General features: G+C 47.1%; 36 protein-coding genes (1 of these 36 running past the window's edge). 10 read left to right on the forward strand and 26 right to left on the reverse strand.

From position 1 onward, the window contains the following. From ONB37_12690 to ONB37_12700, 3 genes are all read left to right on the forward strand, one after another. Window positions 1-1,613 (forward strand): sodium:solute symporter (locus ONB37_12690; GenBank protein ID MDZ7401012.1); only part of this gene is annotated, 1,613 nt, incomplete at its 5' end. Between the two features lie 101 nt (window positions 1,614-1,714). Then, entirely contained in the window at window positions 1,715-2,395 is a 681-nt protein-coding gene (locus ONB37_12695; GenBank protein ID MDZ7401013.1) for a hypothetical protein, read from the forward strand. Between the two features lie 129 nt (window positions 2,396-2,524). Then, a complete protein-coding gene (locus tag ONB37_12700; protein ID MDZ7401014.1) occupies window positions 2,525-3,487 on the forward strand; it encodes a glycoside hydrolase family 130 protein in 963 nt (320 codons plus the stop codon). Window positions 3,488-3,879: 392 nt separating this feature from the next. Here the strand turns inward: ONB37_12700 and ONB37_12705 are convergent, their stop codons facing one another. The 6 genes from ONB37_12705 to ONB37_12730 all read right to left on the reverse strand — a co-directional run bounded on the left by ONB37_12705 (window position 3,880) and on the right by ONB37_12730 (window position 15,999). Further along, a complete protein-coding gene (locus ONB37_12705) occupies window positions 3,880-4,698 on the reverse strand; it encodes a hypothetical protein (protein ID MDZ7401015.1) in 819 nt (272 codons plus the stop codon). Between the two features lie 854 nt (window positions 4,699-5,552). Further along, a complete protein-coding gene (locus ONB37_12710; GenBank protein ID MDZ7401016.1) occupies window positions 5,553-6,977 on the reverse strand; it encodes an aldehyde dehydrogenase family protein in 1,425 nt (474 codons plus the stop codon). Between the two features lie 619 nt (window positions 6,978-7,596). Beyond that, the gene (locus ONB37_12715; GenBank protein ID MDZ7401017.1) at window positions 7,597-8,778 is read right to left on the reverse strand and encodes an AAA family ATPase; all 1,182 of its coding nucleotides are present in this window, start codon (window positions 8,776-8,778) and stop codon (window positions 7,597-7,599) included. Between the two features lie 152 nt (window positions 8,779-8,930). Continuing rightward, window positions 8,931-10,403, reverse strand: a complete 1,473-nt coding sequence (locus tag ONB37_12720; protein MDZ7401018.1) for a rhamnulokinase — start codon at window positions 10,401-10,403, stop codon at window positions 8,931-8,933. A gap of 153 nt (window positions 10,404-10,556) precedes the next feature. After that, complete coding sequence (locus ONB37_12725; protein MDZ7401019.1) at window positions 10,557-14,747, reverse strand: S8 family serine peptidase; 4,191 nt, start codon at window positions 14,745-14,747, stop codon at window positions 10,557-10,559. Window positions 14,748-15,087: 340 nt separating this feature from the next. After that, entirely contained in the window at window positions 15,088-15,999 is a 912-nt protein-coding gene (locus ONB37_12730) for a glycosyltransferase family 2 protein (protein MDZ7401020.1), read from the reverse strand. Window positions 16,000-16,701: 702 nt separating this feature from the next. Between ONB37_12730 and ONB37_12735 the strand changes: the two genes are divergently transcribed. Both ONB37_12735 and ONB37_12740 read left to right on the forward strand, forming a co-directional pair. After that, the gene (locus tag ONB37_12735) at window positions 16,702-17,433 is read left to right on the forward strand and encodes a DUF429 domain-containing protein (GenBank protein ID MDZ7401021.1); all 732 of its coding nucleotides are present in this window, start codon (window positions 16,702-16,704) and stop codon (window positions 17,431-17,433) included. Window positions 17,434-17,905: 472 nt separating this feature from the next. Next, window positions 17,906-20,680: a cation-translocating P-type ATPase gene (locus ONB37_12740; GenBank protein MDZ7401022.1), complete on the forward strand. Its 2,775-nt coding sequence runs from the start codon at window positions 17,906-17,908 to the stop codon at window positions 20,678-20,680. A gap of 545 nt (window positions 20,681-21,225) precedes the next feature. On the opposite strand, the gene ONB37_12745 is transcribed toward ONB37_12740, so the two are convergent. The 14 genes from ONB37_12745 to ONB37_12810 form a co-directional block, all read right to left on the reverse strand. After that, window positions 21,226-23,556: a tetratricopeptide repeat protein gene (locus ONB37_12745; GenBank protein ID MDZ7401023.1), complete on the reverse strand. Its 2,331-nt coding sequence runs from the start codon at window positions 23,554-23,556 to the stop codon at window positions 21,226-21,228. A gap of 856 nt (window positions 23,557-24,412) precedes the next feature. Continuing rightward, window positions 24,413-26,623, reverse strand: a complete 2,211-nt coding sequence (gene rpsA / locus ONB37_12750; GenBank protein MDZ7401024.1) for a 30S ribosomal protein S1 — start codon at window positions 26,621-26,623, stop codon at window positions 24,413-24,415. 287 nt (window positions 26,624-26,910) lie between these two features. Beyond that, window positions 26,911-27,597 carry a (d)CMP kinase gene (cmk, locus tag ONB37_12755; protein ID MDZ7401025.1) on the reverse strand — a complete coding sequence of 229 codons (687 nt, stop codon included), beginning with the start codon at window positions 27,595-27,597 and terminating at the stop codon, window positions 26,911-26,913. After that, window positions 27,590-28,306 (reverse strand): rRNA pseudouridine synthase, encoded by a 717-nt coding sequence (locus ONB37_12760; protein MDZ7401026.1) that lies wholly within the window; start codon window positions 28,304-28,306, stop codon window positions 27,590-27,592. Before ONB37_12760 ends, cmk begins: the two co-directional genes overlap by 8 nt. Continuing rightward, on the reverse strand, window positions 28,293-28,931 hold the full coding sequence (gene scpB, locus ONB37_12765) for an SMC-Scp complex subunit ScpB (protein ID MDZ7401027.1): 639 nt from the start codon (window positions 28,929-28,931) through the stop codon (window positions 28,293-28,295). Before scpB ends, ONB37_12760 begins: the two co-directional genes overlap by 14 nt. Further along, entirely contained in the window at window positions 28,918-29,637 is a 720-nt protein-coding gene (locus tag ONB37_12770; protein MDZ7401028.1) for a segregation/condensation protein A, read from the reverse strand. Before ONB37_12770 ends, scpB begins: the two co-directional genes overlap by 14 nt. A gap of 2 nt (window positions 29,638-29,639) precedes the next feature. Further along, window positions 29,640-30,617 carry a tryptophan--tRNA ligase gene (trpS, locus tag ONB37_12775; protein ID MDZ7401029.1) on the reverse strand — a complete coding sequence of 326 codons (978 nt, stop codon included), beginning with the start codon at window positions 30,615-30,617 and terminating at the stop codon, window positions 29,640-29,642. A 127-nt stretch (window positions 30,618-30,744) separates the two neighbouring features. Then, entirely contained in the window at window positions 30,745-31,254 is a 510-nt protein-coding gene (locus tag ONB37_12780; GenBank protein ID MDZ7401030.1) for an HNH endonuclease, read from the reverse strand. Between the two features lie 466 nt (window positions 31,255-31,720). Next, window positions 31,721-31,885, reverse strand: a complete 165-nt coding sequence (locus ONB37_12785; GenBank protein MDZ7401031.1) for a Trm112 family protein — start codon at window positions 31,883-31,885, stop codon at window positions 31,721-31,723. Between the two features lie 192 nt (window positions 31,886-32,077). After that, entirely contained in the window at window positions 32,078-33,037 is a 960-nt protein-coding gene (locus ONB37_12790; protein ID MDZ7401032.1) for an acetyl-CoA carboxylase carboxyltransferase subunit alpha, read from the reverse strand. A gap of 2 nt (window positions 33,038-33,039) precedes the next feature. After that, complete coding sequence (locus ONB37_12795; protein ID MDZ7401033.1) at window positions 33,040-35,112, reverse strand: glycosyltransferase; 2,073 nt, start codon at window positions 35,110-35,112, stop codon at window positions 33,040-33,042. A gap of 339 nt (window positions 35,113-35,451) precedes the next feature. Further along, a complete protein-coding gene (locus ONB37_12800) occupies window positions 35,452-35,925 on the reverse strand; it encodes a 23S rRNA (pseudouridine(1915)-N(3))-methyltransferase RlmH (GenBank protein ID MDZ7401034.1) in 474 nt (157 codons plus the stop codon). A gap of 88 nt (window positions 35,926-36,013) precedes the next feature. Continuing rightward, on the reverse strand, window positions 36,014-36,214 hold the full coding sequence (locus ONB37_12805) for a cold-shock protein (protein MDZ7401035.1): 201 nt from the start codon (window positions 36,212-36,214) through the stop codon (window positions 36,014-36,016). A 643-nt stretch (window positions 36,215-36,857) separates the two neighbouring features. After that, complete coding sequence (locus ONB37_12810) at window positions 36,858-37,832, reverse strand: aldo/keto reductase (GenBank protein ID MDZ7401036.1); 975 nt, start codon at window positions 37,830-37,832, stop codon at window positions 36,858-36,860. A gap of 578 nt (window positions 37,833-38,410) precedes the next feature. On the opposite strand from ONB37_12810, the gene ONB37_12815 reads away from it, so the two are divergent. Next, window positions 38,411-39,313, forward strand: a complete 903-nt coding sequence (locus ONB37_12815) for an isoaspartyl peptidase/L-asparaginase (GenBank protein ID MDZ7401037.1) — start codon at window positions 38,411-38,413, stop codon at window positions 39,311-39,313. 69 nt (window positions 39,314-39,382) lie between these two features. Here ONB37_12815 and ONB37_12820 read toward each other — a convergent pair whose 3' ends face one another. Together ONB37_12820 and ONB37_12825 are read right to left on the reverse strand one after the other, a co-directional pair. Then, a complete protein-coding gene (locus ONB37_12820; protein MDZ7401038.1) occupies window positions 39,383-40,168 on the reverse strand; it encodes a thioesterase in 786 nt (261 codons plus the stop codon). A gap of 297 nt (window positions 40,169-40,465) precedes the next feature. After that, a complete protein-coding gene (locus tag ONB37_12825; protein ID MDZ7401039.1) occupies window positions 40,466-41,809 on the reverse strand; it encodes an MFS transporter in 1,344 nt (447 codons plus the stop codon). Window positions 41,810-42,691: 882 nt separating this feature from the next. Here ONB37_12825 and ONB37_12830 point away from each other — a divergent pair. From ONB37_12830 to ONB37_12840, 3 genes are all read left to right on the forward strand, one after another. Beyond that, complete coding sequence (locus tag ONB37_12830) at window positions 42,692-45,670, forward strand: TonB-dependent receptor (protein MDZ7401040.1); 2,979 nt, start codon at window positions 42,692-42,694, stop codon at window positions 45,668-45,670. A 69-nt stretch (window positions 45,671-45,739) separates the two neighbouring features. Further along, window positions 45,740-48,493: a hypothetical protein gene (locus ONB37_12835; GenBank protein MDZ7401041.1), complete on the forward strand. Its 2,754-nt coding sequence runs from the start codon at window positions 45,740-45,742 to the stop codon at window positions 48,491-48,493. A gap of 58 nt (window positions 48,494-48,551) precedes the next feature. Continuing rightward, window positions 48,552-49,565, forward strand: a complete 1,014-nt coding sequence (locus tag ONB37_12840; protein ID MDZ7401042.1) for a PorV/PorQ family protein — start codon at window positions 48,552-48,554, stop codon at window positions 49,563-49,565. A 29-nt stretch (window positions 49,566-49,594) separates the two neighbouring features. On the opposite strand, the gene ONB37_12845 is transcribed toward ONB37_12840, so the two are convergent. From ONB37_12845 to ONB37_12860, 4 genes are all read right to left on the reverse strand, one after another. Continuing rightward, the gene (locus ONB37_12845) at window positions 49,595-51,283 is read right to left on the reverse strand and encodes a B12-binding domain-containing radical SAM protein (GenBank protein ID MDZ7401043.1); all 1,689 of its coding nucleotides are present in this window, start codon (window positions 51,281-51,283) and stop codon (window positions 49,595-49,597) included. A gap of 22 nt (window positions 51,284-51,305) precedes the next feature. After that, a complete protein-coding gene (locus ONB37_12850) occupies window positions 51,306-54,491 on the reverse strand; it encodes a glycosyl hydrolase-related protein (protein ID MDZ7401044.1) in 3,186 nt (1,061 codons plus the stop codon). A gap of 473 nt (window positions 54,492-54,964) precedes the next feature. Next, a complete protein-coding gene (locus tag ONB37_12855) occupies window positions 54,965-56,740 on the reverse strand; it encodes a M56 family metallopeptidase (protein ID MDZ7401045.1) in 1,776 nt (591 codons plus the stop codon). Between the two features lies 1 nt (window position 56,741). Beyond that, a complete protein-coding gene (locus ONB37_12860) occupies window positions 56,742-57,119 on the reverse strand; it encodes a BlaI/MecI/CopY family transcriptional regulator (GenBank protein ID MDZ7401046.1) in 378 nt (125 codons plus the stop codon). 209 nt (window positions 57,120-57,328) lie between these two features. Here ONB37_12860 and ONB37_12865 point away from each other — a divergent pair, with 209 nt between their 5' ends. Further along, a protein-coding gene (locus ONB37_12865; GenBank protein MDZ7401047.1) for a glycosyl hydrolase-related protein crosses the window boundary here: on the forward strand, window positions 57,329-57,671 show its 5' end (the start). The gene runs 2,924 nt beyond the window's last position; 343 of the gene's 3,267 nt are visible here — the first part of the coding sequence; the start codon lies at window positions 57,329-57,331; the stop codon falls past the right edge of the window.

Here is a 57,671-nt window from a genome sequence, read left to right on the forward strand (position 1 = left end):
TGACCATGGCGCAATTTTTTGAAATCCGTTACAGCCGCAATTTCAGAATCTTTGCGGGAATGCTCGCCTTCCTGTCGGGCATCATCAATTTTGGCATCTTCCCAGCCGTGGGTGCTCGATTTTTCATCTACTTCTGCGGCTTGCCCCAGACCATTCCCATTTTTGGCATCGACATCTCGACCTTTGCCCTGATTATGATCATCATCCTGGGGCTGGCGCTGTTCTTCGTGTTCTCTGGCGGCCAAATTGCGGTGATGATCACTGACTTTTTGCAGGGGACGTTTGTCAACATCGTCTTCATCACTATCCTCATTTATTTGATGCTGACGATCGATTTCTCAAAAATTTTCGAAGCGCTGCAAAGCGCCCCAGTGGATAAGTCCCTCATCAATCCGTTCAAAACCAGCAAGGTCGAGGGGTTCAATATCTGGTATTTTCTGATCGGCGTGTTTGGGGCGATTTACAGCACCCTGTCCTGGCAAGGAACGATGGCCTACAATGCTTCGGCCAAAAGCGCCCATGAAGCCAAAATGGGCAGCGTGCTGTCCAACTGGCGGGGCATTCCCATGGCGCTGCTGTTCCTGTTTGTTCCCGTCTGCGCCTACACCATTATGCATCATCCCGACTTTTTGAATCATGCCACGGCGGTCAATTCAGTGTTGAGCACGGTCGATTCCAAAGCCATCCAGAGCCAGTTGACTGTGCCATTGGTACTAACCAGGATTTTCCCCATCGGGCTGATGGGTGCATTTACCGCCGTCATGCTGGCGGCCTCTATCGGCTGCATCGATACTTATCTGCATTCGTGGGGCAGTATTTTTATCCAGGATGTGATTTTGCCGTTGCGGAACAAGCCGCTGCCCAAAGAGCAGCACATCCGTGCCCTGCGGCTGTCGATCTTTGGCGTGGCGGTGTTCATCTTTTTGTTCAGTTTGCTATTTCAGCAGAGCGAATACATCCTCATGTTTTTCGCCATCACGGGCGCTATTTATGCGGGAGGCTCGGGTTCGGTGATCATTGGGGGACTCTATTGGAAACGAGGCACGACCGCTGCCGCCTGGGCGGCCATGATCACGGGTTCCTCCATCGCCGTCGGTGGGATTATTTTGCAGCAACTGATCGAAAATTTCCCCATCAACGGCCAATGGTTTTGGTTCATCGCCATGGTCAGCGCTGTGGTGGTTTACATTGCGGTATCGTTGCTGGGCGGGAAAAAAGAGTTCGATATGGATAAGCTGCTGCATCGGGGCAAATATTTGATCAAAGAAGAGTACCAGGTGTTGAACGCCCAGCCGCTGCGGGGCTGGAGAATGCTGGGCATGGGCAAAGAGTTCAGCCGCACCGATAAAATTATCTACATTGCCACCTACTGCTGGATTTTCCTCTGGGCCAGTATTTTCATCATCGGCACGATCTACAATTTGACCCATGATGTGGCCGATCTGATCTGGATGAAGTTCTGGTACTGGTATTTGGGCATCAATATCGCCATGGCCATCGTGGTCGTTTTCTGGTTTACTATCGGGGGCGTGCGGGATGTGCGAGCGCTGTTCAGCCGCCTGGGAACGATGCAGCGGGATGATAAAGATGATGGTTTTGTGACGAAATTGTAGGACAGGTTGGCAACCTGTCCTACACAAAGACAGGTTATCAACCTGTCCTACAGAAACAATGGACAGGATGCCATCTTGTCCTACAATCAATGAGGTAAACAATGAATACGCTACAATACAAAGCCCAATATCGGCGCAAGCTGCCTCACTATCAACCCATTCAAGCAAAGCTTTTTATCACTTATCGGCTGGCGGGATCGTTGCCTGAACATGTAATCGAAAAATTGCGTCAGGAGCGAGAGCAAAAAGAACGAGAACTGGCAATGATCAAAGATCTCGAAGAACGCAAACAACTCCACTATGAATTTCAACGGCGCTGGTTTGCCAAATATGATGCCTATTTAGATAGAGCAGAAACTGGTCCGAAATGGCTGAGCGATCCTCGGATTGCCAGATTGGTCTATGAAAGCATCCGTTATCGGGATGGCAAAGTTTATGACCTGGATTGTCTGACTATCATGGCAAACCATGTGCACCAGATGATTGAGCCGTTGGCTGAACCTGTAGGGCAGGTTGCCAACCTGCCCCACAATAGGCAGGATGTCATTCTGCCCTACAGTGTCAGCAAAATCATGCATTCATTGAAGCGATACACTGGACGACAGGCAAATTTAATTCTAGGCCGAGAAGGACCATTCTGGCAGGACGAAAGCTATGATCATGCCGTGCGGAGTGAAAAAGAATACGAGCGAATTATCTGGTATATTTTAAACAACCCCGTAAAAGCAGGTCTGGTGGATTCATGGGAAAAATGGGAGTGGAGTTATTGTAAATGGCTGTAGGACAGGTTGGTAAATTATCACTGATTTGTGGGACAGGTTTATAGCCTGTCCTTGGCTCGTAGGACAGGTTGCCAACCTGTCCTACAGAAACAATGGACAGGATGCCATCCTGTCCTACAGGGAGGAATTATGGAACGATACCAACACAATCCAATTCTTACTCGAACCGACATTCCCGAAATTCCACCCCACCTGGTGGATGTCTCTTCGGTGTTCAATCCTGGGGCGGTTCGATTCGGCGATCAATTTTTGCTGATGCTGCGGGTTCAGAATCGGGGGCGGGAGACGTTTCTGCTTACGGCCACCAGCAATGATGGAGTACATTTTTCAATTTCGGATCAGATCGTCCATTTCAGGGGCATCGAACAGATTCAGGAGAAAATTTATCACTGCTACGATCCCCGAATCACCCGCATCGATGATGTTTATTACATCATGTTCGCCATGGACATGGATGATGGCTGCCGCCTGGGATTGGCGCAGACAATGGATTTTGAACAATACGACTTTCTGGGCATTGTCTCCGACGACGATAATCGCAATGGCGTCCTGTTTCCTGAAAAGATCAATGGCAAATACCTCCGCCTCGATCGGCCCAACAAAGTCCAATTGGCAGGTGGACCGACGTCGGGCAGCGCCATTTGTCTATCGGAATCGAATGATCTGTTGCACTGGCGCACAGTGGGTATTGTCGCCACAGGCCGCTTCCATTATTGGGACGAACTGATCGGTGCTGGTCCGCCGCCCATTAAAACCGAACAGGGTTGGCTGCAGATCTATCATGGTGTGGCCACCCATTTCGGCAGCGCCAATATCTATCAGGCGGGCGTGATGTTGCTCGATCTGAAAGATCCGCTGAAAGTGATCGCCCGCAGCCGCTACAATATTCTGGAGCCAAGGGAAATGTACGAGCTCGTAGGCCAGGTCCCGAATGTGGTTTTTCCCAGCGGGGCGATTGTGGAGAAAGCTGATGCTAATGGCTTTGCTGAATTAGATAGTCGAGTTTTTATTTATTATGGGGCAGCGGATACGTGTGTGGGGTTGGCAGTTTCGACTGTCGCTGAGCTTATCGAGTTGGCGAAAATAAGCTGATTCACTGACAGCAAAATAGTAGTGTGTTTTTTCTCCCACAGAATTGTCATCCCACAGAAATGAAATTAAAAAAATTTTCTGTGGGATTTCATTTCGCCAAAAGGCTATTAAGGTCAACCTAAGCGAATACAGGGAAAGACGCTGTCATTCTGAGGATCCGCCTATTGGCGGGGAGGAAGAATCCCTTCAATATATGCACTGACTTTCTTTAAATCAAAAGATTCTTCGCTCCCTGCAGTCGCTCAGAATGACATTACAATTTTTGGTTGACCACAATTGGCAAAAGGCAGAGCGTCTGTTAGCGGTTCTACGGGAGAAGAAATTTATTTGAATCCTAAATCTGCCTTTGGGTTTATCTAACGGCTGAGTTACCACATCATAGAAATAACAACTCATTTAACTTGGATATTAATCTCAGCCGTTGCAAAAAATCCGCCCTGATTAATAGCGATTAGAGTTAATTTCTCATTTCCCAGCTCATACCCAGATTGGTACAAATAATGGCCGTATTCATCGATGATAATCCCTGCAGAGCTGGAGGAGAACCGCCACTCATAAAACACGACTCCTCCCAATGGATCGGTTACCTGAATGATCAATGGCGTCGTGCTGCTTCTCGAAACAGGGTTCTGAGCAATCTGAAACCGCTCGATTTTAGGCTTGAAGCGATTGGCAGATGGAGCAGTTCGGCTGGCTCGCAACAGTGCATCAACTTGTTTGGCGATCGCTGTCGTTTTCTCTCTCAGATTACCGTAAGCTCGATTCTCCACGACAATATTGTCCCGAATAAAATATCTGCCACCGCCATAAGACACATTGCCAACCAATGGAGGTTTGTCCTCTTGAGGTCGCAGTTCTTCTGGTAAAGAATTGCTATTTCGCAGCTCAGTCAGAAAGTTAGAAGCCTCTTCCCTTGATTCCGTAACAAATAAATCAATAGTCAAAAAATCATCTGCTGAAAACTTCCAATGATAGTTAAAATTGATGACATAGAATTTCCCAGGACCATCACCAACTTCCCGCAGCCAGGGGCGTTCCCCAGCTCGAACTTCGGTTGCTCCAGCCAGATCAGGAAAATCGCTTTGCGAAAGTTTCACCGCAGTTCTGACAATTTCTTTGGATGGCTCGGTCGGTAACAGACAGAAAAAGAATGGCAGGCAAAAAATTGTTATCAGCATTAGCCATCGAATCCAACCACTCGATTGATTCATAAAATCACCTCCCTTAAAACATTAGGGCTGAACCCTCCACTAAATTATGTTTCATAGAGATCTGCAAAATGAAAATTTTGCTGTTATTCCGAACGAAGCGCAGCGGAATGAGGGATCTATATTTCTGATGCAATCACTTAATTAACCAGATTTCTCGCTTCGCTCGAAATGACATTTTTCTTATTTTGTAGAACTCTATGATGTTTCAATTTCGTGCAGACAAGCCGTTCAAATAGTCAGTAGATCAGGTTGGCGTATAATAGCAGATTTTTTTCGGTCGAAGTTCGTGCGTTCATAAGCGGCACCTGCTTTCGTTTCAATTTAAAATTAGTAAAAAAAAAGTAAAAATGTCAATAATATTTTTGATCGAGCGATTGAGTCTGAAATTTCAATTCACTTCAACAATCTCGAATTTGCTTTTCTCCCACAGAATTGTCATCCCACAGAAATGAATTCAAAAAAATTCTGTGGGATTTCATTCCGCTAAAGGGCCTTTGGCTTCAACCTCAGGGAATGAATGGGTAAAGACTGTCATTTTGAGCATCCGCCGACTGGCCATTACCGTCAACTTGAGCTCAAAAAACGTTAAAACCGTTAAAACGGTTATTGAAAGCGATCCGAGTTTGTCATTAATGCCCGAATTAATTCGGGCATTAATGACAAATTAAAAGCGGTTGCAGACCGCTTTTGCGGTCTCTGAAAACGAAATATCCAATGTGGACGCTAATAGCTATTTGGCGGATCGCTCAAAATAACATTTCATTTTTAAGTTGATTCCAATAGCCAAAGGGCACACCCCCTACTGGCGGTTCTGTGGGAGAGGGAATTTGACTCTGAGTTTATTGATGCACCAGTCACAAATTAAAACACACCATCCGAATATTGGTCATCTCTTCGATGGCGTATTTCAATCCCTCTCGGCCAATGCCGCTCTCCTTATTGCCGCCATACGGCATGTGATCCACCCGAAAGATCGGGGCATCGTTGATCATGATCCCGCCGACATTGATCTTTTTGATCGCTTTGAATGCCCGATCGATCTGCTGCGTGTAAAGTCCCGCCTGCAAACCGTAGCGGGAATTATCGACCTGACGAAGGGCATCGTCGAAATCATCATACGGAATAATCGAGACCACTGGGGCGAAAATCTCGTCGGCCACCACTTTCATTTCTGGTTTGACCTTGGTCAGCACGGTCGGCTCGAATAAGGCGCCATTACGCTTGCCGCCCGTCAGAATTTCGGCGCCGCCTGCCATGGCCTCCTGCACCCACTGTTCGGCTCGCTCGGCTTCATGAATATTGATCATCGGTCCCACGTCACAATTTTTATCCAGCGGATCGCCGACGACCTGTTTTTGTGTGGCGGCCACAAATCGCTTCGTGAACTCTGGCTCGATGGAGCGATGCACATAAATCCGCTGAACCGAGATGCAGATCTGCCCCGAATTGGCAAAACTGGCCACCACGCAGCGGGGAATGGCCTTATCGAGATCGGCATCCTCGCAGATGATGACGGCCGAATTGTTGCCCAGTTCCATAGTATATTTTTTCAGCCCGCCTCGGCTCATGATGTATTTTCCAACAGGCGGACTGCCTGTGAACGTAATCATGGCCAGACGAGGATCGGTCACCAGCCAATCGCCCACGGTGGAACCGCTGCCCATGATGATATTCAGCACACCATCGGGCAGGCCCGCCTCCATCAGTAGCTCGGCCATGCGCAACGCTGTCAAGGGCGTGGCCGTGGCTGGCTTGAGGACAATGGAATTTCCCGCCGCAATGGCTGGGGCGACTTTGTGCGCCACCAGGTTCAGCGGAAAATTGAACGGTGAAATCGCTCCAATCACGCCTATGGGCGTGCGGATGAAAAATCCCATCCGATTCTCGGCACTGGGGCTGGCGTCCATGGGGATGGTCTCGCCGTGGATCTGCTTGGCTTCCTCGGCGGCAAATTGGAACGTCTCGGCGCCCCGACTGACCTCGGCCCAGGCGTACTTCCAGGCTTTGCCCGCCTCGCTGGCGATGATGCGGGTAATTTCTTCCTGATGTTTCAGAATCAGCTCAGAGGTCTTTGCCAGGATTTTGCTGCGCTGATGCGCTGGCATATTGGAGATGACTGCAAACGCCTTCTGGGCGCTTTCGATGGCGGCATTCACATCCGCTTTGGTCGCTTTGGGAATCGTGCCCAAAATTTCCTGATTATATGGATTGATGACATCAATGGTCTCTGTGCCCGAGAGCCATTGGCCGTTGATGAGCATTTTATATTGTTTTGGCATGAGGAAATCCCTCCTGAAACCAACAATGAAGCACATTAAAAATAATTGTTGAATTGGAGTTTTGGAGTACTGGAGTCATGAAATCTTAATGAGCCAAATTCCTCTATAAGGTAGATCATTACTCCATCACTCCATTACTCCACACTTTATTACAAAGTTCTCGGTGGGCTTCTGCAAAATTACAATTTTAATGTCATTCCGAACGGAGCGCAGCGGAGTGAGGAATCTATATTTCTCATGGAATCCATTGATTAACAAGATTCCTCGCTTCGCTCCGAATGACGAGTATCCATGTTTTGCAGAAGTTTCATAGAGTTTTTAGACATCTGCAAAATACCAAATTTTGAGTCATTGCGGGGATCCGCCAGCGGGGGGAGACGAAGCAATCCCTTTTATTAGAGTTAAGAGATTCCTCACCGCCAACTGGCAGTTCGGAATGACTGCTACCCATATTTTGCAAAGGTCTAATAGAGTTCTGCAAAATCAAAATTTCTGTGTCATTTCGAACGGAACGAAGTGGAGTGAGAAATCTGGCTTTCCCATGCAATCAATTTATGAATCAGATTTCTCGCTTCGCTCGAAATGACTTTTTTTCCTATTTTCCAGAACTCCATCACTGTTAAAAAATTTTCCCCTGATGCAATTGTGCAAAAAATTTCTCCACTGGCAGGACATCCACGCCATCGAAATGATATGAGCGTTTGCCCAGATAAATTCCGATCATTTTATCGACCTGAAGCTGATCGGATTGGCTCAGGGAGCGCATGGCGTTTTCCCATTTCCGATCCCAGGTTTCTGCCATTTTCACCTCGATGCAGACCAAATGGGGTTTTGAAGTGAATTGGCGTTTTTTGGTTTCAATCACAAAATCAATTTCCGATCCAGCGCTGGTACGGTAAAAAGCGATATGCCTATTTTTGTTCTGGGTTCGATTATAGACCTCCAATTCATGAAGAACTAATGTCTCTAGAGCTGTTCCTTTCCAGGTGCGATCCAGCGGATCGAACAATAATCCTGCTGCAGCTCGTGCCACGCCAGTGTCGAACCAATAAAATTTGGGGCGACTTTGCTCCCGAATTTTGACCTGGGGACGATAGGCGGGAAGAAATTTCCCGAGCAAGGTATCCTCAAGGATGGAAAAGTAAATATCGATGCTGCTACGAGGAACGCCCGCATCACGGGAGATATTTTGGGCATTTATTAACTGACCGTTCAACTGGCCAGCAATACTCAGAAACCGCAAAAAAGGTGGCACATTTCTCACAATGCCCTCTTCCTTGATTTCTTCTTTGAGATAGGTATTCACATAAGCATTCAGAATATCGGCGGCATTATCTCGATCCAATTGGACATAAGGCATGAGTCCCCAATCAAGAGAAAAATTCAGGTCAAATAAATCGCCAAGCTCCTGCCAGGAAAAAGAACTGAGTTCACATGTGAGCGCTCTGCCGCCCAATAAATTAACACCCCCACGGCGCAATTTTCTGGCGGACGAGCCACACAGGGCAAATCGCCAGTGCCGTTCTTCTATCAAGCGATGAACCTCATCGAGCAAAGAAGGCACTTTCTGAATTTCATCAATGACGATCCATGAGTTCTCAGGCAGATTTCCTGCCATGGCTTCGAGATTATTGGGGAAACGGGAAAGCTCAAGATACACCGAGTGATCTAACAGGTCAAAAAAAGTAGCCTCGGGCAGCACATCACGCAACCAGGTGCTCTTGCCCACGCCCCGAGGACCGAAAAGAAAAAAAGATCTATTGGGTAATTTCAGCAAGCGAGGAATATGGATAGTGTTCATATCTTGAGCCTGAGCCGATAATCTTTCTTTCAGGGATAGAAATTAGAACATTTTGATACAAATTTACACTTATTTTGTAAAAATGCAAGACAAATTTACAAATCTATTGTAAAAATGCAATGCAAATTCACAAAACCGTTGTAAAAATGCAATCACTGAACCATAGCAATAAACCGCTCATACGCCTCCTCCCACTTCTTCGTCTCCTGCGGCTCATATTTTTCGAGTTCAAACGAATTGGCAATAATTCTGCGGATTTCGGCGGGCGATTTCACGATCCCCAAGCCCATGGCCTGAACCATGATGTTGCCAATCGCCGTGGCTTCTACAGGCCCAGCGACCACTGGTATCCCCGTGGCATCGGCAGTGAATTGGCACAGCAGCTTGTTCTGCGTCCCACCGCCGATGATGTGAATGCGACGAATGGGCTGAGGATGAAGCTGCTTGAGCTGATCGAAAATGTAGCGATATTTCAAAGCCAGTCCCTCTAAAATGCTGCGGGTCATATCGGCAGGATTGTCGGGCGCCTTCTGACCCGTGGCACGGCAGTAGGCTCGGATCGCCTCGGGCATATCGGGTGGATTGAGAAAGCCCTGGTAATCGGGATCGATGATGGCGGCAAATGGCTTTGCCGAGGCAGCGAGCTGGGTCAATTCATCGAAACTGATCTCTTGCTTGGCTGACCAGGCTTTGCGGCATTGCTGAACAGGCCAGAGCCCCATACAATTTTTGAGGAAACGAAATTTTCCGCCGACGCCGCCTTCATTGGTGAAATTGAACGCCAGCGACTTTTCATTGATGATCGGCCTGGAAATTTCCACCCCGACCAACGACCAGGTGCCTGAGCTGATGTAGGCCCAATCATTGCCCTCGGCTGGAACCGCTGCTACCGCAGAGCCCGTGTCATGGCTGGCCGTAGCAATGACAGGAATTTGCTTTATGCCAGTTTCCTGGGCAATGCTTTCAAGCAGATTGCCCAGAACCGTCCCAGGCGGGACGATCTCCTGCATGATGCTTTTGGAAATTCCCAGCGCCTGAAACAGTTCGTCCTCCCAATCCTGCTTGATGGGATTGTAGAGCTGCGAGGTCGTGGCGATAGTAAATTCGGTTTTCTTGATTCCAGTCAAAAAATAGCTGATCATATCTGGCGTGAATAGTAGATCTGAGACAATTTTCAGCAGCGGGCTTTTGGCTCGGGACATGGCGAACAGTTGAAATAGCGTATTGAGTTGCATAAACTGGATGCCCGTCAATTCATAGACCCGATCTCGAGGGATGATTTTAAAGAATTCCTCCATGATCCCATCGGTGCGATGATCCCGATAACCATAAGGCAATCCCAACAGATTGCCATCGCTGGCGAACAGGGCGTAATCCACGCCCCAGGTATCCACGGCCATGCTCTCGGGCCGATCGGTAATTTCCGTTGCACAGCGTTTCATGCCCTGCTTGATGTTTTCATACAGGTCTAAAATATTCCAGCGCAGGCTGCCCAACACATCCACCACGCCATTGGAAAAGCGATGGAGTTCTTTGGTCGAGATTTTTTCATCCTGAAGAGTCCCCAATAGAGTCCTCCCACTGGAGGCGCCAATATCGAAAGCTAAGAACTGGTAGGGTTTCATATCCTTTCCTTTTGTTTCTTGAAATTGACCCTGAGCATTTCTGATTTTGAGTAGCAATTCTGAAAGCACAAAGCGGATTCGATGATTAAAAAATTTATTCAAGCCAAAAATATCATATTGATCAAATCAATTTGAATTACTTGAGCATCAAATTTATCTAATGATCGCCAGTTTTCCTTTTTTCGATTCCAAATTATTTTGAACCGAATAAACATAAATCCCCGCCGCCACCATTTCCCCCTGCTCATTTCGCAAATCCCATCGCACGCCGCCATTGCTATCCTTCTCCTGCAGCGTTCGAATCACCTGTCCCGATAGCGTCATAATTTTGATCGTCGCCTCCTTCGTCAAATTGGCGAACATGATGGAATTTTCACCCGCTCCCACTCGACAGGGATTGGGGTAGGTGAACACCTGGGAGAGATCGTTCTGATAAAAGATGAGCGATGCCTGGCTGCCCTGTCCCGTTTGGATGGGGACGCCTGTTTGGCTCAAAATATTTTGCACGGTGATGATGTAATTCATCCCCAAAGCGCCGATGGGGTGTTGCGATACGATGGTCAGGATCACCTGGGCGCTATTGGTTGGCGAAATGGCGATGGATGCGATAGGGAGCATTGGTGTCGTCAGATAGTTGGACGGCTCCAGCGCCGAGATCGGATCAACTGGCTGGTTAAAGGTCAGGGCGATGGTTTGAGATGATATTAGATTAGCCGAGACCAGATAAAATGGCGAGATCTGGGCTGGTACCTCGAACGTCAGGCGATTGCGAGTGGTATCGATGGGCGTCCGATCCTGATCGCTGACTCCCGCAACCTGAACGGCATAAGCACCTGGCAAAAGGGATTTTTGGGCCACTGTTAATAGTACCTCCTGGCCTGAGCGGGAATCGATGGCCGAAATGGGCTGCCCCATATCTGGGAAAAAACGGTAGGCCGCTGGATTCAGGATCGACTGGCTCATCGGCTCGCTGAATCCCAGTCGCAGTTGATTGGGAGCAATAAATTGGGCGCTGGTCAGAAACGGTCGAGCGCCAGGCTGCACAGCGATGGGAGCTGTGCGCTGTCCCTCATTGGATGAAATGATCGCCGACACGCTGTACCAGTATCGGCTATCCTTCTCGACCGATTGATCCAAAAAGTCTATGGTTGCGACCTGAACCAATGGCGATAATTGGTCGGCCGATTGCCCTCGATAAATCTGATAGCTGTCGGCCTCCAATACAGGCAGCCAGGAGAGATAAACCTGCTGCTCGTCGAGCGGATAGGCCTGAAAACCTGCTGGGGCGGGCGGTCCTGAAGCCGCTGCAAAACGGTCCTGCAGGGCAATGGTTTTTTCGCCTGTATTCAAGAAAAATTCTGGATAGCCATCGCCATCGAAGTCGCCGATGGCATTGGCCTGGCTGCGGCTGGGATAAAAATATCCAATCGGCTGAAACTTTCCAGCCAAATGGTCATAATCGATGACATAGAAATCTGGAAAAACATTGATCAGCAATTCGTCACGGCCATCATTGTCGATATCTCCAGAAGACATTCCACTGGCAAAATCGGCTGGATTGGCAAAGCCGAAGAACGCCTGCTCCCAGACGGACTGAAATTGATTGTCGCCAACTGTTTTGTAAATCCGAAAGATCCAATAGCGGCCATCGTATTCATGCTCGGCATCCAGATCAGGCGAAGAATGGCAACCTGCGGCAAATTCCAGAATACCATCGCCATCGTAATCGCCGCTGGAGAGAAAATCGATGGCGTCCATCAAGGGCAGCCGCTCCTGCCAGGTGGCGCTGTAACGGTCATTCCCATCGGCTTCATAAATATAAATATCGCCATCGTAATCGCCGAACAATACTTCCATTTTGCCATCGGCATCGAAATCGCCGACCTCGCAATGCGGCACACCTGTGCCATTGCTGCCTGAAGTGGGATTGGGCAACGAGGCCCGTTGCTCGTAGCGATGCGCCCCGAGATATTCCAGCACCGTCCAGACATTGCCGACCCGTGCGATGATCTCAATTCGGCTGTCCCCATCCAGATCAGCAAAGCGGCCTGCCCAGAAATCGTTGGTATCGGCCCAGACAATTGTGGTGGGAAATTCGCCAGGCTTCTCGCTGGCGAGGATAAAGGAAATGGGGCCAGCGCCAACGAGAATTTCCTGCAGGCCATCCCCATCCACATCGGCAACATCTCTGGGAATAGCGATATGATTCGTTAAAGGTATCTCCTGCAAATTTCCCGATCGATATTCGAATAGAACCAAATTTTGAAACCCCTGGCGCTCCGACAATTTGGACCCCAAAAGCTCCCGCTGTCCATCGCCGTCAAAATCGCAGACCCGATTGAGCAAATAGAGTCGAGGGAGCTCGAAATTCTTGCTTGCAAAACGGCTGGTCTCGATATTGGGCTCGGTCAAATCGATTTGAAAACGATTGTTCCCCTGTTCGGTCGTTAAACCTGACCGATTTTGCAGGTTCAATGCAAATTCGAATCGGCCTGGGTGGGTGAAATTATAGCGATGCGTCGTCACTTCATAGCCCAGCGGAATTTCAGTGAAAGCGCCGCCAGTATCTCTTTGGCGATATAAAATCGTGGCTCTGGTGATGTCATCGGTTTCAAATTCGATGAGCTGGGAATAGTGGCTGCCGTCGATCATTCGGGTCTGCTTTAGCGCCAGCAGCCTCGGCGCTGTGCGATCGATTTGAATCTGGGTGCGGTGTTCCACCGAGCTGCCGTCTTTGTTCAAGACCTTGAGGCGCAGGGTGTAGATCGAATCGGGCAAGGAGTCGATCGGCCAGCGGCCCAAACTGTCATTCACCACCTGCCGCCCTGAAATCGAAACGATGGAAAACCAGTCGGTGGGATTCTCGCCAAAGCCATAGAGCAACTCATAGCCGTGCAACAACGCCCCTGAGGCCGTGCCACGGATGATCACAGGCGACTCGGCAATCCCATCATCCAATCGGGGGCTGATGATGGTGGCCTGGGACTCGTAGCCGATCTCGAGCGCCCGAGCGGCATTCAATCGACCAGCGGCGTAATAAGGATCCCAGCCTGGTTCACCCAAATCATCGGCAGACGAAACCAGAATATTTCTCACATCTTGATTGTTGAGATCGGGTCGCAGGCTCAACATCAATCCCACGACTCCAGACACCACTGGCGCTGCTGCCGAAGTGCCAGAAAAGGTTCGGTAATCATTGCCTTTGGCTGTGGTAAGCAATGAAACGCCAGGGGCGACCAGGTCGATGGTGGCGCCGTAATTGGAAAATCCCGCCAGGTAATCATCCTCCGTGGTAGCGCCCACAGAGATCGTCTCCAAAAATCCCGACGGGTAGTGCACGGCAGCCGATTGACTATTCCCTGCCGAAGCGATGAGCACGGCGCCGCTTTGATAGGCGAATTGGCAGACATCCCGCAGCATCTGCGAGGTGGCCACATCGCCGAAGCTCATGTTGATCACTCGGACCCCATTGTCCACGGCATAGATAATGGCTGAAGCGACATCATCTTCTTCGAGCAAGCCCTGGCTGGTGCCCGCCCGCAGGTTCATCAGGCGACAGCCTGGGGCGACGCCAGCTACGCCGATGGCATTATTTGCCACAGCGCCGACAATGCCCGCCACGCTGGTGCCGTGGCCGTTCTCATCCATGGGATCGTTATCTCGGTCCTGATAGTCTCCCCCATCGGGGAAATGGGGCGCATCGGTGAAATCCCAGCCCTGAAGGTCATCCACGAAACCATTGGCGTCATCGTCCATGCCGTTTAAATCAGCAGCATCGATCCGACCATCGCCATTGGCATCCTCGCCCCCATTGAGCCACAGATTGGCGGCCAGATCTTCATGATTGTAGTCGATGCCCGTATCGATAATAGCGATCAGCACGCTGGGATCGCCAGGGGTCTTGTGCCAGGCCTGATCGAGCTGGATTGTTCGGATCAGCCACTGCTCGGCGATCCGAGGATCATTAGGCAGTTGATGCACTCGATAGACGTGGTTGACTTGAGCGAATTCGATGGCGGGATGCGCCTGCAGCGCAGCGATAATTTGCTGGGTATCAGTTCCTCTGGGCAGTCGGATCGTGGTCCAGCGGTCGATGCCGATGGTGGTGAAGTGGTCGGGAATTCCCTTGCGAAGGTTCTGAAATCTTCGCAAAGATCTTTTAGCCAGAGGCATAATTTGCAGCGGAGGCAAATTGGCAAACGAAGCATCCACCGCAGCCAATTCCAGGGACGAACGATTTTCAAAATCAATTTTGGATTTGAATTTCACCAAAATGTCCTGGGCATGAATGAAATTGGTTAGACCAAAGATGATGATTCCAATGATGAATGTGCTTCGTTTCATAAGCGAGAAAATTCCTATTTTGAATTGGTAGCAGAAATGAAAGGCCACAGAAAGTACAAATTTAGCCAACTGAATAAACGTGTCATTTCGAGCGTAGCGAGAAATCTTTCTCTTACAAACATCTTCTAAGATTCGGCAGTCTTTTGCTAGTAAAGATTCCTCCCCGCCAGCTGGCGGGTCGGAATGACAACCTGTGGTTCAAGTAGCAAAATTTAACCACAGAAATCAATTCAAGAGCTTTCTTCTGAGACCTTTCAATTCTGTGACCAGTTATCTTTTTGTTCGATCACAGAAATGAAAGGCCACAGAAATTGAAATCAATTTTTTTTTCTGAGACCTTTCATTTCTGTGACCACATTAGATCTTTCAATTCGTTTGAACTCAGCAAATAAAAAATCGACCGCACCAGCGCCAGCCCGATTAGGATTTCACCGATCAATAAATTCAACATCCGCTGGAGAAATCCCCGCTGGTACTTCTGGAAATAATGATAGAATGAGCGATGACTGGACCAGATCATTTTTAATCGATTTCTGTAAATTGACGTCCCTTTGTGATGCACTATTTGAACGCTGGGGACGAATAAAATTTTCCAGCCATGAGCGATAAATCGGCGGCACCAATCCACATCGCTGAAGAACATGGGAAAACGTTCATCCAATAGCCCCACCTGATCGACCGCCTGTCTCCGAGCTAGAAGAAATGCCCCCTGCGGCTGATCCACTTCCCGCTGGCTCTGGTGATCGAAATCGCCCATCTTCCAGAAATTGAATTCACGGCTTCGCTTGAACAGCCAATGCAACCCCAGTGCATGATAGATCACATCCCGCCGCCTCGGAAAGCGCCGACAGGAGGGCTGGATCGAGCCATCGGCATTGCGCAATTGGGGCGCCACCATTCCGACCTGGGGATCGGCCTGGAAAATTTCGACCAGCGGCCGAAAGACATCAGAAGGTAGCTCGGTATCAGGATTGAGCAGCAGCACGAAATCCCCCTGGGCCTGGCGCAATCCCTGGTTCACGGCTTTGGTGAAACCGATGTTGGTTTCGTTGCAAATCAATGACCAGTGATGTCTTTCATCAAATTGCGATAGTAATTTTTTAGATATATGAAAGGTTTCGTCAGCGGAGTAATTGTCGATAAGGAAGATCTCAGCACGGAAGCCTGCTAGCGCATGGCCTAGGCTTTCGATGCATGATACGATCTCGTATTGATTGTTAAAAGTGACAATGACAATGGAAAAATCGAACAATGCTTGCATCTCCTCGATTTCAATTGCTGGTCCTCATTCGAGGACAAAATTAATGAATTAGGATGATAATAGCAATAAGAATTATATTCAATTTTTCTACATGCCGAAGATCATAAAGCAAAATTAATTATCTTTTGGATTGAAGCTGAAAATTTAATTAAATTTTTTCATCCCATCTGCCAACTCGAAGACAGTGATTTTCTCAACGTTTTATCCTGGTGAACCAGATAATGGGATGGCTGTTTACGAAGGGATGAAGCTATAACATGTTTTGGCATCTTACGCATGGAGCTTGAATAAGTAAATCGAAAGCAAGATTAATTCAGATTGTGAACAGTGCCAGAGATCCATTTTATTAAGATTGTGTGTCATAATTTCTCTGTAAATCGACAGACAGATCGAAACGAGATGAAGATGGGTTTCGTTCAGACTGGTAACGCACAAGCCATTAACAAAAGTATTTTGCATGTGCAAGTAGGATGAGTTTCAATACGACATTGTTTTTTTATCGCAAATATTTCTCTTGACATTTAGAAAAAAATTGGCTAAAATTCAATTTGAGTTGAGCATATCAGTTTGGCTAAAACGGAATAGAAGTTGGGAAGTCAAAGGTTCAATCCGCCCGATCCATTGGGTCTTTAACTGATAAGCAATCAAGTTTGTTAAGTAACGAACAGAAGCAAATCAAATCATAGCGGCAAAATGATTCATTATGTGGGCGTAGACGGCTGTTCAGGTGGCTGGTTTGCCATTGCGGTCGCAGAAGACAATCAGCTTCATTATCAGATGTTCAGATCGATCGAACAGATGTGGGAAACATTTGGGCAGGCACGATTGATCCTCATCGATATTCCGATCGGGTTGCCGGATTGGCGGAACCGGAGCTGCGATATCGAGGCCAGGAAGCTTTTGGGACGCCGGGGCGCCAGTGTTTTTCCGGCACCCGCTCGTCCAGCTATTAATCAAGCCGACTACGAACAAGCATCACTCGTGAATTATCAGTGCTTAGGCCGTAAACTTTCGATTCAGACTTGGAATATTATCGATAAAATCAAACAGGTGGATCGACTACTTGACGAGGAGCCCCTTAGCCGCTCGGTTATTCGGGAATCACATCCCGAGGTCTGTTTTTGGGCTCTGTCTGGGGGCCACGTCATGGCTTTTAATAAGAAGAGTGAGGAAGGGGTTGCGGAACGGTTGAATGTTTTAAAGCCATTGAATCCTTTTACTGAAGCAACATTTCAAGCTGCGACTCAAACTTACCGGCGCAAGGATCTGGCGCGCGATGATATTTTGGACGCATTGGCTCTGGCGATCACGGCCGCGTCACCATCCCATCTGCTGGTCACCCTACCGGATCATCCCGAAAAGGACCAGAAAAATTTGCCCATGGAGATGGTCTTTACCCGACGTTTTCTTAGCAATATAATATAAGCTTTGCAGAATCGGCGACGATTGGGAACTATTGAGCAGGTTATTATAGTTCTTTAATCGTTGCTTATTTTTTAATATTGAGGTCATCAACTAGCAAAAGGTAGCTGTGGGAAATATTTTCGTGATTCTCCAAATTAAGCTTGGTCAAGCCTTCTCGTTCACATTGGTTTCAATTTGATTACGATCATCATTTCGCGACTGATCATGGATTGACATCAGAGGCAAAAGCATTGCGGAGGGAGTGAGCCTACTATTTCTGGGAAAATGAGGGTTCTTTCCAATTTTTACAGCCATTCCGAACCATTCTGTCGGTCGGTCAGCGGACAGAGGAATGAGCTTTGGTCATTGGTTAAGAAACAAATTCATTAGCCAGATTGCCACGTCTTGCAGAATAATAAAAACGAATAAGTGAAAATTTTTTGGGGGTAATTTTAGCTCCAAACGCCACGCTGTGGAGAAAGAGGAAGCAAATATGAATCACCAAACGAATGCCTGGCACATTCAATCGGTGCAGGAGGTATTAGAACATTGGCGCACCGATCCATTCAACGGGTTAAGCGAGGCTGAGGCCAATCAACGACAAAAACAGTACGGTCCCAATGAACTGGTTGAGCAAGGCCGAAAGAAGCCGATCGTCATTTTTCTCGAGCAATTCACAAGCACTCTGGTAATCATTTTGATGATAGCAGCCGTGATCTCGGGTTTTTTGGGGAAACCGACAGAGACCGCTGCAATATTGGCAATTGTTTTTCTATTTGCGTTTTTGAGTTTTATCCAAGAATATCGCGCTGAGAAAGCCTTGGAAGCCCTTAAAAAGCTCAGCGTGCCTCAAGTCAGAGTCCAGCGCGATGGTCAAATCAAAGAAATATCCGCTCGTGAATTGGTCCCCGGAGATATTGTCTTTTTGGAAGTGGGAAATCTAATCCCAGCTGATTTGAGATTAATCGAAAGTGTGAATTTGCAAGTTCAGGAATCGATCCTTACTGGGGAATCTGAATCAGTGGAGAAAGAGACCGATGCGCTGCACGTAACGAATCTGCCAATTGGGGATCGGATAAACTTGGCTTTTATGGGAACGCAGGTGACTTATGGCCATGGCAAGGGTGTGGTTGTTGCCACCGGGATGAGGACTGAACTGGGTAAAATCGCCACCCTGATCCAGCAGGTTGAAACAGTATCCACACCGCTGCAGCGCCGGCTCAATCAGGTGGGCAAACTGATGGCCATATTGGGAATTTCTGTGGCGATATTAGTAATGATCATCGGCCTCATGGGTGGGGGGACTCTCAGCGAGATGTTTCTCACCGCAGTAAGCGTTGCAGTGGCCGTAGTGCCAGAGGGCTTGCCGGCGGTCGTCACAGTTACCCTGGCCCTCGGCGCTCAACGGATGTTGAAACGCCGAGCTTTGATTCGAAGACTCCCAGCAGTGGAGACCTTGGGTTCGGTAACTGTAATCTGTTCTGATAAAACTGGAACCTTAACAGAAAATCGAATGACGGTTCAAGTGATCGATGTGGCAGGTCATTCGATCGATTTAGGTCAATTTATTGAAACTAACGAAACCGACCGATCGAATCGCGATGAAGCTTCCATTTGTCGAGAAAAGCTGTTCGAAGGAAAGCCCAAGTCCGTTTGTATGGTGTTGCTTGGCGGTGCTCTATGCAACGACGCCACGCTGCGGCCAGATCCAGAGACTGGTCGAGTCCAATTTATCGGTGATCCCACTGAAGGGGCGCTGCTGGTAGCGGCTTCCAGAGTTGATATTAATCAGACCAAATTGCTCAATATCATGCCTCGAATTGCCGAGCTTCCCTTCGACTCGACAAGGAAGCGGATGACCACGGTTCATCGAATTCCCTCCGACGGCGAAGAACTACCGGATGCGATCAAATTTGTTCGTTCCAATGGTCTCCCGTTGCTCTCAATTACCAAAGGTGCGTTTGATAGTTTGCTCGACATCTGCAACAAAGTCTGGGTGGACGACCAGGAGGTGCCATTAGATGAGCATTGGCGCGAACGAATTCATCAGGCAAATCAGAAGATGGCCGAACAAGGGATGCGCGTCTTGGGCTTTGCCACAAAATGGCTTGACCAGCTTCCCGATAAAAAGGAATTGCGGAGTCTCGAGCACGACCTCACGTTTATCGGACTCATTGGGATGGTGGATCCGCCACGGCCTGAAGTTAAGCAAGCGGTTCAGACTTGCAAGCAAGCTGGCATTCGACCGATTATGATCACTGGTGACCATCCATTGACAGCTCGATTCATCGCCAATGAGCTGGGAATTTCCAATAACGGCAACGTGGTGACTGGTCAAGAGCTCAGCACAATGACCGATGAACAATTATCCAAGATCGTCAAAGACACGGCGATTTATGCCCGAGTATCTCCTGAACATAAATTGCGGATCGTTCAGGCATTGCAACACCAGGGCCAGATTGTGGCCATGACCGGCGATGGAGTCAACGACTCACCAGCATTGAAACAAGCCGATATCGGTGTCGCGATGGGCATTTCGGGGACAGATGTTTCGAAACAGGCGTCGGATATGATCCTGCTGGATGATAATTTCGCCACGATCGTCGCTGCTGTGGAAGAAGGTCGCGTGATTTATGATAATATTCGTCGCTTTGTTAAATTTTCCATCGCTGGCAATTTGGGAAAGGTGTTGGTGATGCTGTTGATGCCGTTGTTTGGGGTGACCGTGGCATTGCTTCCGTTGCAATTGCTCTGGTTAAACCTGCTCACGGATGGCTTGCTCGGCCTCGGTTTGGGCTTGGAACCCGCCGAAAAAAACACCATGCGACGTCCACCTCGCAATCCAAAAGCCCACTTCTTCAGCGAAGGCCTTGGCTTCCACGTCATCTGGGTAGGATTTCTGATCGGTGCGATTGCCCTATTGATAGGTTATCTCTATTTCGATCCGCTTCATCCAGAAAATACGACCTGGCAGACGATGGTTTTTACTGCTCTGGCGTTTCTCCAAACTGGGCAGGCATTGGGCTCTCGTTCCATGAACAAGGAAAGTGTGATCTCTCTGGACTTTCGTTCCAACCCAACCATGTGGTTGATGATCTTTGCCGTGGTCGGGCTGCAATTGGCTGCGATCTATTTGCCAGCTTTTAACCACTTTTTCAGCGTAAAACCGCTCGGGATTTCTGATCTGGTGCTTTGCATCGGGCTAACACTGGCGGTTTATTTGCCAGTGAAAGTTGAAAAATATTTGCTGCGGCATCGGGCGATTTAGCGTTATCTTTTTCGACTTTTTTATATCAATCTGTTGCAAAATTCAAAATCAAGCCAAGATGTCATGTTGTCCGCCACCCAGCCATGGGCTTCAACCTAAGAGCAAAATGCTATTCTGAGCGACCGCAGGGAGCGAAGACTTCCTTGTTTTATCGAAAATATTTGCACTTATTAAAGCGATTCTTCATCGCTTCGCTCCTCAAAATGACGGATTTTTTAACCTGAATCGCCTAGGTTCACGCCAAAGGCTATTTGGTGGACAGGGATTTTTCTCTATGATTGAGCATTAAATGAAAGACCCTAAAAAGATTCCTGCATTCGCAGGAATGACATCACTTCATCGAATTCCTCAATTTACAAAAGTAACTCTTTCGTGGTGCATTGAATTTAAAAAGCACAAATCCATTTCTAATTCGCTGCAGATGTTCGGCTGGGCAAGATTCGGTTGCTTTTATATAGATTTTCAACCCTGATGTTCATGAATGTAGCGTTAGGCCCATGAAATGATCAAGAGGGATTTTGGGTTTAGGCTTAGCAAATAGATTTTTAGTGTAAATCTAGCAGGATTGGTCTGGTTTTCTGCACGCTTCTCTGGGTATGACGATCGGTAACCTTCACCTCGAGTTCGTACTCACCCGATTTTAGCTGGCTGACATCGATTGCAAGATACTCTACTGACATCTCATTAGTTCCTTCCCGTTCGATGCGAGTGGCAATCGAGGATTTCGCTTGGCCTCCGAATAGCCCAGCAATGCCTCGCTTTAGCTGCTTTTTCATCGTAAGCTTATAATCAATAGAAAAAAATGTCTTCCCTTCACTATTGGGAGTCAAATTATAAGTTTCAAAATAAACATAGACAGGCTTCGTTTTATCGAATCGTCGGGTGGGATTCGGAACAACTAAGAGACCATGCTTCACAAATCTTCCTGGCTGATCTGCTGGGGCAATAATTGTTGCTAGTTGAATGTCGCTGAGCGCTAACACGTTGGAGCTGTAGTCTGGGATTCTGGTATCGACTTTCCAGCCACCCAAAAAATCGTGGTGGTGCGGCCGCAGAAAGAACGCCACATGATACGAGTCCGCTGGTACTTCTAAACGATACAGATCGATATAGAACTCATTTCTTGTTACCGATATCGAACTGGTTTCATGACGGCGTTCAATCTCTTGCCAGAGACAATTGTGGAGCGCAATTCCTTTTTCCAGCTCGACCTGCTGCGGCTCAGTCTTGCTTGGATCGATGAGCGGCCAGAGCGAAAACGCATTGTAAATCTCAACGACGGTCTTGCCTGACGCGCCGCGAAAGCTACTGAACATGAAGGCAAGATTCAACGGTTTAATGGCCTTATCCCATCGGTGCTGATCAGTGGAAAGCCCCGTAAACACAGCACGCTGGCTCTCCTTTGCCATTTCATTCATCAATGTCTGCTGCTCCAATGGATCGGATTGAAGCAAACGATAGTAAATATTGCCAAATTGCAGTCGATCTTCCAATAAATGTGGATCCGTAATGATAGGCGTGAACCGCCAATAACCAACGGTATTCTCCATGACGAAATGAAATACCATTCTCGGAGTAGTGGCAGTTGGGTAATAGAGCCACGATTCGTTATCTGGCACATCCTGGCCAACGGTAACGGCCCAATCGTCGTATTGACCATGTCGAATATAGATCAGACCCTTATCATGGAATTCATGATTAAGCTGGTAGACACGGGGGAAGTTCAGGTATCCAAGTTTATCTGGGTTATTGAACCAAGTTCGAAAACCATCAAATTCGAAATGCTGTTCGGCATAGAGCAGCCGACGATAATGTTCGGCCAGCCGATAATTGATTGTAGCAGCCGGGGTCGGATCTCGCTGAACCCATAGCGCTCGAAAAAATTCAATTTTCTCTTGAGTCTCAACGAGCGACCGAAATTGCTCCAGTTCTGGGTCGCTTAAAATATATTTTAGATCCTCAAAAACCAATTCGGCGTCGATGTCATTCTGAATTTCATCAACTGACTGCCAATAATAGCGCTGAGCTAATTCTGGTTGATTTTTTTGGTAATAAATTCGTGCCAGGGAGAGATAGATCGGCTGGCGCGACATCACGAGGGGAGTTTCAAGCAAGTGACGAAATATTGAATCTGCAGACGCCAGACGGCCCATGCGGCGGTGAAGTTCGCCGATGGCAAAGCGAGCGTGATCCCAGGGCTGCTGCTTCAACCAATCGATTGCCTCCTTGGCATCAAGATGTGAGATCAGATAACGATAAAAGCGGAACAATTTGACCTGCGGCTCAACCAGCTCTGGTCGCAATCGAATTTGTGCATGCCCGAGCTGAACGGCTGCTTGATATTTCTCCTGATAGCGGTGCAATACAGCCCACTGATACACCACATCTTTATACAATGAATCCCGCGACAAAATCCATTCAAAATGCCGCTTCGATTTGTCCCAATCCAATTTGCGCAACAGTAGGACCTTGAATTTCCCTGTTTCCCGATAACAGATCGCGCAATAATAATGTGCCTCTTTATTCTCTGGATCGCTTGAAAGAACCTGCTGGAAAAATTCATTGGCCTCATCCCATCGTTCCTGTGCCAGGGCCACTTTTCCCAATCCAATTCTCGCCTCAGTCGAGCTCGGTTCCATCTTCAAAATCGATTGATAAGTTTTTCGCGCTGCATCGAATCCATCTTTCCGCAGCAACGAATCTGCTCGGAACAATAAGGACGCAATCATTGCCGAAGGCATCGTCTGTTGTATCTGTTGCGTTAACTCCTGTAAATCGCGATCTTCTGCCCTGTTACACAGCCCGGGACTCAATGGGGTAACGAAGTTCAACTGCAACAGCCCGACAATTACGAAATATATAGTATGCCGCTTCATGGCGATCCTCTTGCTTCTCTGCTGCCAACTTTGATAAGAAGATAACAATTGTCTTTCCAAAAGTCAAGTTATTAATATTTGCCTCGCTTTGATGATGAAAATGAAAGTTTGAAATTAACTAGCCCCAATCTTCGTTATTTTTAGAAACATGCTGATTTGATTACTTGGTTAAACGCGCCAAAAAAATATGCAAGTGATCACCTCTCGTTTGGCTACTGGAATCTCTTCATTTCCACATATCAGGAAGTTAACTGATGCCTCTATTCGCTGGCATGACAAAAATAGATGACTTTATTTTGCGGAGGTCTGAAATTTGATAGCTAAACGAAATTTGCTCTGTCGCTGACTTCGCCAATTGATGGATCAAAGCGCTAAAACCGCAACGCCTCGGTTTTGTTTAGGATGTGTTGATCAAACCAAAAAGGTTGAGGGAGAAAGACTTGGTCAGAAAACCTCTAGTTTCCAAATTGGAAGCAAAATCCAAATGCGTTCTTTCACGTTACGATTCTTGAAATCATCTGACAAATCTTAAGCAGTTCAGATAAATAGCGATCAATCTACTTGGTCTTTTGAGGGCTATTGATTATTCAATCTAAATTTTTGAAATGAACTTAAAAGGTGTAAGAAAAAATTTTTGCCCATTGTGAAGACGAAATAAAATGAAAATTCACTCGTCACGGATCTCTTCTATGGTCTTTCGGATGTTCTCTGGGGTAATTTTGTTCAATGCTTTTCGTTTCAGAGTTACAGGCTCAAATTCAAACCAGCATCTGAAACTGAAAAAAAATCCCACTGGGAAAATTGCCAGTGGGATTTCAATGAGTGAGCTGTGCCTTAATTTATACCTAACGAACCGCTAATCAGCCGTGGGATTCGTAGCTTGCTCAGCTTGGCTGGCTTTTTCAGTTTCAGCGTCATCTGAGGATGAAGATTTGGCTTTTTTGCTGTTCGATTTCTTTTTCGTTGCCTTTGGCGCGGGTGCAGCCTCATCGGCTGATTGTTCGGATGCCTCGGTCTTCGATTCCTTTTTTCGCCGGGAAGCTTTTGGTTTCTCAGCGATTTCTGCTGCTTGTTCGCTAGGCTCAGCCTTTGCAATTTCTGCTGCGGAAGCCTCCGCTTTGGTTGTTTCAGCCACATCGGGTTTTGCTGCTTCAGCACTTGGGCTGGGTTGTTCCGAAGGAGCTTCACCAAGCGCAGGTTCTTCTGACTTTGGCGGCTCAGCTAATTCTGCTTCGGGCATCAATTCCGCACTGGGTTCAGCAAAGAGCTCTTCTGGCGTCTCGATCTCTACTTTTTTGCCCTGTTCTCGCTGACGAATTACATTCAAGGCATGATCGATTCTTTCGGAGAGCACAATCTTCTTGGCGTCTTTATTGAACTCGATCACACATAGTTCAAGTTCATCTCCAACCTTATAGCCATCCGCTGGTTTGGTGAGATTGTTCTTTTTTAGATGAGACATTGGCACAAATCCATCGACCACCTCTGGCAACTCGACGATCACGCCCTTCTCAATCAGTCGGACAATCTGACCTTTCACGATCGTACCAGGCTTATAGATCGTCTCAAATTTGTCCCACGGATTCTCTTTGGTTTGCTTATATCCTAACGAAATCCGACGATTTTGTCGATCGACATTCAACACCACGACCTCAATTACATCGCCTTTTTTGACCACCTCTCCGGGGTGCCGCACCTTCTTGGTCCACGACAGGTCTGAAATGTGGATCAATCCATCAATGCCCTCTTCCAGTTCGACAAATGCGCCGAAATTGGTCAAATTTCGCACCTTGCCCTCATGGCGCGATCCGACAGGATATTTTTGCTCCAGGGAATCCCATGGATCTGGCTGCAGTTGTTTGAGGCCGAGCGAAATTTTTTTCTCAGCTTCATCGACATTTAGGACTTTCGCCTCAACGATCTCACCGACCGCTAATATTTTTGATGGGTGTTTAATGTGCTGTGTCCAAGACATCTCAGAAATATGGATCAATCCCTCAACGCCCTTTTCTAATTCAACAAAAGCGCCGTAATCCGAAATATTGACTACTTTGCCCTTAACGATACTGCCCACAGGATATTTGCTCGGCACATTTTCCCATGGATGTGGTTGCAATTGTTTCAGCCCCAGTGAAATTCGATCCTTTTCTTCATTGAAATCCAATACCATCACTTTGAGTGTTTCATCGTACGATACGATTTCCGAAGGATGGCTCACCCGTCCCCAGGACAGATCATTGATATGGAGTAGACCGTCCACACCACCGAGGTCGATGAACACACCAAAATCAGTGATATTTTTCACTGTGCCTTCCAAAATTTGACCCTTGGCCAAATTATCGAGGATCTTCTGACGCTGCTCTTTCATCTCTTCTTCAAGCAAAACGCGGTGAGAGACGACGATATTCTTGCGCAGATTATTGACTTTCACCACCTTGAAATCCATCGTTTGGCCGATGTAGGCGTCAAAATTTCGGATGGGCTTCACATCGATCTGGGAGCCAGGCAAAAATGCATCGACCCCCCCCAGATCGACCACAATGCCTCCTTTGATTCGACGGGTGCATTTACCTTGGATAATCTCGCCTCGCTCGTAGGAGGCCAGAATTCGCTCCCATGCGTGAATAAAATCAACTTTACGTTTCGATAGAATCAATCGGCCTTCGCTGTCCTCAATCGTATCAATATACACTTCTATATCGCTGCCGACCTTAAGCTCTTCAGGATTGCTGAATTCCTCAATGGGAATTGTCCCCTCGGATTTGAAACCGATGTCGACGGTGACTTCGCGAGTCCCGACCGAGAGGATCTTCCCCATGACGACCTCTCCTTCGACGTAATCGCTAAGGGTCTCCTCGTAGAGTTTGCTCAATTGATCGAACTCTTCGTTGGAGTACTCTTTTTCGTCCTTCAGTTCCTCTAACTTCACAATCGCAGGTGCTACTGGCCCACTTTGACCTTGTTGCGCTACATTGGTTGGCGTCGAATCACCTCCTTGATTGTTTTTTTGTTGATCCACCATCTCGCCTTCGATCGGCTGGGTGGGATTCTCGGATTGTGATACCATTTAATAATACCTCCTGAGTTGTGTTAAGCGATTCTGCCTTCGCAGAATCCATTGTGTGAATGGTTCATGGTTTTGATCACTGATGTGACCGGGAATTAGAATTGATTTATGAAAAAATTTTTTTTATTTCTATACCCCCGCTGTAGGATTTCCATTCGCTGACAGATTCGATGGGATTGGTCTCCCTGTGCTTTTCAGCGGCTATATTAGCAGTGAAATGGAAACATCCAAACTTGCTTTTTGAATCTAATCAACACTTAAAGGACCTCGTGCCGTTATTGGAGCTTTCAGCGTTCGCTGAGCGCCCGCTGCCATTGGTCGATCACAAAATCGACCTGCTGCTCGATGGTCAAATTTGATGTGTCGAGGACGATTGCATCCTCAGCCTGGCGCAACGGCCCATTGGCTCGAGTGCTGTCCAGCAGATCGCGTTGTTGCAGCGCCTGAGCCACCTGAGCAAGATCGACTGGTTCGCGACGACGAGAAAATTCTTTTTTCCGGCGTCGCGCCCGTTGCTCCAAAGAGGCAGTGAGAAATATTTTAAGACGGGCGTCTGGAAAAACCACGGTGCCGATGTCACGGCCTTCGGCGACAATTTTCCCGGCAGCACCTGCCTCACGCTGCAATTTCAGCATCCAGTCGCGAACTGGTTTTAGAGCGGCGACATTGGCAACCGCTTGGGACACAGCTTTGCTCCGGATCTGGCGAGTAACATCCTTTCCATCTAAAAGGACGTTAAGCCGTCCACCACGTTGCTGAAGTTGGATGCGGGTATCAGATAGCAACCCATTAAGCTGGTCCTTATTGGTAATATCAATGTCCAAAGTCAAAATCTTTAGGGTTAGGGCGCGATACATCGCCCCAGTGTCCAGATAGGTGAAGTTCAATCGCTCGGCTACGAGGCGAGCTGTGGTGCTCTTGCCAGCGCCTGCCGGGCCATCGATCGCGATCACATCCAGTAAACGCTCAGTCATATTTTCCCGCGGCCATCGCCCTCAATGCCTTTACCTCTTGTTCACTTAAATAGCGCCATTTTCCAGGTCGCAATTTCCCAACCCCCACCGATGCAAATCGGGTTCGCACCAGCGATACAACTTTATATCCCATTGCCTGCAACATGCGACGGATCTGGCGTTTTCGGCCCTCATGCAAAGTCAGTTCGACCCTCATCCGATCGCGGCGCAAAATCCTTACCTGACACGGATGGGTCATCCCATCTTCTAATTGAATTCCAAACTGCAATTGCCGGACATGCTCGGTGCGGATCGGCTTATCGAGCTCTGCCTCATAGATTTTTTCAATATCAAAACGAGGATGCAACAACTGGAATGCTAACGCTCCGTCATTGGTAAATAATAAAACCCCCTCGGTATTTTTGTCCAATCGACCCACTGGGAACACCCGAATTTTTTTCGGTAACAGTTCCATCACCGTTTTGCGTCCCAATTCATCCTGCACCGTAGTGACATAGCCAACTGGCTTGTTCATAACGATGTAAACAAATTTATCGGGAGGGGTAATCCGCTGACCATCGACGGTGACGACCTGATTCTGCTCGTCAATCTGGGTGGCGAGCGAAGTGGCAATTTGCCCATCGATCGCGACCCGGCCGGCGCGAATCAGCACTTCGCATTTGCGCCGCGAAGCTAAACCACACCAAGCTAAGAATCTATTCAGTCTCATCATCGCTGCGGGTCACTTCATCCAGGTCGGCGATTCTCTCAACAACCTTTTCATCAACTTCATCGCTATAAAGCGGCAGTTCCTCCTGCCCACTTCCCAGGAGCTCCTCGATCTCCTTTGGTCGCGGGAGATCAGCAATGCTATTGATGCCAAAATATTGGAGGAATTCCTGCGTGGTACTGTACAGCAGCGCATGACCGATTTGATCCGAGCGTCCTGAGATATAAATGAGATTTCGCTCCAACAAATTTTTCACCACACCGTCGGAATTGACGCCACGAATAGCATCAATTTCGGGACGGCTGATTGGCTGCTTGAACGCAATAATAGCTAGCGTCTCCAGCGCTGCCCGCGAAAGCTTTGAGCGGGTACGGCCTTTGTAATATTGCTTGATGTATTGGGCATAATCACTGCGAGTGATAAATTGATATCCTCCAGCTAATCGGGCAATCTTGAACGCATGCCCATGTTGATCATATTCTTCATTGAGCTGAGCAACGATCGTCTCGATATCGGTCGTTTCTAACTCGGAAATAACGCTTTTGATGCGCTGCTCTGTAATCGGCGTATCTGATGCAAAGATCAACGCTTCAACAATAGGCTTTAGTTCCTTATATGCTATCACGCTTCCTCGCTATCCAGATCTCTCCAAAGGTCTTGGATTGTCTGACCAGCAACTCCCCCCGCTTGATCAGCTCCAATAACGCGATGAAAGTGACCACCAGCACAATTCGGTCGTGTTGATGCGCCACCAGATCAAAAAAAGTGATCGGTTTGCCGTTTTCCAATCGTTTCAAAATGTATTCGATCTGCTCTTCCAGGCTGATCTGAATAATTTCCACATGGTGAAAACCTGGTTTAGGCATCCGGTCTAATACTTGTTTGAAAGCGCTGATCAACGAAAACAGGGTCACATCTTCGGTTAATTCGATCCCAGTCTCTTGTACGACTTCTTCGTAATGCCCTCGAGGAAATACATGGCTTTGAGCTTCCTCCAGATCTGCCAGCTTCGTTGCCAATTCTTTGAATCGCTTGTATTCCAGCAAGCGAGTTACCAGTTCCAAGCGAGGATCAACGACCTCCTCTTCGTCCTCAGTCTGCGGCCTCGGGAGCAACATCTTGGCTTTGATGCGGATCAAAGTGGCAGCCAACAAAATAAATTCACTGGCGCTTTCAAGATCGAGCAATTTGATGATTTCAACATATTCCAAATACTGAGCGGTGATCTCAGCGATCGGAATATCGTATATGTCCACCTCATTTTTTTTTATCAAAAATAGCAGCAGGTCTAATGGCCCTTCAAAATTGTCCAATTTTACACGGTATGCCATTGCTATCCGATTTTCATTACTTGGTGGACCTGTGCCATGGTCTCACTGGCAACCCGCTGGGCAACAGTGTTTCCATGAGCGATAATTTCCTTAATCTCTCCGAGATGCTGCTCGTAGTAGCTGCGCTTCTCCCGAAATGGCTCAAGGTAGCGGCTGAGCTTATTGGCTAAGTTTTTTTTACAATCCACACAACCCAGCGCTCCGCTGCGGCAATCTCGTTCGATCTCCGGCACCTCTGCTGGATTGAACTTGCGATGATAGGTAAAGACATTGCAGATCTCTGGCCGTCCCGGATCGCCGCGGCGGATTTTCAACGGATCGGTGATGGCCTGCTTGACCTTGGTCAAGATCTGTTCTGGCGAATCGGACAACAAAATGGTGTTGCCCAAGGATTTGCTCATCTTGCGACCGTCCAATCCCGGCAAACGGCTGAACTCGGTCACTCGTCCCGAGGGAACGATGAACACCTCGCCATAAGTGGCATTAAACTTTCGCGCGATTTCCCGCGTGAGCTCGATGTGGGGTAATTGATCTTCCCCAACTGGTACCAAATGCGCCTTGTAAAGCAGGATATCGGCAGCTTGAAGCACGGGATAGCCCAAATGACCATAGCTCATATTGTTTTCCAGCCCCAGATCGCGCGCCTGTTCCTTCACAGTTGGATTTCGTTCCAGTCGCGGCACTGTTACCAGCATCGAAAAGATCAAATGGAGCTCCGCATGTTCTTTGATTTTGGACTGCACGAAAATCGGGCTTTTTTCCGGATCAATTCCTGCGCTGAGCCAATCTATCACCATCTCAATGGTATTGCGCTCGATGTCTGAAGTGTCCAGATTGGTGGTCAATAAATGCCAATCGGCCACGAGATGAAAGTTTTCATATTCATTTTGTAAACTCACCCAATTTTCTAACGCGCCCACGTAATTGCCCAAATGAAGTTTCCCCGTGGGCCGCATTCCGCTTAAAATCCGCTTTTTCATCCAGGTCGTTCTCCCAAAATCCAGCCAAAACTTGGCAGCGGGAGCATCCCACTGATCTCAACGCAGCAATCAGTGGAGTTCTGCTACCAAAGATTTGACTATATGGTTGATGCAGTGATTGCAGTTGTCAATTCATATAAAGATAGGGCTTCCAGCGATGATCGATGTTGCCAACATAATAGCGGATGAAGAACAGATAATTTGGGCGCTGCGGTTTTTTGGCCAATCGCATCCCAGCCTCTTCAGGCGTCCGATTGCCTTTTTTATTGTTACATTTAACACAGGCACAAACCAAATTTTCCCAACTATCTTCGCCGCCCCGGACCTTTGGAATGACATGATCGATGGTCACCGGCCCGGATCGCGTCCCACAATATTGGCACTGATGGTTATCCCGTTTAATAATGTTCTTCCGCGAAAGGATAATCCGTTTCCGCGGCACATTGATGAAACGAGTCAACCGAACGATGCTGGGCAGCGGATAGCGGTCGCGAACCGAGTTAATATATCCATCATTCTGCTCGACCAGCTCCGCCTTGCCGAGAAAGATCAAAATAATGGCCTTCTTCACATTTGTGATGGTCATCGGCTCATAATTTTGATTCAGCACCAACACATGTGAGTGTATCATATCCATTTCAACGACATCTAATTCCATCGCGATTCTGTTTGTTGTCTCTCAATTTAAGCAAAATTTTCCTCAGAATCAAGCGAATTCTCTTTCTGCCCCCTCTCAAAATTGGACGACCTCACGCTGAGGCAGAATGATCATGACCAAATCTGATAAGGTTGACCATGTTCGTTGATTTAAAATCTCATTTAGCAATCAAATCGCTCTAATGTTGAAAATTCGGCCCCATCCATGCAAGATCATCGGCCGCGATGCGAATCTTCGGCTGAGATGCGAGCTGCATCTCCTCGATGCATTGATGACCCTATCTGCCATCAACGTCTCCCGATCGGTTGCGAATCTTAGCTCATTCATGCTATCGATCGGTTGGAACCACTGAGCTTGTAATGCCGCTTAGCAGCTAACAGGCAATTGGGGCTCTCCAAATTCGCCACTGACGATCTTTCAATTGAGCGATCCGGTCCCTGATGGGCTAAAATTTTTCAGCCTCATCGATCAGCATGATGGGAATATCATCCTTGATATGGTATTTCAAGCGGCACGCATGACAAATTAATTTTTCATTCTTCTGATCGTATTCCAACTCGCCCTTACATTTCGGGCAGGCAATAATATCTAACAGTTCCTTCTTCAGCATGACCTTGTGCTCCTTATTGACTAACGTCCCAACACGACACCCAATTTCATATGTTCTACTCGCATGAAGTCTCAATTACATTTTTATATTGATCAAACATTCCGCTGGTGGTAGCAAAACAGTTCAAAGCCCCCCGTTTATTAAAACAAAACGCAATCGCATCAGAAAGTTGGTTTGCTAACCAGCATTTCATTAGGTTTCGGTATAAAAGCCCATCCGGCCAAATTTTTCAACGCGGTTTCGGATCAATTCATCGATTGGAATTTGCTTTAGTTCCTTCAATTCTCGCAAAATCGTCTCTTTTAAGATCTCAGCCGCTTTGTCGACATTCCGATGCGCACCGCCTGGGGGTTCAGGGATGATGGCATCGAGAATTTTCATCTCCAATAAATCAGCCGAAGTAACTTTCATGGCTTCAGCCGCAAGATTGGCCCTAGCACTATCGCGCCACAAAATCGCCGCACATCCCTCTGGGGAAATCACGGAATACCAGCCATTCTCCATCATCAATAGCCGATCCCCAACGCCAATGCCCAAAGCTCCACCACTGGCACCTTCACCAATGACAATCACCAGGATTGGCACGGGCAAATGGGACATCTCGAATAAATTCCGGGCAATAGCCTCTGCTTGTCCTCGCTCCTCGGCGCCAATTCCAGGATATGCCCCGGGTGTGTCGATAAGGCTGATGATCGGCCGCTTAAATTTGGCGCCGAGCTTCATAACTCGCAGCGCCTTTCGATAGCCCTCAGGGTGAGGGCTTCCAAAGTTACGATACAATTTCTCCTTGGTCGTACGACCCTTTTGTTGGCCAATTATCACCACTGGTTCATCATCGATCTCGGCCAAACCGGCCACGATTGCAGGATCATCCCCAAAAGCCCGATCACCGTGCAATTCAATGAAATAGTTGGTGATCCGTTCGATATAATCGAGCGAATAAGGCCGCTGCGGATGTCGGGCTAATTGGACCCGTTGCCAACGCGTCAGCTTCGAATAGATCTCACCGCTGAGCTTTTGCGCTTTTTCTTCTAGCTTGGCGATTTCTTCCGAGACTTCTTGGTCGTAAATCACCGCATAAGACTTTAGCTCTGCGATTCGCTTCTCCAATTCCACCAGGGGACGTTCGAATTCTAATGTGTAGCGTTCCATAGTTATATCTTCACAATCGTTCTGAAAATGATTTCTAAATCTAATAACAACGAATAATTTTTCGCATAATAGAGTTCGTAGTTTGCTCGAATATCATTTGCGGATTCGTCCAATCGATTTATCTCTCCAACACCAATCAAGCCAGGTTTTAAGTTTAGCCACGGGTGCGGGGCATTGGACTCATTGACAGGTATGATCTCACTGCCCACCAAACTCAATTTGCCCATCAATACATACCACCAATAAGGCAAGCGCCTCTGTCGTTCCGTCAACTCGTTGTGAACCAATTGGCAAATCTTGAGCCGATTCCCATTGGCGCTATAGATCTGTTGCTGTTCAAGGCGTGCCTGCTTCAACCATCGCAACCAAAGCATCTCAGGGAATACAATCATCAGCATCGCGCTTGAAACAATGATATCTAACAAGCGCTTAAAAAAAAGATTGATTGGCCGATTCAATTGATACTCGATATCCATCAACGGTAGATCGCCAATATACTCCAGCGAAGCTTTCCCGATGATCACATCCATGCTACTGGGAACCATTTTGAAATTTAGCGGCCTTCTGCCAGCGTGGGCAATGATCTGCAGGATCTGATCATACGAGATTTGTTCGGTGGAAAAAATAATTTCCTGGGCCTTGGTTTGTTGTACGATGCTATCAAAGTATTGTAGATTTCCCCATATCGGTATCGAGCTATCACCAGAAGGGGCGCCGTCAGGAGCTATAATGCCACAAATTTCATATCCCGCATCAATTCGGATCCGAAGCTTATTGGCAATTTTCAATCCTGAAGCCACTGGAGCAATGATCAACGTCCGTCGGCCTAATATAGATTTCCCTGAAAAACGTTTTACTGCGGCGATCGGCAACCGAGATAATAACTTTAGCGCCAGACGCCAGCCAGCTAAAAATATCACATTCAATGTGCCAGCGATCAACACCACTGCCCGCGAGAAAGCGTATTGATTGAAAAAAAAGGTCAATGATGCGTTCATTACTAGACCCACCATCACCCCATAGCTAGCGCGGAATGCCGAAAACTTTTTTCGGCCATAAGCCCCGGCCATCGCAAGCGAAAGCATCCAAATTGTCCCATAAACGATCATTACGATCCAGTAGGATCGCAGATGCCTGCCAATGGTATGAAATCGGATTTCGATAGCCAGAAGCATGGCAATCTGAATGAGAACCAGGTCAATAATCCCTGGGGCTAAACGACGAAAAGCGCGGGCAGCAAAGCTAATCCCAGCGCGCAACCAGATGCCCACCATCAAAAACCACTGCGGAACATGCCAATAGCGATGTTGATAATGCTTTTCGACAAACAACTTCATGGCTCGATAGAACTGAAGGGTCAAGTCCACCGTACTGTTCTTCGAGCTTTCCCCCTTGAAATGAATGATTTTGGTGGTTGGCAAATAGTATATTTTCCAGCCCGCCTGACGAATACGATAGCACCAGTCCAAGTCCTCGCCATACATGAAGAACGATTCGTCCAATAACCCAATTCGCTTTACGACTTCGGCGCGAAAGAACATGAATGACCCAGAGATTGCCTCTACTTCATAGGTCTCATCTGGATCAAGATAGGTTAAATTATAACGGCCGAATAGTCGGGATCGAGGGAATAGCCGGCTCAAACCAGAAATTTTCGTAAAAGCCACCCACGGCGTGGGAAAACTCCGACGACATGGAAGCTGCAAGCTCCCGTCCGGGTTCAAAATCTTGCAGCCCACCATTCCGCATTCGGGATGAGCTTTTAAAAAGTTCAGGATGACCTCGAAAGTATCCTCCTGAACAATAGTATCGGGATTGATCAATAAAATATGATCACCCTGGGCTTGGCGAATCGCCTGATTGTTGGCACGGGCAAATCCCACATTCTCAACATTCGCGATCAGCTTGACATCCGGAAACTTCTGTCGAACCAGCTCTACACTGCCATCGCTTGAGGCGTTGTCCACAACTATGATTTCTGCTTTAACATTGCGACATGCTTTCTTGATCGATCTTAAGGATTGCTCGAGGAACTCCTTAACATTAAAATTAACGATGATGACCGATAAATCCATCTGTGTATTCGCTTCAACCAGGTTGATCTTTTTTGCTTTTTATATCATTCCCCCTACCAAGGTCACTGCTGGCTCAGCACTCGCCAATTCTTCGTTGTCTTTATATCCATGGATGAGCAACTGAAAAATCAATCCCATTGGATCGCATTGATCATCTCCAAAAAATGAAATGAAACATACTAAAATTTTCTATAATAGTCAAGATTAAATTTTGCAGGCCAGTGTCGGTCATCTGACATGAAGAGAGGAGGGCCGGGGTGGTATCACATCATCACAAATTTATTACCATAAACGATGGGGGATAATCACCATAAACAAGCAAAATCCAACGTGTGAGCCTTATCCTTTGTGATATTTTGTCCCCCGGATGATCGTAAAAGCGCGATAGAGCTGTTCGAGAAAGATCAAACGGATCATTTCATGCGTGAAAGTCATTTTCGAGAGGCTTAATACATATTTAGCAGACTTCAATACGGTATCCGCCAGTCCTAGCGCTCCGCCAATCACAAAACAAAGTGCTGCGGCGCTCTCGTTCATCTTTTTCTCAATGAAGCCAGCGAATTCGATGGAGCTTAGTTGCGTTCCTCGTTCGTCTAACGCAATGATCTGGTCGCATGGTCTCACCTGGTCAAGTATTCGCTCTGCTTCTTTGCACTTGGCAACTTGTTCATTGATGTTTTCTGTGAGTTTCTCAGCTTTCACAACCACTAGTTCGACCGGACAATAATGCGTTAAGCGATTGAGCATTTGTTGCTCTCCTTCATGCAGAAACGATTCTTTGGTTTTTCCTACCACGATAATTTTGATTTTCATTGCTTGTTTCATCGATTGCTATGATAGGTTCATAACAAAAAAGCCTCAACAAATCGATTGTTGAGGCTTTTCACAGTTCAGTAGATTTTTACTTCCTGATGACGTTTGTTGCCTGCAAACCTTTTTCAGTCTCTTGGACTTCAAACTCCACGGTTTCGCCCTGCTTCAAGGTTTTGTAGCCCTCGGCATTAATCGATTTGTAATGCACGAAAACGTCTCCTCCAGATTCACGCTGGATAAAGCCATAGCCTTTGGAAGCGTTAAACCACTTCACAGTTCCTCGTTCCATGAAACTGACCCTTTTTAATAAATCAAAAGTTGAAGACCAATTTCTGGCTTTCCTTCTTCGAACTGCGAGGGGAGTTAACCCTTCAAATGTTTCGGAGAGAAAAACGCCGAACTGGTACTTAGTGAATTGCAACAATAAAAGATATAATTAATTTTTCTAAAAGTCAAGTAATTTTTACTTAAAATAGTTGAATAACTCCGTTGCATCATCCCTAACAAGATTTATTAAATGAACTGCTGGATTGTAGTGTCGAAAAAATCCCCAGCGCGGAGCAATGCTTGAGATCTCTCTAGCTGTTTTTATTGGTGCGTGAACGAGAATTCAATTTATTGCCATTTCCACCGGCCAGTTGGCGGGAAAAAACTGGAAGTCTAATAATCGAACCATAACCAGATTCCTCACTTCGTTCGGAATGTCATTTTTGATTCAAATTTGATGATTTTCGTCCAAGCATTATTTATATGGAATTTTTTCGACTCAATTCCATGATTACAGATCCACATCGCAAAAAGATCCATCGGTTCGGTCTTGAGATCATTCATTACTGCGACAAATTAATTGGCTCATCAATCGATCTTGCTGAATGATGCGCTTTGCGATTTGTGTCACTTTTCATTTGCCAAATCTCAAGGAGTCTGGCTCTTCATCGCTGATTGTTTCTCTGAACGCCTGAGAGCACTTCCCGAGGGATTGGCCCAAAGTCCGATGCAGCACAATTCTCTTGTACCTGTTGGCTATTCTTGGCTCCTGGGATCGCGGTATGACAGGCAGGATGCGAAAGGCAGAACCTCAAACTCACTTGGCCCATCGTTTGATCAGGATAGCGATCGAATAGCGGCTGCCATCGTTCAAGCTCCGCTAAATAATGCTCAAGCTTTTCGGGTGAAAGATTGAAGCGACGATGATCATCCTCGCGAAATCTACTGTTGCGATCGAATTTTCCCGTCAGCAAACCAAATAGCAGCGGGATGCGAACAATTACACCGATCCCATAGGCCATTGCCTTCGGAAACAATACCCGTTCTGCTTCTCGTTCCAATAGATTGTATCGAACTTGAATGCAGTCGATCAACTCATGATATTGATCCAACAAGAACGCCTGTTCAGTCTCCTTGAAAGACTGGACACTCCATCCTGCATAACGAATTTTCCCTTGCTGTTTCAATCTCTCCAACGCCTCCCAGGGATCTGGCCGCAGAAGTTTTTCCGTATCTGGACTATGAAGCTGCAAAATATCAATCGCTTCAAGCTTCAACCGTTTCAAGCTCTGTTCTGCTGCCCAGATAATATAGTCTCGATCTGCATTTTGGCGGATCGGGCCATAGCCTCGATCGTCTGCTGCGGTGCTATGGTAAAAATCATTGCCTGCTTTGGTGGCGATGATCACATTTCCTTTGCCCCGCGTTTCAATCACCTCAGCGATCAATCGTTCCGAATGTCCAAAACCATACACATCAGCCGTGTCGATCAACGTTACCCCATGATCAAGCGCCTCGGATAATGCCCGTTTCGATTGTTCATCATCCGTAGGACCCCAATTCATACCACCGATTGCCCACGCACCAAATCCAATGGTTGATACGGTCGGGCCTCGTTTACCAAGTTGAACGTATTTCATCTGAACACCTCAGCTTATTTTATTCATCTTTTCTTTTCGCAGCGATAAAAATTTAGTTCAAAACTTTATCTCATGATATCAGTCGTCGCTCCTGCCATTGGCAATTTGAACACTGATAAGCTGGCTTTTTATTGATTGAAAAAACCAAACCATGCTGAATTTCCTCAGCAACTCTTTATGAATGTATTTTCAATAAACCATAGAGTGGCTGCTATTACCAGTAGAGAAACTCCAAAGCTGTGAACCGATATCTCGGAATTGGATGCAAAAGACACTTGATTTGATTCATGATCAGATCAAATTGGTTCGATTCAAAATTCACTCAATTACGATTCCAATAAAATTGGACACCTATACGTTTTTCCGGACTGTTTTTAATAAGATCAAAATTAAGAAATAGACAGATGACGTAATAATACTTTGACCAAACGAGATGAATGAAGGATATAAAAAACGTGACCAAGAGAGTGACTGGACCATTTTTCAGTTTGGTTGGCCAATTTAAAACAAATTTTTTGGCATAATTTCAAAGAACAAAAAGCTTGCCTTTTAAAATTTTTCTGCTAAATTTGCGCTTTATGAAACCAGCATTAATTGTTCATGGAGGTGCCTGGAGCATACCAGCCGAATTTGAAGCTGCCCACTTGGCTGGCGTTACTTGTGCGATTGCTGAAATTTTCCCTCAACTTCAAAAAGGGATGACCGCTCTGGATGCAGTAGAGGCCGCAGTCAAAATTTTGGAAAAAGATCCGACCTTTGATGCTGGCCGAGGAGCATTTCTGAACGCACGCGGTGAGATCGAGCTGGACGCCATGATCATGGATGGATCGACTCTTAGGTTTGGTGCTGTTGCAGCGGTTCAGAACATCCTGCATCCAGTCGCCCTGGCCCGCATGATAATGGAGAGCACAGAACATTGCTTTCTTGTTGGCAAAGGAGCACAACTTTTTGCCCAACAGATGGGGATCGAACTTTTGCCTGTAGAACGATTGTTGACTGAAAGAGAACTCCAGTTTTACGAACAAATTAAAAATGACCCTTCCTTTCATTGCTATCAGCCATTTGAACCGCATCCTAATGGAACCGTTGGCGCAGTAGCATTTGATATTTACGGCCATTTGGCGGCCGCCACATCAACGGGAGGGACACCGCGGAAGCTACCAGGGCGGGTAGGTGATTCACCGATTGTAGGTGCTGGCGCCTATGCTGATGATCAATTGGGAGCTGCCTCCGCCACGGGCTGGGGAGAGTCGATCATGAAAGTGCTGATGACCAAGACCGCTTGCGACCTTTTAGCTGATGTTTCAGCACGAGATGCTGCGCAAACAGCAATCGAGATTTTGGGTCAGCGAGTTAACGGCTGGGGTGGGATTATCCTCATCGATCGGAATGGCCAGTATGGGTTTGCTCACAATACCAGCAAAATGGCGTTCGCCTATATGGAAGAATCCGGAGAGATCGTCGCTCGCATTCGATGCTGAATATTTGACCTCCTCTGCTAATAGGAGATAAGCTGTACGATACTCGTGAAAAAAGCAATTGATTTCCAATTATTGTCTGCTTAACCTCTTCCAGCAGCTCTTCAACCGAATTATTTCTTTCTGATCCGATTCTCGAAAGAGCTGGTGAATAAAAGTTGGATGGTTAATTGGATCTAATCGTTGGGATCGCGCAATGATCTGATCGCCATAAAATGCTTCGCCGCGAAAAGCGATCTCCAATTCCTCTGGCTCATTGTGTTTCCAAATTTCAGAAGGGACTGCTTCCAATGCCCATTCGATGGATCGAACATGATTGACATGCCGATTCACATCGAGATCGGCCAGCCGAACTCGGAATGGCAATTCAATTTCTGGATGGATGACCTCTGGGAGCGCCTCAAATGCATCCTCAATAGCGCGATTCGATCGGCGGGCATAATGTGGTAGATGATCTTCCAGACGTACGGCTTGCTTGGTTCTCAAATCTATGAGCAACCAGGAACTGGTCGCTATTGCAATCGGTTCCTCGCGATGATTCAGGACTTCAAACTCGCGGAGAGCAAATAAATTGATCTTCGCTGAAGGCCATGTGCGGATGACCACCTTTTCTCCCCACGCCGGATAGCGAAAAATCTTGACATGATAACGGGACAATACCCAGGTCAAATTTTTGGCAATCAGATTTTTTACTGAAACGCCCAAGCGACTGGCGTGTTGGCTGGCGCTTTCTTGCAAATAATCCAACAATGACGACAGTTTTATTGTGCCGCGCGACCCGACTTCATAAGCTCTGACCTGAAATTCCTGCTGGTAGATCGCTTCCAATTTAGCTCCTGTCCATTTATCCGTTGTCATACATTTCTCTTATATGCGACAAGTTGTCCCACCAATCTAAATTTCTACACTGCCGTGGATGCAAACTTCATTTGATCGATGAAATCATAAATAGTTCATCTTCGATTGTCTTCCGACCAAGCCTTCCCTGTTCGCTAAAAAGTCAGTCTAAAAAGTGAAAAAATCGACCGGTTGTTTCCTTGCTAAAGTAGTCCAATTTGTTGAAATTTAATCGACACTAAATTAGCAAGCGATTGGTCAGTGGCTATTTTCGGGCAACCTGTAAATTAAACCATTCATGTTCTAATTTATCCCAGATCATCTTGACTTCGAACGCTCGAGCTTCCCTTGATTTAATCTCGCATCGGATCTTCGGAGCAGAAAGGCAAAGGTGATCCCAGCAAAGCCCAACAACGAAAAGATCCACATCCCAGCAGTATAGCCTTGGGTGATGTCGTTTACCTTGCCAATCAAAATATTAAATCCAAACAATCCGATGTTTTGAATCATGGTCATAAGACCGTAAGCAGTACCCAATCGTTCTTTGTCTACAATCAACGCCACAGAAGGCCACATCACGGCTGGGATGAGCGAAAAGGCGATTCCCATCATTGCCATTGGAATAATAAGATAAATTGGGATTTCCGATTGGATGCCGAAAAATTCACTATGAAGGGAAATGACTCCGTGAATGCCAAAAGGGGCCGCCAGATCGATCTTATAAGCCATTACCAGATAGACAGGAATGATAAGCAACGAACCCAGCATCATCATCGTGGTTCTGCGCCCGATGCGATCGACCAATAGCCCGAAAAGCGGCGTGAAAATCATCGCAGCCAAGGTGAGCAAGCTCGAAAGATTGCCGCCGACCTCTCGCGTCGTTTGATGGACTTCCTGGAAAAATTTAATGGCAAAAGTTTGAAACGGGAACATGGCGGAATAGAACGTGACGCACAGCGCACTGATGAACCAGAACGATGCGCCAAATTGAAAAATTTGCTGCAATTCAACCTTATCCGTCTGGCCGTCTCTGGGAATATCATACCTCTTAATGGCATAACTATCCATCAAGTAATATATGACAATAAAAACCACGGCTGAAACTCCAGCAGCGACAGTGATCAGAAGCGGTTTTTGCCACGTCGCATAAAGCGACCGAGCCCAGGTTGGGGAATTCAACGCCATGAATGATCCAAGCCGCGCTACCGTTAAATTCAAGCCAAAGGCAAACGATAGCTCTTTGCCGGTGAACCAGCGCGCGATAATCGTTGTGATGGCTACAATCATGGACTCAGCACCGATGCCGTATATGAATCGGCCAGCCGCCATGAGATAGATATCCCCTTTGAGAGCGGTTACAGCGCTTCCAATCATCACCAGCATTGCAAAAAGAAATACCGAACGCCTCGTCCCGATCCGATCGATGATAATTCCTCCGATCAATACCATGATGATATTCGGGAAACTATATATGGCGTTGAGCAAACCGATATTGGCATCGGAAAATCCTAATTGGGTTTTTAACAGGTCTGCCAGCGGGCTGATGCTGTCATAGATATAATAATTGCCAAACATCGCCAGACTTATGAATAGCAGGATCAACCAGCGAAACAATGGCTTCGGCTGCATCTGTTGGGAAGCGAGAGAATTCGGAGCGCTCATGTGGATCCTTTCTCTTATGTGAGTAAGTAAGATTGATTTCATGGATACTGCTTTTATAAAAAATTGGCTCTAATTTATCTCAATCAAATGAGAATGTCAAGCGATTTTTTAGCGGAGAGCAACAGTAATCTATGTTTATTAAGATTTCAGCTTAATGATGCTATTGGATTCGTTGATACTCTTTAAGATGGATTGTCATAGCAGCAGGAAATTTTCTCTCTCCTTTTAATTGAAATTCTGTGCAATATTTTGCAAATTGAGCTGCTAATTTTTGCATAGCAGGGCTTAAATTGGTTTTATTGCTTTGCTTTCCAAGTGCTATCTAATTGAAAATTTGAGGTTATTTTTTGTTATGCTTTTGGTATAATAATTGCCAATTTTTAAAGATCGAAAATTCAAAATAGGACACTAAAATCTTCATCATTCAGAGACTTCCCAATAGCTGCTTCGACAACATGATTCAGTCAACAAAGCATTTTTCCTCGAGAGGGGGTGATACGAAATATTCATCTGGTTATGAATGCTATTAATGTTTAGCAAATCGAGGCCATTGTTATATGGGGTAAATAGCCTCGTTTCGGAGCGGCACATCGATGGTGATGAGCTACGGTTTTCTTTGGGATTATCTTGGAGGAAAGACGATCACTTATTCAAACCACGCGGCTCGGCTGAAAGCAAACGATTCGGATTCAGATTCTTCGAATTTAGCCTGGAAATCAATCCTTACATCTAATACCACAATTGTTTGTTCGAACATTCAATATCCCAAGATTGAAACCGGTTGATTTTTGAGCGATGAAGGCAGCTCTGGATCGAGATAATTTGTGCTGACTCCATGAACTTAATTCTTTTCAGCCATGCAATTTCAAGGAGGAAAAAATTATGATGAAAATTTGGTCTATTATTATTTTGCTCCTGCTCATTCCGATGATCGGAATTGCCGGAGTCACTGGCAAAATATCTGGCAAGGTAGTGGACAAGGAGACCGGCGATCCATTGCCTGGAGTCAATATCACTATTCAAGGGACGACCATGGGTGCAGCGACCAATTCGAACGGGGAATATTTCATCATCAACGTCCCAGTCGGCACTTATACGTTGGTCGCTTCGATGATCGGCTATAAGCGGGTGGAAAAAACCAATGTTCGGTCGGTCCAAGATCTAACCACCGTGGTCAATTTTCAACTGGAGAGCACAGTGATGGATTTGGGTGAAACTGTGACGATCACAGCCGAGCGCCCCATGGTCCGCACCGATGCGACCGCCTCGACGCGCGAAGTCGAAGGGGATCGGGTAATGCTTTTACCCAAAGTGGATACATTTGAAAAGGCCATCAGTTTGCAGGCTGGAGTGGTTGGTAGCAATGTCCGCGGCGGTCGTGACACAGAATTAACCTACATGGTCGATGGAATGACCGTGGAAGATCCGCTCCAAGGCCGTGTCGGGGCAACGATCAATCGAAACGCCGTCGCTGAAATTGTGCTCATGACTGGCGGTTTTAGCGCCGAGTACGGCCAGGCAATGTCAGGAGTCGTTAATCTGGTCACCAAAGAGGGCGGCAATAAATACAGTGGTCAACTCCGTTATACTACCGATGAGCCGTTCGATGAACGAACTTTCTCGGCGAACGATAATACATATGAATTGAGCTTCGGTGGACCAACCCCGTTCTTCCGTCCGTTGAAATTTTTCTTATCAAGCCGCGTTTTTACGACAGACTGCAAGGGCAGCAATGCCCAAGGGGATAATCCAGGCCCAGGGTATAAGGTATTGGATCCAGCGGGCAATAATCTGGGATGGTATCCGCATAACTCTGAACAGCAGTACAGCATGCAACTGAAGCTCACCTATAACTTCACGCCAGATATGAAACTGACCTTCGGCGGTTTCAAGTCTCGCGATCAATGGGATTTTTATGACTGGGGTTGGCGCTACACTACTGATTCGACCGGTTATGATGCGTTTGGCTGGTCGCTTACACCCAGCACGAGCATGTTAGATCATTATCATTCGCGAATGTTGGAAAGCTCCCAATACAAACTCACCTGGACCCATACATTAAGCAGCAAGACGTTTTACACGGCGAATATCACCTATTTTAACAATTACGATAATACCGCCAAACGCGAGCTGCGCGAGCAAAAAGATCGGTTCTTGTCGCTCTTCGAAAACTGGTGGGAAGATTTTCGGTTCATCCCGATTGAGAACCGGGATAGCGATGGAGATGGCGTGTGGGATCAATTCTCCTATCGTCAAAACGGCGCATCCAATACGCCGCGATTCCCCTGGGGCAATCCTTATGGGATCTCCAACGTTTTTGTTGGCGGCGGCGATACGCGGCTGGGAGCTCGACTCTATAAGAGCCAATATTTGGCGACCAAATGGGATTTTGTCAGCCAGGTGACGGTGAACCATCAGATCAAATTCGGATTTGAATATTTCACGCACACGATGGAGAAAAATTATAACTCGCTACCCTGGGATCCAGTGCCATTTCAGGACATCTATAAATACGAGCCAAAGACCGGAGCAGTTTACTTGTTGGACAAAATGGAATGGCGCGGACTGGTGGTGAATGCTGGACTTAGACTGGACTATATTGATCCCCAGGCGCGAGTTCGGGTTGACGTACTAAATACCAGCCCGGATGCCCCATGGACTGATGCCAAGGTGAAATGGCAGTTGAGCCCTCGATTGGGAATCTCCCATCCAATTTCTGAGAAAACTGTGATGCACTTCAATTATGGGTGGTTCTTCGAAGAGCCGCGCTTCAACAGTTTGTACGACTTTGTGGTGATGCCGCCTCAATTGCTCCGACGAGGCAATCAATACCTGGGCAATCCCAATCTGGAAGCACAGAAAACCAAAGCTTGGGAGTTTGGCGCTGCGCATCAAATCACCAATAATCTTAGCTTGGACATTACTGGATATTACAAAGACATGTACGACGTGGAAGGCATTCGCTTCGTGCCAGCCATCCCCAATACCTATTCGGTGTTCACCAATTCCGAGTACGGCAAAGCTTATGGGATCGAGTTCACGTTGAAAAAGCGATATAGCGACAATTTCAGCTTTGATTTGAACTACACCCTGGCTTGGGCGCGAGGCACCAGCTCCAACCAGTTGCAACATTATCAATTAGTGACCAACGGCCCACCTGATCCTTACACGGGTCAAATGAAGGTCTATCCGCAACTGGATTATTGGTTGGATTTCGACCAGCGGCACACTGCGAACTTTGTGTTCGATTATCGCTTGCCAGAAAATGCTGGGCCGACGCTGTTCGGCTATCATGTCTTGGAAAATTTTGGTTTGAATCTAATCTGGCGTTATCATAGTGGTCGTCCCTATACGCGAGAAGACAGCCGCGGTAATCAATTGGGTGATTTTAATGGCGCTCGGCAGCCGTGGTACATGCGAACCGATGCCCGGATCAATCGAGATTTTACGATCCTGGGGGTGAACACCTCGCTATTTGCTGAGATCGAAAATCTATTCAATGAGCGGCGAGCAACAGCAGTTTATGCACGCACTGGCAGCGCTTATTGGAACGGAATCGTTTATCCCAAAGGCTCTAGCACTTTCTACGAAGGGACTCCTCAATATGACGTCAATGCAGATGTGGGCATCAAAGAATGGGATCCCCAGCCGTTCAATGAAAAAGGCTTACGGCAACAGCTCGATCCAGTGGATTTGAATGGCGACGGCGACTTCGATGATATCATTGGTGCCAATGATGGCAAGGTTACTCCAGAGGAATATTACAACGCTTATTTGCGATACATCAATGATTCGTATCGTCGTAAGACCAATTTCATGCGCGGACGCCGGATCTGGATCGGTTTCCAGCTCTATTTCTAACGGACTGCTCACGGGAGGTTTTCTCTTCCGTAATTAATAAATCATAAATTACTTTATGGAGGTGAGAGGATGAAGCAAAACTCTCGATTATGGTCAATCCTAATCATTCTTATAATGACCGGAGCCGTTATGGGTGCTTCCACGGCAGCGGCAGCAACCAAGACCGGCACGGCGAAAAATTCATTATGGAAAGCAACCTATCCAGATAACATGTTTGATTTGCGCTACCACGATGTCGGCCAGCTCTACCTTCCCATTACAAATTTCGGCATTCATGGTCATGAGGTGAGCACTGGTAGCGCTGGCGGTATTTGGCCGAAGGGTTCTGGGCAGGCGTATATTTTCGGTGCTGGCATCTGGATCGGCGCAATTAAAAATGGCAAAAAACTGGTATCGGTCGGATATAACCCCAACAGTGGTCAGAGCGAACTGGTCCCTGGCTTTGAGCTTGATCCGACCCATAATTATAACTTCAACAATACTGGCGTTCGGGTATTGCTGAGCACCGACTATCCCGATCGGTTTCTGGCGGAAGGAATGCCCGAATGGCCCTTTGGTTACTATAATCCTGATCCAGATGGCAATCCTGAAACCAATGATGCCGATACCGTGAAAACCTGGGCCGAGGCTGGCGAGGGTTATAAGCCGGTTACCGTCTCGGTTCAGGACAGTTATGCCTGGTTTAGTGATGTCGATCAAACATATAAATTCGATGCCAGCGCGGACATTTTAGGAGTTCACGTGATCCAAACTGGGTATGCCTGGAATTACTTTTTCAACCAGGATTTTGTATTTTTATCATACGATATCATCAATGCATCCAATGACGAGCTGAAGAATATGTATTTGGCGGTGACCTGTGACCCCGATATTGGCGATGCAGGGGATGATATGGTTGGCTTTGATGAATCGCGTAATATGGCCTATGTTTATGACAATGATGGCAAGGAATCGGGGTGGTCAACCCCGCCCGGCTATCTGGGTTATGTTTTCTTGGAGAGCCCGATTGATCCGAATACGGGACAGCAATTGGGCTTAACCGCGTTCCGCATCTTCACCATTGATGTCGACCCGGGGACTGACGTGGAACGCTATGACGTAATCAGCGCCAATGGGACGTTTGATGTGGATACCAGCCCAGCCGACAAGCGGTTCAGCATGCCCACTGGGCCATTTACTTTGAAGCCTGGGGAATCCGCTCGCGTTGTAGTGGGAATCATTTGCGCCAAGGATAAACGATCGTTAGAGATCGCCTGCGATCTTGCTCAGCAGATGTACGATTTGGGGTGGGTGAGCCCAGCACCTCCAGCAGAACCAAAACTGACGCTGATCCCTGGACCTGGGAAAGTCACCATTCGATGGGATAATAAAGCTGAAAATTCGATCGACCCGGTCTCTGGTGAGCGCGACTTCGAAGGTTATCGCCTTTACAAGAGCCGAACTGGGATCGGCCCGTTGGGCAATTGGAAGGTCGCAGATCCGACCACCGAATGGCAGTTGATCGGCCAGTGGGACTTGGCCGATGGCATCACCAAAAATCAGCCAATTAACCCGCTGGATCTATATGATGATGCTCATCCGAATGACAAATATTTGGGCGACGATACCGGTCTGGTGCATGAATATGTGGACGAGGATGTGATCGATGGTGTCGAATACCACTATGCCATCACTTCGTACGATCGGGGTAATGAAGCGATCCGTAGCATCGAGTGCGGACTCATTCTGGGGCAAAATCGAGCCTCGATCCGACCAGGATTTTTCACCATGGGCTATGAGAAGGCAAAAGTATTGAACGTCACCCACGCTGTGAGCAGCGGCACAACTGCTGCGCCACCGAAAGTCGCCATCGTTCCCACTCTGATGGACCAAGTCATCGATGCACGCTATGAGATCAGCTTCAGCTATGTGGGAACCACCAAAACCTTCACGGTCACAAATCTGAACGATAACTCGATTGTTGTTGATAAATCGACTCAGCTCACCGGTGATACCTACTTTAACGGTGTTGTCCTCACGCTCAATGACGTCCCTGCTGGGAATTTTGTCTCTGGCGGATGGGTTGGTACACCGAATACGAATTGGGAAATCGTTAATATTAAACCGATCGTGAAAGTGCCCCATGATTATGAAATCCGCTTCACCCAGGAAGGCACAGCATCGTTGCCAGCGCAACTTGTTCTGCCCTTTGAGGTCTGGCGAATTGATCTGGATGGCGCATATAGAGCAAAGAGCCTGTTCTTCCAGGATAATCCCAGCGATCCAGCCGATAAAAAAGGCAAGCTCAGCAATGGCGATATCATTAAAGTGATGGAGGATTATGTGGATTACATCACTGGGGCTAAAAAAACGGGTTTTACGTTCCAGTTTGAAGTCCGTATTCCCGAAGCGGCAGTCGACCCCGTTCCTGGCACTGTGTTTAAATTTATGCTATCCAAACCGTACAGTCCCAAAGATAAATATCAATTCGAGACCGTAGCCGAAAAGATCAATCCCAAGAAGGAACAGTTGAAAAATATTAAGGTCGTGCCTAACCCCTATATCGTGCGCAACACTTGGGAGCGCAGCGGCGATTATGCTCGTTTGATGTTCATCAATCTTCCCGAGGAATACGTAATTCGAATTTACACCCTCTCGGGAGACCATGTGCGCACCATCGATTCGAAGACCGCTGCAGCGGATAATCTGGAGACTGGCCCAGGGTGGGTCTTTTGGAATCTTTTGACCCATAACGACCAAAAGGTTGTCCCCGGTGTTTACCTATTCCATATTGAAGCTCCTGGAATTGGGGATCACATTGGGAAGTTTGCGATTGTCAGGTAACCCTGGCGTGACGCCATGATTGGATGAATAGCTCGATTATCGAGGAGGATACAAAAATATGAGAAAAATAATCGTGATGATATTGGCCATCAGCCTGATAGGTTCTGGACTGTTGCAGGCGCAATTTTCAAAGCGAGGCACTTCCGGAGCTCAGTTTTTAAAGCTGGGCGTTGGTGCCAGGGCTCAAGCAATGGGTGGCGCCTTCACCGCGTTAGCCAACGACGCGTCGGCGCTGTATTGGAATCCAGCGGGCATCGCTCGAATCCCAAACAATGAATTGATCTTCGCCTATACCGATTGGATTGCAGATATCAATCATGCCTATTTTGGCTTCGTTTATAACGCAGGCCAAATTGGCAGTTTTGGGGTGAGCTTGACCTCCGTCTCCATGGGACAAATGGAAATCACCACGCCAGAAGAACCTCAAGGAACAGGCAATTTTTTCAATGCCTCTGACCTCGCTTTCGGAATAACCTATGCTCGGAACATGACCGATCGGTTCTCTTTCGGAATTCAACTGAAATTGATCTCTGAGTCGATCTGGGATATGAACGCCTTCGGTTGGGCCTTCGATATCGGGACAATGTACGACGTAGGTTTGGGAGGCTTGAAATTGGCGATGAACATGGCCAACTTCGGGCCAGAGCTGCATTTCACCGGTGCTGGGCTGCTCACCCAGTTCAATAAGTTCCCAGAAGCCGGGAATGTCGCCCCAGTGAACGTCTATTATGACACCGATCAATATCCACTGCCGATGACATTTCGGCTGGCCCTCGGCTATGCTTGGGATCCTTTCGGAGATCAGGTGAATGTGACCGAATGCGTCGAGTTCGTCAAAACCAATGACCGCGCCGAAGCTTTGATCGTCGGAGCCGAAACTTCATTGATGGACCTGTTCTTCGTCCGTCTCGGGCTAAATGCAACACCTGATGACGAAAGCGAAGAAGGGCTATCGGCAGGAGCTGGCCTTCGATTGAATCTTGGCTCTTATAAAGGCACATTTGATTATGCATTCACCGATTTCGGCCGGCTACAAGGCATCCATCGTTTCTCGATCGGACTTTCGTTCTGATCAAAATTCCAGAAGGGTTACCAAATTTTTTACATTTGGTAACCCTTCTCTCTCAATTCCTGCCATTTTCGAAATATGTTGCTCTTGCTAAACCCAGCCAAGAATCGTTCGATTAAAACTTGATTCACTTCATAGTTCAACCACTCGTATTCATATCGCCTTCCCATTCCTTTACGCAGCACCAGACCCCTCAATCGAAACCGCGAGAGCAACTCATCGAGCAACAACCGACCGATCTCATCGGGCTTGAGCTTTCGCTCAGCTATCAGCAGACCACCCGCATAGCGGAATCCATGGGCAGCTAAATCAGCATGATCGATCGAGCCACCAGAACCGAGCCAATGCTTGAGGAAATTGACCGCTCGGATCAATCGAAATAGCGTGACCAAATCGGTTCGAGAAAAATGTTCAGTTTCAACCGGGAGCGCGGTCGAGCGATATAGCAGCAAATCAACTCCAGAAATATAGCCTTTCCTCACGCAGTTCTCAAATGTCAGAGCCCCAGGTGGCGGATAGAAAATGCTGGGACCGATTACCACCGGAAGATCGGCTAAAAACAGAATATCCGCCAACATCTGATCCAGCGTATCCTCTGGCAGGCCAAGGATCAAATAGGCGACGACCTTCAATCCATAGTGTTGTGCCCAAAAAACCACTTTGGAAAAATGCTGATATGATTGGTGTCGCGTGATCTCCTGCTGGACCTTGGGGCTGCCGCTCACCAGCGGGATATTGAGCCATTCAAATCCCGCAGCTTTCATGATTCGGACCAGATCCTCATCCAACGAATCGGCCAGCACCCCATTCATCGCTGACAGTTTGAGCGGATAGCCGGAAAAGCGATCGATTACCTTCTGAAACAACTGCTTCGCCCGCTCGCGATCGGCAGTCAGATGGTCATCTTCGAAGTCAAAGTGGCGAATGCCGTTTTTTATTCCCAATTCTATCTCATCGAGCACCCGATCAACCGAGCGAAATCGGACCCTTTTGCCCATCACTTTGGCGATCGAGCAGAAATTGCAATTTTTAGGGCAGCCGCGCGAAGTAATCAACATCGCCATCTTCTCGTTCTGGGTTAGCACGGGAAGATCATCAAGATTTTCAATATAAGTTCGGATAGGATTGACGAAAATCTTCCCATCATCCTTATACGCCAAACCATCAATGGCTTTCAATGCACCTGGGTTATTACTGATCAGGGCTGCGATCAGCTTGAGCACTCGCTCTTCTCCTTCGCCAAGGATTGCAAAATCGAAATAGCCTGATTTCAACACCTCGATTGGCGCGGCTGTGACATGATGCCCCCCAGCTACAATAGGAACCTCAGGAAAAACCGCCTTGCACAATCGCGCCGTCTCTAATGCGGTATTAAAATAAGGGGTGAAATTGCAGGAAATCCCCACCAGATCAGGCTGATAATCGCGAATCCGCTGAGCAATCTGATCAAAATTTAGACCGAAATGCCGATAATGAGTGAACAGCTTAAAGGGACTCAGGTCATTGGGATGGTAATAAGATTTCAGATGAGCGAGTGGTTTAGGAACAGGAATGGTGTGCTTTTGAGGGCTGGCTAAGCAATCCAGCAGATGAGTCTCAAAGCCGGCCCGATCGAGCATCGCCTGAATATATTTTAACCCGAGCGGTTGCTGCCGAATCTCCGTTTGATAGAAATCCTGAATCGGCGGATTGATAAGTAGGATTTTCTTGATCGGATCCATACCAAAGTTGCTCTGAACTGAATTACACCGGCACAAAGTTATGTCGACGGGGCCATTGGATCTTCTCTCGAATCAATCGGAACGTCCGGATCTGGTACGGAGCAATTTCGATTTCAAAGCCATTCTCGGAAAGCTCAATTTGAGATGTTGCTAAATCTCGCTCCAGCAGATCCGTTTCATTCGCTTGGCTGATACTAAAAGCGAACTTAAATTTCGCCTTCGTTGCTTTGCCATGCGTCTCGTAGCAGCGCAGGATCAGGGAATCGTCATCCTCAGATTGTTTAAGCGCCGTAATGATAATGTTCTCTGCCGAACATTGGATAAACGAATGCTCCAGCGGCAATGTGCCTGGGTGCCGATCTGTCATTGCCGCAAGCAATGGCTGATTCAATTCATAACCAGCACGCAGCGAATTGGCTGAGCGCCATTCGCCTGTGTGAGGCAGCAATGCGTATTTGAAATGATGGACGCCTTTATCTGGGATTGGGTCTGGCTCGTAAGAGCAGCGCAGCAGCGATAGCCGTATCTCGGTCTGATTGACATCGCAGCCGTATTTGCAATCGTTCAGTAAGCTCACCCCGTGTTCGGCATCGCTCAGATCCAGCCATTTTTGTGTAGGATATTCATGACCATTGGTTGGCCGTTCAATGGTCCCAAATGGCAGTTCAAAGTGGGCGCGGCTATTGGACGTCAGATTCAGTGGAAATGTGGCTTTCAAAAATAAGTTCCCCGTTTGTCTACTACCGACCTCCTGCCAATCTACAGTGCTGGGAAATTCGATCCGCGCCAATTTGCTGTAAATCGCCACACGCTGGATAAAAGTTGACTGTCGAAATCGGTGCACAATCTGAATCAGATACCGAATCGGCCCCCGCTCCAGAATTTCGATCCTGTCTGGCCGAGTCAACTCGATCGTCTCAGCGATCGGCCCAATCACCCAGGCGGACATGTCATGCGGTTGTTCCTGCAATAATTGAAACCGATTGGCTCTGCTTCCTGGGCGAATAAACTCCTTCCCATCGATTTTTAAAATAACGCTCGAAAGCTGGCCAGACTGCTCATCCAGCGCAATGCGATAATGCTGATTTTCGATGAGAACGTTATTATGGATGATTAGATCCGTTTTATAGCTCGGTTCATGGTCTATTCTGCGCCATCCGTAGGTCTTATATCCCATGGAAGGAACCGTATCGGCAATAAAAATCACTGTTGCGCCATCACACTGACGCTCAATTACTTGGCTCGGAACAATCTGACCATCTCGATTCAAGATTTCTGGCCATTCATTGGATAAAATCGGGAGCATGACACTCACTACATCCGTCCGTTCCCAATTGCTTGGATTAAAAACGACTATGGGGGATGATTCGCTCTTTTCTGTATCGATCTGATTGGCGATCGTTGCGAGGCTCAATTGTAACGCCTGCTGGCCCGCCCGAAGAAACCCATCGGTGATCGGGATTGCTTCCTGATAAGTAGCATGAATCGCTGACCCAGGCAGAATATCATGAAATTGATTGAAGCAAGCGCGCTCCCAGCCCTCATCGAGAATGAATTTGGGATAAGGTAGTTCAAAAGGCAACGCCATGCTAGCATAGAATTCTAACAACGGGAACAGATTTTCACACCGGCGATTGCGCAGTTTGATATCGGCATGGGTTGTATAACAGCCCTCAAAGATGAATTGCAACTCATCTTTGACCACTGGGAGATTGGGATATTTGGCAGCCACCGTGTCAAAATAGTTTTCAACGGTATTGAATTTGATTGATGGAAGATGTGGATTGGCCCCGATAGCTAGCCCTCGCTCGATGTCGCGGGCCGTTGGACCGCCTCCATGATCGCCAACGCCGTAGACGTGCACATAATCCCGGATCCCCTGCTTTCGAAACAGTTCAAAACCATAATTCGGAGTGTCATACCCAATCGAACCGTTGTAATTGGGTGTGGTAGCTGCCAGCACCCGCGAGCCATCCGGCCCTTCCCACCAAAATACATGGGGATTATCTTTGCCGCAACGCATGAAGTAATAATATTTCACACCACATTTCTTGAGAATCTGGGGCATGGTCCACACGTGCCCAAACAGGTCGGGTTGCCAACAGACCTTCGGCTCTACACCGAAGTGTTTCTTTAAGAACCGATTGGCCAAAAGGAATTGCCTGACCAGCGATTCCCCTCCAGCCATATTTTCATCTCCCTCAACCCACATGGCCGCGGTGATCTCCCATTGACCCTTGTGCACAAAGTTCCGAATCCGTTCGAATAAATCGGGGCGCGTCTTCATGACCGCTTTATAGATGGATACTTGGCTCTGCGAAAAGGTGAAAAACCGATATTTCTCCATCAGCTTGGTCATCGTCTCGAAATCGCGCTGACAAATCGCCACAGTTTCGTTCCAAACCCAGAGCCAGTTCATATCGATATGCGCATGGCCGATGAAGTGAATCGTGAAGTTTTTCACCTGCTTGAGGATCGGGGCCAGAATCTTGCCCACCTCAGTCAAAGATTTATTGAAGCCTTCATCATCATTTTCGATATACTTTGTGACGTTCAGTGCCTTCTTTGCTTGTTCAATGAGCTGGCGCCAGCCTTCAGTTTTCTCAACCTGCAAATTTAGCAACTTCTCTGCTATTTGTATCTCTGGGGAGATCCGAGTTGGCTCGATATGCTGGAGTTTCACCCTTCTGAAATCATCCCAATAAATGGCTTTGACCACCTCATTAAAAAATGCCAAGCTCATTTTTACCGTTATTATTTTTGGGTCACCCTCTCGATAAAAAGAGTGGATAACTTCGCCGTTACGTGTGATGCAAATATTTTTGAAACAAGCAATGTAAGTTCCAGCTACTGGCGAGACAACCGCGACCTGGACGCTTTCCACAGTTTCGCCCACCAGATTGGTCAACGCCATTTTGCGGTGATACCAGGTATCCACTGCATCGTAAAGGTTGGTCATCGGATGAGACCACATATCATGCTGGTCGAATACCATAGAATCCCGCATCGCTCGACCAGAGAGGAAATGCACATCCACTCCCGCCTGGCTGAGCGGCGAGCTGAGATCGATGTAAATATCGTACTCGAGAAAATCTCCGGGTTGAATTGTAATGGGATCATTGGCAATGGTAACGTAGCTATAACCTAGGGGATGACCATTGGTCTCGGTTTTAAAGAAAAGCACATTAGGTAGATTCGGCTGGCTCACGCTGGTGTCCCTTTGTTTAATTTTTCGTTCGATTTCTGCAACACAAATCAGTGTCATTCCGAGCAAAGCGAGGAATCTTACAATTCACCAAGCACCTAAATCGCTTCACTTCTTCCTCTGAGGGCTTCAGAATGCCGTAGAACTTTCAATACGGAAAACTTTATTTAAAAAAATTTTTTCCACATGTATTGAAAATTTGATACGAAATGTCTCCAGAATTTCTTGAGATCATGTGGCACTCTCTCGCTCACGAAAATAATTGGCAGGAAAAATACACAAATTTGCAATCAGAATCAAGCGAAAATTCGAGGGAAAATGGGGCAGGCGCGATGCACTCCCACAGAAAAGAAATCCCACAGAAATGACGAAACCTGCTATTAATGAGAAATCTAGTCATGATATGTTTTATTCGGGCATTGCTCAATTCTGTGGGATTACAATTCCGTGCGACAAGAGATCTGTATTTCAAGGGATCATTTCAATTTAAACCTTACGGGTACATGGATCCATGTATCGACTGGCTTTCCTTTTAGCTTTGCAGGTTTCCATTTGACCGAGCGAATGGCCTCCATTGCAGCGTTATTGCAGGCATCATCGACAGTAGAAGAGAAAACCTTTGTCTCTCGGACTTCGCCTTGGTCGTTGATATGAACATTAACAATCACCATGCCCTCGATTTTTGCCACCCGCGCGCTTTCAGGATAAACTAGGTTTTTCTGGATAGCTTCAAATCCTTCCTCTGGAATAGGCGGTTCATCAAACGAGAGTAATTTCATTTCCGCACCCGTTGGTGGCTGAGGAGGAGGTGGTGGCGGACCTTCTCGATCAAAGACCTCTATTTGTTCCAATTTTTCTGTCGGCTTCTGATGCAATTTGAATCCCACTGGAACCGAAACCCAAACAGCCACAGGTTGACCTTTTTGTTTGGCTGGTAACCATTTCACTGCTTTTAGCGCAGCCATCGCCGCCTCATCACAACCAAAAATCTTGTCCAATGACTGAAACACCTTCGCCGAGTCAATCTGACCATCGACGTTGACGTGAACATAAATGATAGCCGTTCCCTCAATGCCAGCCTCCCTGGCTTTCTCTGGATAGATCAAATGCTCTTGAATTGCTCTAAATCCGCCAATAGGCACCGGTGGCTGATCATAAGCAACAAAAAAGCTACTAGTATCTCCAGGTTTGACCCTCTGCTGGGGTTGTTGTGGGATCGTTTTCTGGGCTGCAGCCTCTCGCCTTTCGCTCTCGCGCTGCGGCGTTTCGGTCTGTCGCTGGCAGGACAAGGCAACTCCCAAGACGATCATTGCAATGATCGCCAACTTCTGGAGCAAATTTAAACGGATCATAACGGTCTCCTTTCGATTTAGAATGTAATTGAACCGCTGAAGAATGAGTTTTTTCGATTGATGAAAATAGCTGGTGAGAGCTGGTGCATGACTCCAACTTGCGGTCTGATGAATTGACCTCAAAAGCAATTTGCTGTATTCCACCCGTCTCCCCTGCAGATAATGGATGACAAAATCATCGCAGGCCTGCTCGCGATACCGGGACAATTGCTGATTTGCGATCCAGACCAGTGGATGAAAAAAGAATAAAATCTGAAGTATATTTTGGATCGGGATGATCCAAAGGTCCTTGCGGTTGATATGGGCGTATTCATGTAGCAATAGTGCCTTCAGCTCTCTATCTGGCCAGGAGAGAGTTGCTTCTGGCAGGTAGATTTTTGGTCGCATGATTCCCCAGGTAAAAGGTGCCGAAATGCCTGGCACAACCAACAGCCGTACTCGCTTTGCCCCAAATATATCGAAGCAAAGTCGATGGTAATCGGTCAGCTCGATACCTCTGCCGATGACCTTGGTTCGAAATCGAACGAGCTGATAAAGCCAATAGCCCAACAGACCAACAACAACGCTTCCCCAGATGATCAAAAGATATCCCTGGAAGCTCAATCCAGCAGGCTGATTCGATGCAATCTCAACTTCTGGAAGCATCAGCGTGGGAATCCATTGTGGAACTATCAGCGAAGTTTTCGAGATAAAATTTGGTAGGGCAATTTTTGGGGGTACTAGGACCTTCATCAAACCCACCAACCAAATAAAGTAGAGGAATCGAGCCTGTTGCTTTTTGAACACCAGAGCGATAACGAAGACAAAAGCAAGAAAAAAGCCCCATTGGATCGAGATCATGGTGATGTGATCATACCAGGCTCTGGCAAATCCTTCGATTCTCGCGAGATTAACCGGCATGCTAATCCTCCTCTCTGGCTCGGATAAGTTGTTTGATTTGATCCAGTTCTTCCTGGGATAATTTAGTCGATTCTAATAGAAAAGCAGCGAGTCGAAAGAACGAACCTTCGAACGCCTGCGAGACCAAATATTCAGTGGCATTCTGCCGCAGAAAATTTTTATCGACCGCCGCATGATAATAATTGACTAAGCCGAGCTTCTGCTTTCGGAGTAAACCTTTTTCCACCATCCGATCCATATAGGTCTGAACGGTTGTGTAGGCCTTTTCAGCTTCTGGAAATAAGGTTTCCCATACTTCTCTGACAGACATGACCCCTTTTTGCCAGAGCACCTGCATGATTTGCCATTCTAACTCAGATAGATTCATCTGATTTTTCATATCGCTTCCTATGCAATTAGTAGTTTTACTACTTTTGTAGTAACAAATATAATAAATTTGATATTCATTGTCAAGAAAAATTTTTGAATTTGTTCTTTATTTAACAAAAAAACAGTTGCGCATCGGGCAGAAAAATGTTATAATTAAATGATGCGTAAGAAGGGGTGAATGCCAAATTTGCAAGATCAAATCATTATTTGGAGAAAAGCATGAAAAAAATGTTTTTGGCAGTTGCGATCGGGATCATTTGGGCGGTTCAATTGTTAGCCCAAACCTCAAGCTCGAAATACATTGATATGCTATGCGCCGAGTTAGAGCGCTACATGGCGATTCGGTTTGATGAATGGAAGTACACCACTCAGATGGCGATTGATGCATGGCGTCCCAATTACGATGACGTGGGTTGGAAAACGATCAGGATCGATGAGAGCATCTACCCTGACTCCGCGTGGTTAAGAAAAACGATCTTTGTCCCTGAGCGAATTCTTGGAATGCCAGTTTTGGGAGGGACGATCCGCCTGGTTGTCTCAGTAGACGATGCAGGGATTTGTT

It is taken from the genome of candidate division KSB1 bacterium, from assembly GCA_034506395.1.
In the GTDB taxonomy this organism is placed as follows: Bacteria; Zhuqueibacterota; Zhuqueibacteria; order Thermofontimicrobiales; family Thermofontimicrobiaceae; genus Thermofontimicrobium.

Coding starts and splice junctions, on each gene's coding strand:
- ONB37_12695 (MDZ7401013.1), top strand. CDS start 1,715: ATGAATACGCTACAATACAAAGCCCAATATCGGCGCAAGCTGCCTCAC.
- ONB37_12700 (MDZ7401014.1), top strand. CDS start 2,525: ATGGAACGATACCAACACAATCCAATTCTTACTCGAACCGACATTCCC.
- ONB37_12705 (MDZ7401015.1), bottom strand. CDS start 4,698: ATGAATCAATCGAGTGGTTGGATTCGATGGCTAATGCTGATAACAATT.
- ONB37_12710 (MDZ7401016.1), bottom strand. CDS start 6,977: ATGCCAAAACAATATAAAATGCTCATCAACGGCCAATGGCTCTCGGGC.
- ONB37_12715 (MDZ7401017.1), bottom strand. CDS start 8,778: ATGAACACTATCCATATTCCTCGCTTGCTGAAATTACCCAATAGATCT.
- ONB37_12720 (MDZ7401018.1), bottom strand. CDS start 10,403: ATGAAACCCTACCAGTTCTTAGCTTTCGATATTGGCGCCTCCAGTGGG.
- ONB37_12725 (MDZ7401019.1), bottom strand. CDS start 14,747: ATGAAACGAAGCACATTCATCATTGGAATCATCATCTTTGGTCTAACC.
- ONB37_12735 (MDZ7401021.1), top strand. CDS start 16,702: ATGATTCATTATGTGGGCGTAGACGGCTGTTCAGGTGGCTGGTTTGCC.
- ONB37_12740 (MDZ7401022.1), top strand. CDS start 17,906: ATGAATCACCAAACGAATGCCTGGCACATTCAATCGGTGCAGGAGGTA.
- ONB37_12745 (MDZ7401023.1), bottom strand. CDS start 23,556: ATGAAGCGGCATACTATATATTTCGTAATTGTCGGGCTGTTGCAGTTG.
- rpsA (MDZ7401024.1), bottom strand. CDS start 26,623: ATGGTATCACAATCCGAGAATCCCACCCAGCCGATCGAAGGCGAGATG.
- cmk (MDZ7401025.1), bottom strand. CDS start 27,597: ATGACTGAGCGTTTACTGGATGTGATCGCGATCGATGGCCCGGCAGGC.
- ONB37_12760 (MDZ7401026.1), bottom strand. CDS start 28,306: ATGAGACTGAATAGATTCTTAGCTTGGTGTGGTTTAGCTTCGCGGCGC.
- ONB37_12770 (MDZ7401028.1), bottom strand. CDS start 29,637: ATGGCATACCGTGTAAAATTGGACAATTTTGAAGGGCCATTAGACCTG.
- trpS (MDZ7401029.1), bottom strand. CDS start 30,617: ATGAAAAAGCGGATTTTAAGCGGAATGCGGCCCACGGGGAAACTTCAT.
- ONB37_12780 (MDZ7401030.1), bottom strand. CDS start 31,254: ATGGATATGATACACTCACATGTGTTGGTGCTGAATCAAAATTATGAG.
- ONB37_12785 (MDZ7401031.1), bottom strand. CDS start 31,885: ATGCTGAAGAAGGAACTGTTAGATATTATTGCCTGCCCGAAATGTAAG.
- ONB37_12790 (MDZ7401032.1), bottom strand. CDS start 33,037: ATGGAACGCTACACATTAGAATTCGAACGTCCCCTGGTGGAATTGGAG.
- ONB37_12795 (MDZ7401033.1), bottom strand. CDS start 35,112: ATGGATTTATCGGTCATCATCGTTAATTTTAATGTTAAGGAGTTCCTC.
- ONB37_12800 (MDZ7401034.1), bottom strand. CDS start 35,925: ATGAAAATCAAAATTATCGTGGTAGGAAAAACCAAAGAATCGTTTCTG.
- ONB37_12805 (MDZ7401035.1), bottom strand. CDS start 36,214: ATGGAACGAGGAACTGTGAAGTGGTTTAACGCTTCCAAAGGCTATGGC.
- ONB37_12810 (MDZ7401036.1), bottom strand. CDS start 37,832: ATGAAATACGTTCAACTTGGTAAACGAGGCCCGACCGTATCAACCATT.
- ONB37_12815 (MDZ7401037.1), top strand. CDS start 38,411: ATGAAACCAGCATTAATTGTTCATGGAGGTGCCTGGAGCATACCAGCC.
- ONB37_12820 (MDZ7401038.1), bottom strand. CDS start 40,168: ATGACAACGGATAAATGGACAGGAGCTAAATTGGAAGCGATCTACCAG.
- ONB37_12825 (MDZ7401039.1), bottom strand. CDS start 41,809: ATGAGCGCTCCGAATTCTCTCGCTTCCCAACAGATGCAGCCGAAGCCA.
- ONB37_12830 (MDZ7401040.1), top strand. CDS start 42,692: ATGATGAAAATTTGGTCTATTATTATTTTGCTCCTGCTCATTCCGATG.
- ONB37_12835 (MDZ7401041.1), top strand. CDS start 45,740: ATGAAGCAAAACTCTCGATTATGGTCAATCCTAATCATTCTTATAATG.
- ONB37_12840 (MDZ7401042.1), top strand. CDS start 48,552: ATGAGAAAAATAATCGTGATGATATTGGCCATCAGCCTGATAGGTTCT.
- ONB37_12845 (MDZ7401043.1), bottom strand. CDS start 51,283: ATGGATCCGATCAAGAAAATCCTACTTATCAATCCGCCGATTCAGGAT.
- ONB37_12855 (MDZ7401045.1), bottom strand. CDS start 56,740: ATGCCGGTTAATCTCGCGAGAATCGAAGGATTTGCCAGAGCCTGGTAT.
- ONB37_12860 (MDZ7401046.1), bottom strand. CDS start 57,119: ATGAAAAATCAGATGAATCTATCTGAGTTAGAATGGCAAATCATGCAG.